The organism is Pseudomonadota bacterium (genome assembly GCA_026388215.1).
Lineage (GTDB): Bacteria > Desulfobacterota > Syntrophorhabdia > Syntrophorhabdales > Syntrophorhabdaceae > JAPLKF01.
The window spans coordinates 1-45,633 of sequence record JAPLKF010000012.1; the positions used below are offsets into that span (position 1 = coordinate 1).

General features: G+C 43.0%; 47 protein-coding genes, 1 tRNA gene and 1 other RNA gene. 24 read left to right on the forward strand and 25 right to left on the reverse strand.

The genetic code is table 11. The features are described 5' to 3' along the window. From NTU69_00920 to NTU69_00975, 12 genes are all read right to left on the reverse strand, one after another. A partial coding sequence (locus NTU69_00920; GenBank protein MCX5802091.1) for a malate dehydrogenase occupies positions 1-272 on the reverse strand: 272 nt, incomplete at its 3' end. Between the two features lie 209 nt (positions 273-481). Further along, a complete protein-coding gene (locus tag NTU69_00925; GenBank protein MCX5802092.1) occupies positions 482-769 on the reverse strand; it encodes a hypothetical protein in 288 nt (95 codons plus the stop codon). A 92-nt stretch (positions 770-861) separates the two neighbouring features. Continuing rightward, on the reverse strand, positions 862-2,601 hold the full coding sequence (locus NTU69_00930) for an FAD-dependent oxidoreductase (protein MCX5802093.1): 1,740 nt from the start codon (positions 2,599-2,601) through the stop codon (positions 862-864). Next, positions 2,598-3,278, reverse strand: coding sequence for a heterodisulfide reductase-related iron-sulfur binding cluster (locus tag NTU69_00935; protein ID MCX5802094.1), 681 nt, complete (start codon positions 3,276-3,278; stop codon positions 2,598-2,600). Before NTU69_00935 ends, NTU69_00930 begins: the two co-directional genes overlap by 4 nt. 1 nt (position 3,279) lies before the next feature. Then, entirely contained in the window at positions 3,280-3,747 is a 468-nt protein-coding gene (locus NTU69_00940; protein ID MCX5802095.1) for a 4Fe-4S dicluster domain-containing protein, read from the reverse strand. An 80-nt stretch (positions 3,748-3,827) separates the two neighbouring features. Further along, complete coding sequence (locus NTU69_00945) at positions 3,828-4,838, reverse strand: 4Fe-4S binding protein (protein ID MCX5802096.1); 1,011 nt, start codon at positions 4,836-4,838, stop codon at positions 3,828-3,830. Continuing rightward, positions 4,835-5,239, reverse strand: a complete 405-nt coding sequence (locus tag NTU69_00950; GenBank protein ID MCX5802097.1) for a hydrogenase iron-sulfur subunit — start codon at positions 5,237-5,239, stop codon at positions 4,835-4,837. The genes NTU69_00945 and NTU69_00950 overlap by 4 nt, the downstream gene beginning before the upstream one ends. 114 nt (positions 5,240-5,353) lie before the next feature. Further along, positions 5,354-7,027 carry a CoB--CoM heterodisulfide reductase iron-sulfur subunit A family protein gene (locus NTU69_00955; GenBank protein MCX5802098.1) on the reverse strand — a complete coding sequence of 558 codons (1,674 nt, stop codon included), beginning with the start codon at positions 7,025-7,027 and terminating at the stop codon, positions 5,354-5,356. 141 nt (positions 7,028-7,168) lie between these two features. After that, positions 7,169-8,449 (reverse strand): CoB--CoM heterodisulfide reductase iron-sulfur subunit A family protein, encoded by a 1,281-nt coding sequence (locus NTU69_00960; protein MCX5802099.1) that lies wholly within the window; start codon positions 8,447-8,449, stop codon positions 7,169-7,171. 86 nt (positions 8,450-8,535) lie between these two features. Next, the gene (locus tag NTU69_00965; GenBank protein ID MCX5802100.1) at positions 8,536-9,474 is read right to left on the reverse strand and encodes an electron transfer flavoprotein subunit alpha/FixB family protein; all 939 of its coding nucleotides are present in this window, start codon (positions 9,472-9,474) and stop codon (positions 8,536-8,538) included. Beyond that, positions 9,471-10,250 carry an electron transfer flavoprotein subunit beta/FixA family protein gene (locus tag NTU69_00970; protein ID MCX5802101.1) on the reverse strand — a complete coding sequence of 260 codons (780 nt, stop codon included), beginning with the start codon at positions 10,248-10,250 and terminating at the stop codon, positions 9,471-9,473. The genes NTU69_00965 and NTU69_00970 overlap by 4 nt, the downstream gene beginning before the upstream one ends. A 1-nt stretch (position 10,251) precedes the next feature. Beyond that, positions 10,252-11,343 carry a (Fe-S)-binding protein gene (locus NTU69_00975; protein ID MCX5802102.1) on the reverse strand — a complete coding sequence of 364 codons (1,092 nt, stop codon included), beginning with the start codon at positions 11,341-11,343 and terminating at the stop codon, positions 10,252-10,254. A 145-nt stretch (positions 11,344-11,488) separates the two neighbouring features. On the opposite strand from NTU69_00975, the gene NTU69_00980 reads away from it, so the two are divergent. The 15 genes from NTU69_00980 to NTU69_01050 all read left to right on the forward strand — a co-directional run bounded on the left by NTU69_00980 (position 11,489) and on the right by NTU69_01050 (position 25,402). Next, complete coding sequence (locus NTU69_00980; protein MCX5802103.1) at positions 11,489-12,124, forward strand: TetR/AcrR family transcriptional regulator; 636 nt, start codon at positions 11,489-11,491, stop codon at positions 12,122-12,124. Between the two features lie 15 nt (positions 12,125-12,139). Next, entirely contained in the window at positions 12,140-13,390 is a 1,251-nt protein-coding gene (locus tag NTU69_00985) for an ABC transporter substrate-binding protein (GenBank protein ID MCX5802104.1), read from the forward strand. Positions 13,391-13,394: 4 nt separating this feature from the next. Continuing rightward, positions 13,395-14,255 (forward strand): branched-chain amino acid ABC transporter permease, encoded by an 861-nt coding sequence (locus NTU69_00990; GenBank protein MCX5802105.1) that lies wholly within the window; start codon positions 13,395-13,397, stop codon positions 14,253-14,255. Between the two features lie 68 nt (positions 14,256-14,323). After that, complete coding sequence (locus NTU69_00995) at positions 14,324-15,337, forward strand: branched-chain amino acid ABC transporter permease (protein MCX5802106.1); 1,014 nt, start codon at positions 14,324-14,326, stop codon at positions 15,335-15,337. Beyond that, the gene (locus NTU69_01000; GenBank protein MCX5802107.1) at positions 15,338-16,081 is read left to right on the forward strand and encodes an ATP-binding cassette domain-containing protein; all 744 of its coding nucleotides are present in this window, start codon (positions 15,338-15,340) and stop codon (positions 16,079-16,081) included. Between the two features lie 65 nt (positions 16,082-16,146). Further along, the gene (locus NTU69_01005; GenBank protein ID MCX5802108.1) at positions 16,147-16,893 is read left to right on the forward strand and encodes an ABC transporter ATP-binding protein; all 747 of its coding nucleotides are present in this window, start codon (positions 16,147-16,149) and stop codon (positions 16,891-16,893) included. A 4-nt stretch (positions 16,894-16,897) separates the two neighbouring features. Continuing rightward, positions 16,898-18,514, forward strand: coding sequence for a class I adenylate-forming enzyme family protein (locus NTU69_01010; GenBank protein ID MCX5802109.1), 1,617 nt, complete (start codon positions 16,898-16,900; stop codon positions 18,512-18,514). 48 nt (positions 18,515-18,562) lie between these two features. Then, positions 18,563-19,708, forward strand: coding sequence for an acyl-CoA dehydrogenase family protein (locus tag NTU69_01015; protein ID MCX5802110.1), 1,146 nt, complete (start codon positions 18,563-18,565; stop codon positions 19,706-19,708). A 149-nt stretch (positions 19,709-19,857) separates the two neighbouring features. Continuing rightward, positions 19,858-19,930: transfer RNA gene (locus NTU69_01020), tRNA-Ile, on the forward strand. A 106-nt stretch (positions 19,931-20,036) separates the two neighbouring features. Continuing rightward, positions 20,037-20,747 (forward strand): C4-type zinc ribbon domain-containing protein, encoded by a 711-nt coding sequence (locus NTU69_01025; protein MCX5802111.1) that lies wholly within the window; start codon positions 20,037-20,039, stop codon positions 20,745-20,747. Continuing rightward, positions 20,744-21,148: a ribonuclease HI family protein gene (locus tag NTU69_01030; protein MCX5802112.1), complete on the forward strand. Its 405-nt coding sequence runs from the start codon at positions 20,744-20,746 to the stop codon at positions 21,146-21,148. The genes NTU69_01025 and NTU69_01030 overlap by 4 nt, the downstream gene beginning before the upstream one ends. Next, an RNA gene (gene rnpB / locus NTU69_01035) (RNase P RNA component class A) lies at positions 21,141-21,609 on the forward strand. Before NTU69_01030 ends, rnpB begins: the two co-directional genes overlap by 8 nt. A 43-nt stretch (positions 21,610-21,652) precedes the next feature. Further along, a complete protein-coding gene (locus NTU69_01040; protein MCX5802113.1) occupies positions 21,653-23,215 on the forward strand; it encodes a glycosyltransferase family 39 protein in 1,563 nt (520 codons plus the stop codon). Positions 23,216-23,221: 6 nt separating this feature from the next. Continuing rightward, a complete protein-coding gene (locus tag NTU69_01045) occupies positions 23,222-24,865 on the forward strand; it encodes a glycosyltransferase family 39 protein (GenBank protein MCX5802114.1) in 1,644 nt (547 codons plus the stop codon). An 84-nt stretch (positions 24,866-24,949) separates the two neighbouring features. After that, positions 24,950-25,402, forward strand: a complete 453-nt coding sequence (locus tag NTU69_01050; protein ID MCX5802115.1) for a GNAT family N-acetyltransferase — start codon at positions 24,950-24,952, stop codon at positions 25,400-25,402. Positions 25,403-25,545: 143 nt separating this feature from the next. On the opposite strand, the gene NTU69_01055 is transcribed toward NTU69_01050, so the two are convergent. The 3 genes from NTU69_01055 to def all read right to left on the reverse strand — a co-directional run bounded on the left by NTU69_01055 (position 25,546) and on the right by def (position 28,549). Beyond that, positions 25,546-27,039 carry a transglycosylase SLT domain-containing protein gene (locus NTU69_01055; protein ID MCX5802116.1) on the reverse strand — a complete coding sequence of 498 codons (1,494 nt, stop codon included), beginning with the start codon at positions 27,037-27,039 and terminating at the stop codon, positions 25,546-25,548. 95 nt (positions 27,040-27,134) lie between these two features. Beyond that, on the reverse strand, positions 27,135-28,055 hold the full coding sequence (fmt, locus tag NTU69_01060; GenBank protein ID MCX5802117.1) for a methionyl-tRNA formyltransferase: 921 nt from the start codon (positions 28,053-28,055) through the stop codon (positions 27,135-27,137). Further along, positions 28,052-28,549 (reverse strand): peptide deformylase, encoded by a 498-nt coding sequence (gene def, locus NTU69_01065; protein ID MCX5802118.1) that lies wholly within the window; start codon positions 28,547-28,549, stop codon positions 28,052-28,054. The genes fmt and def overlap by 4 nt, the downstream gene beginning before the upstream one ends. A gap of 92 nt (positions 28,550-28,641) precedes the next feature. Between def and NTU69_01070 the strand changes: the two genes are divergently transcribed. Next, entirely contained in the window at positions 28,642-29,352 is a 711-nt protein-coding gene (locus tag NTU69_01070) for a DUF72 domain-containing protein (protein ID MCX5802119.1), read from the forward strand. A 74-nt stretch (positions 29,353-29,426) separates the two neighbouring features. Here NTU69_01070 and NTU69_01075 read toward each other — a convergent pair whose 3' ends face one another. Beyond that, positions 29,427-30,032 carry a molybdopterin-dependent oxidoreductase gene (locus NTU69_01075; GenBank protein ID MCX5802120.1) on the reverse strand — a complete coding sequence of 202 codons (606 nt, stop codon included), beginning with the start codon at positions 30,030-30,032 and terminating at the stop codon, positions 29,427-29,429. Between the two features lie 224 nt (positions 30,033-30,256). On the opposite strand from NTU69_01075, the gene NTU69_01080 reads away from it, so the two are divergent. Both NTU69_01080 and NTU69_01085 read left to right on the forward strand, forming a co-directional pair. Next, positions 30,257-30,694 carry a hypothetical protein gene (locus NTU69_01080; protein ID MCX5802121.1) on the forward strand — a complete coding sequence of 146 codons (438 nt, stop codon included), beginning with the start codon at positions 30,257-30,259 and terminating at the stop codon, positions 30,692-30,694. 595 nt (positions 30,695-31,289) lie between these two features. After that, positions 31,290-32,813, forward strand: a complete 1,524-nt coding sequence (locus NTU69_01085; protein ID MCX5802122.1) for a transglutaminase-like domain-containing protein — start codon at positions 31,290-31,292, stop codon at positions 32,811-32,813. A 134-nt stretch (positions 32,814-32,947) separates the two neighbouring features. Here NTU69_01085 and NTU69_01090 read toward each other — a convergent pair whose 3' ends face one another. Together NTU69_01090 and NTU69_01095 are read right to left on the reverse strand one after the other, a co-directional pair. After that, the gene (locus NTU69_01090) at positions 32,948-33,259 is read right to left on the reverse strand and encodes a hypothetical protein (protein MCX5802123.1); all 312 of its coding nucleotides are present in this window, start codon (positions 33,257-33,259) and stop codon (positions 32,948-32,950) included. 102 nt (positions 33,260-33,361) lie between these two features. Next, a complete protein-coding gene (locus tag NTU69_01095; GenBank protein ID MCX5802124.1) occupies positions 33,362-34,132 on the reverse strand; it encodes an AsmA family protein in 771 nt (256 codons plus the stop codon). Positions 34,133-34,424: 292 nt separating this feature from the next. Between NTU69_01095 and NTU69_01100 the strand changes: the two genes are divergently transcribed. The 5 genes from NTU69_01100 (at position 34,425) to dusB (ending at position 38,356) form a co-directional block, all read left to right on the forward strand. After that, positions 34,425-34,673 (forward strand): PC4/YdbC family ssDNA-binding protein, encoded by a 249-nt coding sequence (locus NTU69_01100; protein ID MCX5802125.1) that lies wholly within the window; start codon positions 34,425-34,427, stop codon positions 34,671-34,673. 115 nt (positions 34,674-34,788) lie between these two features. After that, complete coding sequence (locus NTU69_01105; protein ID MCX5802126.1) at positions 34,789-34,953, forward strand: hypothetical protein; 165 nt, start codon at positions 34,789-34,791, stop codon at positions 34,951-34,953. 147 nt (positions 34,954-35,100) lie between these two features. Further along, entirely contained in the window at positions 35,101-35,301 is a 201-nt protein-coding gene (locus NTU69_01110) for a cold-shock protein (protein MCX5802127.1), read from the forward strand. Positions 35,302-35,410: 109 nt separating this feature from the next. Next, on the forward strand, positions 35,411-37,231 hold the full coding sequence (gene typA, locus NTU69_01115; protein ID MCX5802128.1) for a translational GTPase TypA: 1,821 nt from the start codon (positions 35,411-35,413) through the stop codon (positions 37,229-37,231). A gap of 111 nt (positions 37,232-37,342) precedes the next feature. After that, entirely contained in the window at positions 37,343-38,356 is a 1,014-nt protein-coding gene (dusB, locus tag NTU69_01120; GenBank protein ID MCX5802129.1) for a tRNA dihydrouridine synthase DusB, read from the forward strand. On the opposite strand, the gene NTU69_01125 is transcribed toward dusB, so the two are convergent. From NTU69_01125 to NTU69_01155, 7 genes are all read right to left on the reverse strand, one after another. Next, positions 38,335-38,667: a YajD family HNH nuclease gene (locus NTU69_01125; protein ID MCX5802130.1), complete on the reverse strand. Its 333-nt coding sequence runs from the start codon at positions 38,665-38,667 to the stop codon at positions 38,335-38,337. The two genes, dusB and NTU69_01125, sit on opposite strands and share 22 nt — an antisense overlap. 38 nt (positions 38,668-38,705) lie before the next feature. Beyond that, positions 38,706-39,686: a transposase gene (locus NTU69_01130; protein MCX5802131.1), complete on the reverse strand. Its 981-nt coding sequence runs from the start codon at positions 39,684-39,686 to the stop codon at positions 38,706-38,708. 53 nt (positions 39,687-39,739) lie between these two features. Then, positions 39,740-39,922 (reverse strand): DNA-directed RNA polymerase, encoded by a 183-nt coding sequence (locus tag NTU69_01135; GenBank protein MCX5802132.1) that lies wholly within the window; start codon positions 39,920-39,922, stop codon positions 39,740-39,742. Positions 39,923-40,007: 85 nt separating this feature from the next. Beyond that, positions 40,008-40,136 carry a hypothetical protein gene (locus NTU69_01140; protein MCX5802133.1) on the reverse strand — a complete coding sequence of 43 codons (129 nt, stop codon included), beginning with the start codon at positions 40,134-40,136 and terminating at the stop codon, positions 40,008-40,010. 214 nt (positions 40,137-40,350) lie between these two features. Beyond that, complete coding sequence (locus NTU69_01145) at positions 40,351-43,452, reverse strand: type I restriction endonuclease subunit R (protein ID MCX5802134.1); 3,102 nt, start codon at positions 43,450-43,452, stop codon at positions 40,351-40,353. Next, complete coding sequence (locus NTU69_01150; protein ID MCX5802135.1) at positions 43,449-43,928, reverse strand: HEPN domain-containing protein; 480 nt, start codon at positions 43,926-43,928, stop codon at positions 43,449-43,451. The genes NTU69_01145 and NTU69_01150 overlap by 4 nt, the downstream gene beginning before the upstream one ends. A 1-nt stretch (position 43,929) precedes the next feature. Further along, a complete protein-coding gene (locus tag NTU69_01155) occupies positions 43,930-44,331 on the reverse strand; it encodes a hypothetical protein (protein ID MCX5802136.1) in 402 nt (133 codons plus the stop codon). A gap of 87 nt (positions 44,332-44,418) precedes the next feature. Between NTU69_01155 and NTU69_01160 the strand changes: the two genes are divergently transcribed. Next, positions 44,419-45,465 (forward strand): IS630 family transposase, encoded by a 1,047-nt coding sequence (locus NTU69_01160; GenBank protein MCX5802137.1) that lies wholly within the window; start codon positions 44,419-44,421, stop codon positions 45,463-45,465. Positions 45,466-45,633 lie beyond the last annotated feature (168 nt).

Here is a 45,633-nt window from a genome sequence, read left to right on the forward strand (position 1 = left end):
AAACCAAGTACCCTTGTTCCATCAGTTACAATCCCTACCATATTAGCCTTATTCGTATGTTCAAAAACCTTTTCTGGATTTTTCTGAATATCCCTACATGGTTCCGCAACCCCTGGTGTATACCATATAGCGAAATCATTAACATCCCTGATAACACATTTTGGTACTATCTCTATCTTTCCCTTGTAGTAGGGATGCATTTTCATGGCATCCTGAGCAGGTTTTTTTGCCTTTTCAATAAGCTCCTCTTTTGTTACCTTGGATTCTTTCATATCTCCTCCTCAATAAATTTTTCAAACATATCTAACATGTTATAAAAAATCAAAAATAAAAACAAATGAAAATTGAGAAATCGTTAGCATTACAAACCACTTTCTCATTCGAAACCATTTATAAAACTTATATAGCCCCCAAATGAATAAAACAACCCCGGTACCCAGCCAGATAATTGCATATATTATTATAATTATACTCCCTGTTGCTAGGTCGAAAGATCCAGCCTCAGGATCCCTATAAAGACTAAGAAAATCCCAAGGGCGAGTATAAATCTATACGGCAATCTTTTTGGTATAAACTTCGTCATTTTAGAGGAGGATTCAACCGCTCCCTCATTTCCTGATTTCTCTTCCCTCAGCACAATACTCACGTTATAAATGTTACTAATTATACCCTTTTTGTGGTCATAACCAGTAACCCACAATAAAGATACGAGAGGTATTAAGGTTCCTATGATGATAAACATAATACCAATCTTTCTCCCCCTGCTCATAATTTATCCTCAATAAATCTACCATTATTAATTACTGAATAATTGCACATTGTCAAGTATAAGTAGACCGTATCTATTTACAATCAATAGTTCTATGCAGGATAATTTATAACATTGGAGGGGCATGTGGATGCGCACAGGCCGCAGCCCACACAGGCATCTTCCTTTACGTGGGCAATCGGCACATTGGACACAACCTGCGGTCCAAACAGGGCAATCTGTTTTTCCCGTATCTCCATTTCTATTGCATCATGCGTACAGGCATCCTTACAGGAACCACAACCGCTGCATCTTTCTTCATTCACCACAGGCAATACCCTCTCCTCTTCAATATCGAGGAGTATCTCACCAAGGGCGCCAAGGATTTCTCTCGTCTCCCACCTCTCTGCCCTCGGATGCCTCATGAAGCCCACATGGTATCTCTTTCTCCCCCATTTTGTGGGTGACCATCTAAGCTGCGGCTCAGACCTATAGAGAGAAAGGAATTCTTTTTCCTTAAAGAGGTGTACGTAATCGTCAAACCGGATTACTTTACCGGCATTCAAAACGAGTTCCCTTTTGAGTCCGGCAATACGCGCTTTACCATCATCAAAAGCAACTGTCTCCCCCTCTTCAAGGTGGATAAATACAATGCCCTCCCGTCTTGCTTCCTCGTAGATAAGCTCGCCGTATGAGGGCGTGACCATATTTTTCGACACCACGTAGACTGTTTTCCCCGCTTTGTTGAGGTCTCTTGCCATGGCGATGAATTTTGCTGAGACAAACTCATAGAACATCCTGGCCCCTGCATCTTCCGTTCCAAGGTAGAACAGACAGGAGGCAAAATTGCCGTCAGGCAGGACAATTTCAGGCTCAGGCTCCCTGTAGAGCCTCTCATCATTCCTGATAGCTTCCGACGGGAAGTCCGATCCTCTGATGGCGAGCATGCCTGCACCAAAACCCGTGAGGATCGCATCCTTTATACTCATAGGCTCAAGAGCGCCGCCGGAAACATAGACGCCTTCAACATCCGTTCTTAATGGCGCTTCCTCCTTTACAAACCCGAACTCATTGAGGGAAAATCCAAACAATTTGCTCAAGGGTACAAGCTGTGGGTTGGGGCGTAGCCCGATGGCAAGGACCACATAGTCAAAGCACTCTTCCTTAAGCTCTCCACCTGTAAAATACCTTACACTCACTCCTTTCTCATCCTCTTCAAAATACCGCGAATTGGCCCGTACAAAAGTAACACCTGCATCCCTAAATGCCTTCTCCATGTAAAATTCCTGGCCAAAAAACCGGAGGTCGTTATAAAAGACGGTAATTTCCGGCTTGGCCCTTTGGAGGGTCCATTTAATCTCCCGTATGGTGTAAGAACAGCAGACCGATGAACATAGAGGATACTCCTTGGAACGGGACCCGACGCAGAGCACGAATGCCACCTTATTCATGTCCGGGGGAAACTCCGCATTCCGCTGGTCTATAAGGGCGTCGTACTCAAGGCTCGTAAGCACCCTCTTCCCCTTAAACTCAATAGGATCATAAGGGGAAAGGCCTGTTGCTATGATAACTTTGTCCACTGTCAGAGATTGTCCGTCTTCAAGGGTGACGGTGAAAGCATTGTCTTTCTTTTCCACTGCCGAGATCTTACCTTCCCTTATAACCGTGAGACGGGGGTTATCGCGTATCTCATCGAAAAACGTCCTGAACCCGACCCTGCAGTTTGCGATACGCGCCATAAGGCCACCGGGCTCAGCAGCACATTCGAGGATGGTAACGTTATGGTGTTCTTTCAGGGTAACCTTTGCAGCAGATATCCCGCTTATACCGCCACCTACTATCAATACGTTCATATTACGTTATTCTCTCCCATGATATAGAGTACAAGGTCCGTAAGATAGATGATCTTCCTGTCCTTTGAGAAGGTCTTAAGTGCCATATGGCAGAGTGGGCAGAATACCACCATGATCCCTTTCGACTTTTCGAGAATCAGGGTAGAGAGCCTCTCCGTGGCCCATTTGTTGACAAAGAACTGGTTGCCTCCGCAGCACCGGTCTTTTATCTTCTCCCCTTCAATCTCCCCGCCGAAGAAGGTGATTAACTCTTCCATAACATTTCTATTCCTGATGGATGTCTCTTCGGGTCTGAGAAGGACACAGCCGTAATAAGGCGTAAATACTTTACCTTTCAAGTCCCGCTTGACGTTGAGAGAACCCATAATATCCTTCTCAAAAAGCTCAAGGGGATGTAATATGGCAAACTGGTTACCTGAATTGGCCTCCTTCAGGTTTTTGTAGCATGCAGGGCATGGCGCCACGATCTCGCTGCACATGCCTTCTGCCTTTTTCAAATTCTCCCGAGACAGTCTGGTAAGCTCACTACGGTCTCCGTATTCCAGTGCCCCGCAGCAATTCCAGTCGGGGATCTCGTTGAGGCTATGGCCCAGCTTTCTGAATATCTCCCGTACGCCTTTATCAAGCTTGCGGGCAGAACCTGTCAAAGAACAACCGGGGTAATAACCGTAATCCATCCTAAATCCTCTTCACTTTATGTGGCAAATGGACGCTTATATACCCTGTCCATCTTGCCATATATTTTATGTATCCCTCTTTCAGTAAAAAGGGCACTGCTTTCAGAAATACATAGGGCTCGTAGACCCTGCCCCATATGTCGATCGACCCCTTGAAAGCCTTCTCAAAGGGCGAGGCAACGGACAGGCTTTCCCGCAAAGCCCTCACCACCTCCGGTATCCTTATCTTCCACGGGCATGCACTGGTACAGCGGTAGCAGTTTGTACAATAACGGACCAGGGGATTATCCTTTTCTATAGTGTTGCCGAGGAATAGCGAGGAAAGTAGCTCCTGAGGATTCATGTCTATTGAAAGGTCGTTCACAGTACATACAGATGCACATATTTTACATCCCAGGCAGACCGAAAAATCCTCTCTTTTGTATCCGGCAAGCTCTATAACTTTTTCATATTCAATTACATTCAACATTTAAGTGTACTCAAAATAATCGTTCCTTTTTTACAATAAGTTTCATTTCGCAATCAGCAATCCGAAATCCGAAATTTGCATCAATCTTCTGCATCTTTCAACTCTTCCTCAATAAAAGTAAGATAGGGTATACTCTCGTCAAAGTTCCTTCCAGCCATGTAAGAAAACATACCCTGAAGCCTCTCAGATATACCCTTGAAATATTTTGTCAGGGGAACACCCTGCGGACATGCCTCTTCGCATGCCCCACAGCCAACACAGGTCTGTGACACATGGTACATCCTGATAAAATGAAAAAGTTCTCTTCCCTGAGGGAGCATGGCAGAACCGGAACGGAAGACTTTATTGAGCAGCGCATCACCCTTGGGAAGATAATCATCACCGTTGAAGACACAATCAATGCAATAACAGACCGGACACATATCCCTGCAATTCATACACATGATACACTTGGATATATCTTTTGAGAACGTCTCCATATCACTTTGAAAGCTCTCCACTTTATCTTTTGTCTTGATGAGCATTTCTGCCCCATTTGCTTCATAGCCATCATCGAAAAGCGACAGGAACTCTTCTCCACGTTCTGTGTATGGGAATACCAACAGTGAGCCTTTCGTATCAACCCGAATACCTGCGTCCCCCACCACACCTTTTCTTTCCCTGCAAACGGTGCACGGCCAACGCATAGAATCTGTGCCATCAAAATAATCTTTTAAAGCATCTACTTCAGTGGGTATATCCTGGACATCATTTTTCAAAGAAACAGCACCAAAGCAATCGACAGATACCCCGATGATACTCTCCCGTTCTATCTGACTCAGTTTCGTTAACTCCCCGTATGCCCTGATTTCACATGGCCTGAGCATGAGAATAATCTTTGTGCCCTTGGAAAAAAGGCGCCTGAGATATATGGCACCATTTACACTGAAATATGGATTAAAAAGTGAATAATCCTGAAGGTTCTTTTTGAACAGCCTGTGTTTTACCCTGTTTTCTGCTTTCTCAAAACCCAATACGAGGTGTTGCTCGTCTTCTAAGAACTTTCGTAGCGCTCCTTCAATAAGTCTTTTATCAACCCTTTTCCCTTTCATGTTTTTGCTTCCTTTATCTCATTATACATATTTGAGACCTTCTCCACAAAACGCCTTGCTTCGCTTGCACTAACCCAGAAGAGCCTGATCTTATTTTTTATGGAAAATGCATTAAACATTTCTTTTAATGCGGCAATTTTCCGGCGCGTATAATAATTCCCCTTGATAAAATGGCAGTCACCGGGGTGGCATCCCGCAACAAATACACCATCTGCACCTTCAAAAATGGCTTTAATGACAAAAGCAGGGTCAACCCTGCTCGAACATGGAACCTGGATCAGTTTTACACCTTCAGGGTATTTCATCCTTAAGCTCCCTGCCATTTCAGAAGCCTTGAAGGAACAGAATGAACACGCAAAACCTACTATCTCCGGGTTTTTGTCTTTTTTCTCTTCAGTCATGGAACCTCCAGTACTTCAGTGAATAGTTGTTAGTGAATAGTAAATAGTAAAATCGAAATCTTTGGCTCTTTGTTTTTTTGCTATTCACTATACACTATTCACCATACACTGTTTTTATATTGCCTCCAAAATCGCACCTATTTCATCACCAATGTAACTATCAAGGTGGCCCTTAAGGCTAATTGCTGATGAGGGACATGTACTGTTACATAACCCACAACCCATACATGCCGCTTCTTCCACGTGTGCCACCCGCCGTGACTCGTCAAACTTGATAGCCTTGGCAACACATGTCTGTTCACATGCCCTGCAACCACTACACCTCTTCGTATCCACCAGCGCAATAAATGGTTCCACAAAGGTATATCCAAGGTTCAACAGGCCATAGAGCTTTATTGCCGATGCACGCCCGTGGTTAATCGATTCTTCTATATCCTTAGGCCCGGAACACGTCCCCGCAATAAAGATGCCTTTGAGCGCTGTATCATAAGGCCTGATTTTCGGATGTGCCTCAAGGAAAAATTTATCCTTGTCAAGGATGATCTTGAGGAGCGATGCGATATACTGGTTATCCAGGGGTGGTGACATCCCTATAGATAATACTGCGAGGTCAAACTCCCGTTCAAAAGGCATAGTTAGAAGTGTATCTTCGCCCCTTAACAAAAGCCCTCTACTTTCCGGGATTATCTCAGCAATGTTTCCCCTTGTGAAGAGTACTCCTTTCTCCTGGGTATCTTCAAAGTATTCTTCTCCGCCCCGTGGATGTGCCCTTACATCCATGTAAAATGATTCCACGTAGGAATCCTTATAGCGCTCCTTTACCTTTTCAGCTACCCGTAGAGCATTGATACAACATACCCTCGAACAATATGGCTTTCCAATCATCTCATCCCGTGACCCCACACAATAGAGTATGGCTATCCTCGGTTTTTCTGGAAGGGTGAGCCTGTCGAATCCCTTTTCAAAATCCAGCGTGGTAAGTATCCTTTCGTCTTTGCCGTATGCAAATTCTGGCTTAAGTTGGGCATTAAAAGGCGAGAAGCCAATAGCTACAATTACACCTCCTGCTATTATCTTTTTTTCACCTTCTAAGGTATCAAGTGCTGCCTGGTAGTTCCCGAAAGAACCCTCAAAGGAACGTATAGTTGTGGAGGTAAATATCTCCACGTTATCCCTCTGTAGAAGTGCACTTGCCATCCTCTCAACGATCTCTTTCCCATCTATCCTTGCAGGCCAGATATTTTTAAGATTTCTCACATGGCCGCCAAGCTCTGCCTCCTTTTCTACGAGATACACCTGCATACCCATCTGTGAGAGAAAAAGTGCCGCACTTAAGCCCGAAACCCCGCCACCTATCACAAGGGCAGATTTCGTGACATCCACCTGCTTTTCTTCAAGGGGTATATAGTGTACTGATGCATAGAGGCCTGCCTTTATGAGCTTTATCGCCTTTTCTGTATTTTTTTCTATGTTATCGCCAATCCAGGAACAGTGTTCACGGATACTCACCCGCCTTAGAAGGAATGGATTCATGCCTGCCTTTTTTACAAGGTCTTTAAAAAGTTCCTGATGGAGTGCAGGGGTACAAGAGGCAATAATCACACGGTCAAGCCTGTGTGTTTCAACATTATTCTTTATCATATCCTGGCCTGGTTCAGAACAGACAAAAGGGTAATCTTCCGCAACTTCAACGTTAAAGTAATGCTTGAAGTATTCTTTCAACCTCTTTATATCTACAGTATGTTTTATGTTGTGACCGCAATGGCAGATGAATATACCCGTCTTCATCTTTTAAACCCAGTTTTGAGTTCGGAGTGAGGAGTTCGGAGCGTGAAACAGTTCGGAGTTCGGAGACTTAAGCTGTTTTGACTTCTGACCCCTGAATTTTGAATTCTATATGTAAACTCATCACTCATAACTCACCACTCATCACTGATTTATATATTCCAGGCATCTTGAAGCAGCTTCACCACCTGAGGCAACAGTATCAGGTACATCCTTTGGTCCCGAAGCCATTCCACACACAAATACACCTTCCATATTTGTCTTCGATGGGGCAATGGGGTCTATTTTTACAAAACCATATTCATCCCTTTCGATAGAGAGCATATTGTAAAGTTCTTCTGAGCCCTTGTGAGGTCTTACACCTGTTGCGAGGATAACAAGATCCGCCTCAATCTCCTTCAGCTCACCACTTAACATATCCTCAACTCGAACGAGAAGCCCATTTTCTCCTTTTATGATCTCGCCGGGTATACCCCGTATATAGTAGGTACCGCTTTCTTGTGTGTTCTTATAAAACTCTTCGTAATTCTTCCCGTAGGCCCTCACATCGATATACGAAACGTAAACCTCCGCATCCTTTATCCTGTCCTTCACTATACTTGCATGCTTAGCGGTATACATGCAACATACCCTCGAACAGAACCGGGCTCCGCTTAATCTGTCCCTTGAACCTACGCACTGGATAAAGTAAAAACGTTTTGGCACTTTCCCTTTAATTATCAATTCGCCGTCTGTCGGTCCGGTGACCGAGCAGATTCTCTCGAATTCAATCCCTGTCATTACCCCATCAAGAATACCATATCCATATTCCCTTTTTTCCGTGGGGTCATAGAGGTCAAAACCTGGCGCTAAAATGATGGCATCGAAATATGACTCGAGTGTTTCCTCTTTCTCATCAAAATTGATAGCTCCGGTTTCGCACGCCTGAAGACACGCCTTCTTGCATTTGCCCTTTGATACAAAAAGACAACCCTTTCCGTCAATGATATACTTAAGTGGTACTGCCTGGGGAAAGGGTATATAGATAGCCGCCCTTTTCCCCATACCCAGGTTGAACTCATCACGTAGCCGGCCTTTCATAACGCATGCATCTGCGCAGAGCCCACAGGCCGTACATTTTTTTACATCTACAAAACGCGGTGTCTTGATGATCTTTACGTTAAAGCCTTTCCCCTTATGGTGTGCCTCGAGAGGCTTTGCCATGGTTATGAGGTCTATACGAGGGTTTAGCGCCACTTCCACCATCTTCGGCGTTAGTGTGCATGAAGAACAGTCGAGGGTGGGAAAGGTTTTATCGAGCTGTATCATCCTTCCACCGATGGAAGGACCTTCCTCAAGCATTGTTACCTTAACACCGCAGGAGGCAAGTTCAAGTGCAGCGGTAATACCACCAATACCCCCACCGACTACGAGAACCTTTTTCACGTGAGAATCTCCATAATAAACACAGCCTTTAGCCGTCAGCTATTAGCCCTTAGCCTTTAGCTGATAGCGGATCGCTGAGTGCTTTCTCATCCTTTGACCATCTCTTTAAGTTTATCCCTGACTTTATGCATATCTGCAACAATACCGTAATGGGCATACTGAAAGATTGGCGCACCAGCATCCTTATTCACCGCTATGATACAATCAGAGTCTTTCATACCTGCAATATGCTGGAAGGCACCGCTAATCCCCATGGCGAGATATACTTTTGGTTTGACAGTTTTCCCCGATGTGCCTACCTGGCGTGGTTTTGGCAACCACATCTTATCAATAACAGGTCTTGAACCGGAAAGCACTGCCCTTAAAAGACCTGCTAACTCTTCATAATTCGGGATTTCATCCTTGTTGCCTATCCCTCTTCCAACGGAGAGAAGGAATTCTGCCTTTGTTATATCGATCTCTGTCTTCTCTTCTTCAACATATTCGATGAAGGTCCTGCTCGTATTGACAGCAACGTTCTCAATAAACTCAATCTTTGGAGAAGTTGCTTTCTCGGCCACAAATTCCTTAAAACTGCCGCTTCTCACGGTAAGTACATAAGGGGCCTGCCCTACGCAACGGAACTCTCCAAAAATCTTATCTGAATAGTAACTCTTATAGAATGCACCTGTATCTTTGTCATAACCGCTCACATCCGTAATGAGTGGCAACCCAAAACTACCTGACAGATAGGCAGCGGACTCCATTCCAGAGGATGAATGGGTGAATAGAACAAAATCAGGTTTCCCATATGTGTTCATTGCCTGCTCAACTATACCTACAAGATTGAGGGGGTTTAAAAAGGCTTCCTCATCTGTTTTTACCTTTATTATCGTGTCAACCTGCTTTTCACTTATTGTATATGCGTTATCGGGTATCAACAAACAGGTTTCTTTACCCAGAAGAGAAGAGATACCAATAGTATCAAGATTTCTTTCTTCAAAAATGCCTCGCCTCACTTCACCTACGATAAGTGCGCAACTCATTGGTACACACCCTTTTCCTTAATTATCCCGAGGATCTGTTTGCATATCTCTTCAAGTTCTCCACTCAACATTGTTGCACCACCCTTCTTTAGCGGATAGACCCACTTCACAACTTCTATCAGGGAGCTCATACTCTCTTCGTAATCTTTTGCTTTAAAGACCTTCCGTTCCACCTTAGACGCCTTTCTCACCCCCATTATAGAAACGTACCGGGGCTCATTTATACCGCTCTGTATCGAAAGCACACTGGGGAGCATTACCTTTACCCGCTCCTGTAGTCCACCCTCGAGCTCCCTTCTTAAAATCAAATGGTCATTTTCTACATTATCAATACCTATGACCATCGATGAATAAGGGACTTTCAAGAGGGCAGCAAGGATGCCGCCAACAGATGCGAACTGATCATCCTCAGATTGTACCCCTGTAAGAATCGTATCGAATGGTATGTTTTCCTTCTTCAGGAAATTATATGCCAGCATGGCTCTGGCATAGGGATCCTGTAAAACCTTTTCAACCTCAATCAAAAAACCATCTTTTACACCCATGGCGATTGCCCTTCGTAATACCTCATCAGATTCGGCATCTCCTATAGAAATCGCCGTCACTGTCCCACCGGTCTTCTCGGCAATCCTCACCGCCTCTTCAACAGCATAGTTATCCCAGTCATTTACTTTGAACGGTAGCTTCGAAAGGTCAACCTCCTTACCATCACCTAAGATTCTTAATTCTTCCTCTTGTGTTGCAGGAACTCTTTTTGTGAATACTAATATGTTCATATCACAAGACCTCCATTAGTATTTCTGAAAGCTCTTTCACAACCTGTCCCTTTTCAGTTGCAGGGTCCTCAAGGGTCATTACGCAGAAAGGACAGCTCGTTGCAATTACTTCAGCCCCTTTGTCAACTGCCTCCTGGACACGCACCTCGGCATTTCTCTGATAGGTGGCTTCCACCTCAAAGAACATCCTTCCGCCACCGCCTTCGCAACAAAGTGAGTTCTCTCTCGACCTTGAAAATTCGAGCAACTGAAGGCCCTTGATTGCGCTAAGGATATTGCGTGGTTGATCGAAAATGCCGTTCTGTTTGCCGAGAAAACAGGGGTCATGGTAAATGACCTTCTTTTCATACTGCCCTTTTATGTCAAGAGCACTGTTCTTTATTAATTCCCAGACCACCTCTGTATAATGGGAAATCTTTATGCCGATGTCACCATACTCCTTTTTTAAAACATTCATGCAGTGCGGAGAAAGGGTGATAATCTCTTTTACGCTATATTCCTTAAAATTAGCGATATTCTCTTCCTGAAGCTCCTCAAATAAGCCTGACTCCCCTATTCTCCTGATTTCATTGCCGCAACAGGCTTCTTCCTCACCAAGTATGCCGAATTCAAAATCAGCCTTTTTTAGTATCTGGGCAACATTTGCAGGGATCACCATACATCTCGGGTCATAAGCCTGGATACAGCACACAAAGAGCAATCTTTTTTCCTTTGTTTCCGATACATGGGGGATTTCAAAATCGAGTTTTTCTGTCCAGGCGTCCCTCTTGCTACGTGAAAGCCCCCAGGGGTTTTTCTGCACAAAAGTGTTTTCAAGGGCTTTCTGAAGAGAGAGAGGAATCTGCCCATCTTCCACAAGGGCAGATCTCAGTTCTATAATTACTTCAGAAGGCTTTACATCCCTCGGGCATCTGAGTGTGCAGGCACCGCAGGATGTGCAGTACCAAGGGACACCTTCTTCGATTGCATACTGGAACTGTTTCTTACGAATCAGCATTCTTATGTTGAATGGTGTCTTGCCAGCTTCCGGGCAGCTCCCTGTGCATTTTCCACATTGTATACAGGTAAGGACTCTGGTGGGATTGAGACTCATCAATTCCTCTTCGTAGCTAACTAAACGTTTAGTATAACAGAAACTTTTTATTTGTCAACCCCTTTTTTCTGTCAAAAATTTCCCTTGACTTTTATCAACCCATGGATAAAATATAATATACTGAACGGTTAGTAATGAAGGTCTGGTGAAAAATATAGTAAAGAAGAAAGAGAGCACTATGGTAAACATGAAAGACCGGATAATTAAGGAAAGCATCCAGTTATTTCTACAAAAAGGCTTTAAAGGCACCTCAATTCAGAACATCACCGATGCCCTCGGAATCACCAAAGGTGCATTCTACTGGCACTTCAAAAGTAAGGACGAGCTGCTCAACACAATCATTGAAAAGTTCGAAAAGGAGTTAATCAATGGCCTCCTTGAGCACATGAAAGGTTTTGAGGGTGATTTTGTAAAAACGTTCCGTGAATATCATAAATATATCAACGAGTATGCACGCAATAACGGTGAATTGTGCGTCCTGTCTACAACGCTTGCTGCAGAAATATCGGGAAGTGGCACGAGCGCAGAGAAAAAAATAAAAGCGGTGTACAGTAAATATATTGACTTTATCAACTCCTTGCTGGAAGGGGGGAAAAAGGAGAAGTTTTTCAGTGATACCTTTGATACGTTACTCAATGCCCACATCATCCTGGCGATTCATAACGGTATCCTTCTCCAGTGGTTTATGAACAGGAAAACAATCGATGGCCCTTCCTTTGCGAGGACTTACCGAGATGTCATACTCTATGGTATGATAAATAGAAGCAACAAAAAAAACTAATTTAAGGGGGTTGTTATGAAAAGATTGGTATTTTATTCATTGGTGTTATTCACTTTTTCTCTTTTTGTTTCTCCATCTTTTGCACAACAGTATATTACACTCGGTATTCCGACCTCATTGAAACTCATCGAAGGTTATGAAGGCAATAAGGCTGCTCAGCTCGCCGTGGAAGAGATTAATGCAAAAGGCGGGGTAAAGGTAGGGAATCAGAAGATGTTATTAAAACTTGAAGCCCTTGACATAAGGGATGGAGAACCGGGTGTTCCGGTTTCAGAGGCATTACTCGGCATAGAAAAACTTATCCTTGATAAAAAGATATACGCAGCTATTGTGGGGAATTTCAGGTCTGAGGCACTCCTCGCTGCGATGGATATTTACTCAAAATATAAGGTCATCAATATCGGAACGATTGCTATGACCCCTAAATTTCAGGAAAAAATCATGAGTGACAAAGAGAAGTACAAATACTCCTTCAGGAGCGCCCTTGATTCCAGATATGCCTCCGGCTACGTGCAGAGCTATATGAATTTCCTTAACAAAATGTTTGGCTACAACAAAGTCTACATAGCCACCCAGGACGTGCTCTGGGCAACCGGAATCGGGTCCCTCATGGAAAAGTGGTTTAAAGATAATGGATGGGCTGTGGCAGGTTTTGATAAATACCCTGTGGGGGCAACGGATTTTTCTGCAGGGCTCATGAAAGCAAAATCTGCCGGTGCCCAGGTAATCATGGCTATATTTGACATGCCTACAAGCGGCATACTTGTAAAACAATGGAAAAGCATGAAGGTCCCTGCTCTCTTGACAGGTTATATCTCACCAATTACGGGTTCGAAGGCATGGAAAACCTTTGGCCAGGACATTGAAGGTGTCTTGGAGACGGTGTGGGAAATCGGATACTTCCCGATAAAGGCATATCCACCTACTGTAAAATTCTCCGCTGCATATGCAAAGAGATGGAAAGAAGATATTCAATCCGGACATGGAGCAGCACCAGCTTATGATACGGTGTATATACTCGCAAATGCGATAGAAAAGGCAGGAACGCTCGACCCTGATAAGGTTGTAAAGGCAATTGAAGAGACAGATATGCCCGGGGTAGTTGGCAGGATTAAATTCGATAATAGCCACCAGTTGATATTCGGCAATGACCCAAAAACTACAGCCTGCGGTGGTGTTTTTCAGTGGCGGAAAGGGAAAATGGTGTTGGTGTGGCCTGAGTCACTTGCAAGTGACAAAATTGAAAAACCTTCATGGATGAAATAGGGTTATGTTCGTATATGGCCTCATAAACAGCGCTGTTCTTGCCCTTATGGCGCTTGGCTTTAACCTGACATTCGGTATCAGCGGAGTAGCCAATTTTGCTTATGGGGCCATATACGTAGTTGGTGGGTTTATAACATGGGTTTTTATTAATCATTTAAACCTGCCGTATGCTGTTTCGGCAATTTTGACCATTGTTATCATAGGTATCTTTGGAGCCCTGGTCTACAGATTCATTATAAAACGGATCAGGGGACTTGTCATATCTGAAGTCATTGCTACTTTTGGGATTTCTATAATATTACTTGAGCTGCTGAGGTTTATCGGTCTCATTGGGTTCAAATACTCTTTACCTGTCTTTATAGATGGTTCTGTAGAGATTCTTGGCGTCTATGTTGACATTCAAAGGTTGTTTATCATCGGTTTGGTAATTCTTGTTATCATTTCACTTTATGTATTTACACATCACACCAAGACAGGGCTGGCATTCCGCGGGATTGCCCAGGAAGAACATACTTCGCTCTCCCTCGGTATAAATCCTGACCGGATAGCAAGCCTGAGCATGGGTATGGGTTCGGCACTCGGTGCTTTTGCTGCTATTGTGATACTCCCCCTCGGTACAATTACAGTAGACAGCGGGTATGATGTTTTGATTAATGCCTTATCTGTCTGCATTGTCGGGGGGCTTGGAAGCACATTCGGGGTGATTATTGCAAGCTTTATAATAGGCTATGCCCAGACTATAACAGCAATGTATCTGGCTCCGCACTGGACGATGATTGTGAGTCTTTTTGCAATACTTGTAATTCTCGTTATCAAACCCTCAGGTCTACTCGGCCATCAAAAAGAATTAGAGGAGCGGGTGTGACACGAATTTGCGATTTCGGATTGCGGATTTCAACTCATCTAAATCAATGATCATTATGTGGAATTCATATGAAGAATAGGGAAAATTATCGTAAAGAACGGATAGATAGGTGTATAAAGGCTCGTTCTGACGATATATATGCACTATCTTCATATAAAGAAATGTGGTATCTCATATTTCCGAGGGTTGTCCCTATTATAGGTATTGCCATACTCGCCTATTTTCTTCCCTTATACTGGAAAAAGGTTGTAATTACTACATGTATCGTTGCCATGCTCGCCGTTTCATGGGACTTTTTATCGAGTTGTGGATTACTATCGCTTGGCCAGGCGCTATTCTTCGGGATAGGCTCATACACCGCCGGTTGTCTTAACCACTATTTTCATGTTCCCATATATCTAACTATTCCTATCGCAACAATATGTGGTGGTTTCATATCGACTATTCTACTTCTCCCTGTTATCAGGCTGAGGGGCATCTATTTCGCAATGGTGACACTTATCCTGCCCCTTATGCTTGCAAGAGGAATAGAGGCAACACATATATTCGGTGGTAATGAAGGAATAACGGGTTTGAGCCCCTTCCCTAATGTGTGGGTAGAACTTACATTCATCATTGCCGGTATGTGGGCAGCCTTATTTGCACTGAGGCGTTTTATCTCGTCGGACTACGGTTTAATCTTTGTGAGCATAAGGGATAACGACAGGGCAACAATGGCATCCGGCATCAACATATACTCATTCAAGGCACAGGCACTTTTCATAGGGAGCAGCATTTGTGCCTTCTGCGGTGCATTCATGACGCATTCATATATGTTTACCGGCATCCCTGTCTTTACAATGGAATTCTCAATCCTTCCAATTGCTGCATCCGCCATCGGTGGTATCGGGACCCTTGCCGGTCCCCTCTTAGGTGCCTTCATCCTTGTTCCCTTATCAGAAATTCTAAGGGAATTCGGCACATTAAGAGTTGTATTTTATGGACTGGTTCTTGTCGTCTGTGTTGTCGCACTTCCTGAAGGTATATTCCATTACCTCTCAAGAAAATATAACGAGATGGAAAGATGGGTAAGGTTAGAATAGATGGCCATCCTTGAGATAAAAGGTGTAACAAAAAGCTTCGGAGGTGTAAAAGCTGTAGACGATGTCAGTGTAAAGGTTGAGGAGAATACCCTCCTCGGCATCATAGGCCCCAATGGCTCAGGAAAAACAACTTTAGTGAATATAATAACAGGCTTCATCAAACCTGATAAAGGGAGTGTGCTTTTTAAAGGAAAGGAATTGATTGGCCTACCTCCATACACAATTACCAACTTAGGGATAGGAAGGGCTTTCCAGATGGTAAAACCTTTTTTCCACCTCCCTGCCTTCAAGAACCTCATTGTCCCGCTTTCCTCCAAAAGGGTAAGATCCACATCAGGTGGGGGTTATGGCGATAAAGACGCAGTTGCCCTCGATATTCTCGAAGAAGTCGGTTTTGAAAGGGATTCCTCTGTCCCTTATAAAACAGCAAGTGTGTTGCCGCATGGGTATTTAAAAAGACTTGAACTTGCAAGACTCATATCTTTGAAAAGTGAAATATTCATCCTCGATGAACTCTTCTCGGGCCTTTCAATTGCAGAAGTAACAAGCATCTTACCCATTATCGAGAAAATCCTGCTTGAAGGAAAAACTGTAATCATGATTGAACACAGATTGAAAGAGCTCTTCAGGATTGCAAATAAAGTAATCGTATTCAATTTTGGCAGAAAGATTAAAGAAGGAGCACCGAAGGATATACTGGAGGATGAGGAAGTAAAAAAGGCATATCTCGGGGTGGAGGTATAGGGATTGCAGATTTCCGAATGCGGAATGCGGAATAGAAGCCGTAGGACAGTACGTGAGGTCAGGGCATGCTGAAGGTCGATAAGCTTATGGTTTTTTACGAAAACGCCCTGGCCATAAATGAACTTTCGATCCATGTGGATGAGGGTGAGATTGTGGGTATCATTGGCTCTAACAGTGCCGGCAAGACAACCCTTATGAATACCATCTCAGGATTACTCCTCGATACAAAATTAAAGGAACAGAGGAAAGGCGGCGAAAGGATAACAATCTTCGGGAGCATCTCTTTTATCGGTAAAGATATTACAAATACATGGGCTGACGAGAGGGTGAAAATGGGTATCGTGCTTTCACGTGAAAGGCATCCCGTTTTTGTTGAAAGCGATGTTGAAGAGAATCTGAAGATAGCCTCCTATCTCTCCCCGAAAAGCAAAATTAAAGAAATGCTATCTTTTGTGTATGATCTTTTCCCTGCCCTTATCCCTTTAAAGAAAAGGAAAGCCGGTTTCTTAAGCGGTGGTGAACAGCAGATGCTTGCCGTCGGAATGTCGCTGATGGTTAAACCGAAATTGATGTTGCTCGATGAGCCCCTTCTGGGGCTTGCCCCAACAATACAGGTAAAACTCATAGAATCCATTGTAAAGATTAGGAAAGAAACAAATGTGACAATTTTGATATGCGAGCAATTTGCAAGACCTGTTCTCCCTATTATTGATAGAGGATACGTTCTTGAAAACGGAATGCTTGCCCTCGAGGGTACGGGAAATGAGCTTTTCAACAACCCTGAAATAAAGGCTGCTTATTTTGGAGTTTAACTGAATGAATGTATATCAATCTTTCGTAGAAGTAGTAGAGCGGTATAAAGGCAGGCCTGCTGTCATCTATCTCGGCGAAGTACTCAATTATGGAGACCTCTTTGAAGCAGTTGAGTGTTTTTCAACAGGACTCAAGTCTCTTGGAATAAAAGAACGGGAAAAAATAATTCTGTATATGCCCAATACCCCCCAATGGATCATCAGCTGGCTTTCCATCCAGAAGATTGGGGCAGTGGCAGTTCCCATAGCCCCTATTTATACTTCCCGCGACCTGAGATATATCAGCGGAGACTCAGGCACAAGAACGGTTATCTGTGCTGATACGAATTTTGGTTATGCAAAAGAACTAAAAGAAGAAGGCGCCCTTGATAATATTATTATTACCAGGATGGGGGACCTTTTGCCTCGTTATAAAAAGCTCATAGGAAAGGCCTTTGATAGAATACCCGAGGGCAAGATTGAGAAGGGGGAAGGTATCTTTAGGTTTACAGAATTAATGAAAAAAAGAACTACTATGGAGGGTTTTCCTGTCAATGAGCATGAACCACTTGAGATACTCTATACAGGCGGAACAACAAAGAATCCAAAGGGCGTCCCTATCAATCATGCCCTATTCCTTGAATCTGTGAGAGCCCAGATGGAGGAAAGCTATCCCATTGTCCCGCCACCGGAAAATATAACACTCCAGGGCGGTCCCCTTTTCCATATCCTTGGACAGGTTTTTGGGCTTGGTCCACTCTGTGTAACTGGCGACTGTGTTGTTGTTATGCCAAAAGTAAATATTGATGCATTCCTGTATTTCGTTAAAAATTATAGAATTAAGACATTTTTCGGGGTACCAGCCTTATACAGGATGATTCTCGAACATGATAGGGTTGATTACTACGACCTTTCTTCTCTTGTGTATTGCTTCAGCGGTGGCGACGTTCTCCCGCAGGAGATTGCGAGGAGATGGAAAGAAAAATTTGGTAGAGAGATATTCGAAGGTTACGGTGCAACAGAGACCTGCGGTGGTATTACCATGTCGCCGGTTGTAGGAGAAAGGCCTCCAGGGACGATTGGCAAGGTGCTCTATACAAAAAAGGTGAAGATTCTCGATGAATCCACAGGAGAAGAAGTCCCTGACGGTGAAGCAGGAGAGCTCATCGTTTCCTCAGAGCATATGGTTTATGCATACTGGAACAAAGAAGAAGAGACAAAAGAGTCTTACATAGAAAAAGATGGACTGCGATGGTATAAGACAGGAGATATTGTAAAAAGGGATAGCAACAGTTTCTACTATTTCGTTGACAGGACCGCCGACACAATCAAACACAAAGGGTACAGAGTATCTTCCTCGGAAATCGAAGCAGCACTACAGGATCACCCTGCTGTTTTTGCTGCATGTGCTGTCGGGGTACCTGACGAAAAGGTCGGTGAAAGGATAAAGGCTTTTGTGGTATTAAAGCAGGATGTGAAGGGGGTGACAGGCTATAATCTGATACACTGGTGTAGAAACCACCTCGCATCTTATAAAGTTCCCCATTATATTGAATTCAGGGATATGCTTCCGAAATCAAAGGTAGGGAAACTCCTCAGGAGAGAATTAAGACAAGAAGAAAGAAAAAGGTTTGAAGAATAAATAACAAGAATCAATAATATCTAAAAATAAGATACAAAGAGGTGGGTAATGGAACTCACAACAGAACAGGTTGATATAAAAAAGGCAGCAAGAGAGTTTGCTGAAGGTGAATTTAAAGAAAGAGCAAAGGAATTTGATGAGAAGGAGGAGTTTGATCTATCCCTATGGAAGAAGGCTTGTGAATATGGATTTGTTGGCACTTTTATTAAAGAAGCGTATGGAGGACATGGGCTCGGTTTCTTCGAGCATGCCCTCATATCAGAAGAATTCTGGAGAGTTGACCCGGGTTGCGGGCAATCAATCCTTTCCTGCACCTTCGGTTCCGAAATGATACAGGCCTTTGGTACAGAGGAGCAAAAGAAACTATACCTGCCTCCTCTCGTAAAGGGCGATGAGATCACGGGATTTGGTATAACTGAACCGGATGCAGGAAGTGATGTAGCATCTACAAAAACAAGTGCAGAGAGAAGGGGTGATAGGTATATCATAAATGGTTCAAAGATGTTTATTACAAACGGTTGCATTGCAAACCATCTGCTGGTATTCTGCTTAACCAATCCAGGCGAAAAAGACCCTCACAGGAGACATAGCGCTATAATTGTGGAAACCGACAGAAATGGATTTGAAGCGATAAAAATTAAGGGAAAAATGGGGATAAGGGCAAATAATACAGCTGAACTCCACTTTAACAACGTTGAAGTACCAGCCAGTAATATTATCGGGAAAGAAGGTTATGGCTTTTACCAGCTTATGGATTTTTTTAATAAAACGAGATTACATGTTGCCGCCCAGGGGGTTGGTGTTGCCCAGGGGGCATTAGAGATGGCTATCTCCCATATAAAAAAGAGAAAGGCTTTTGGAAAAACCCTATCCAATTTTCAGGGTATTCAATTCAAAATTGCAGAAATGGCCACAAGAATTGAGGCAGCCCGTGGCCTCTACTGGAGGGCAGCATATCTCTTAGACAAAGGTAAACCTGATTCTGCACTCATATCAATGGCTAAATGGTACGGAGGAGACACGGGTGTATATGTAACAAACGAAGCCTTACAACTACATGGTGGTTACGGGTATATCGCTGATTATGATATCCAGAGATTCTATAGAGATGCAAAAATAGTTGAAATCTACGAGGGTTCAAAGGAGGTTGAAAAGGTTATCGTAGGATTAGAACTATTGAAAAAGGTATTTTAGAAATTTACACGCTGCAGATTTTAAGACCTTCTTATTTACCCCGTTTTCTTTGTACCAAATATTTATTTTCACACTTCAGGGTTGCTAAACTGAACAAATAGTATCCTTGACAAAGTGCTGTATTATCGGTTAATCTATATTTAAAATATGGGCCCATAGCTCAGTTGGAAGAGCCACCGGCTCATAACCGGTAGGCCCCTGGTTCGAGCCCAGGTGGGCCCAAAAAAGATAGAGATGGCAAAAGAATTCATTGGACAAAAGGGCAACAATGTTTTTAGAGGGGGTATACCAAAAGGTATACCCCCTCTAAATTTATGGAGGTATTAAATTGGAACAAGAATTAAAAACTATTTACGAAGCACAAAAAATAAATATACAAATCATTGAAAATGAAAGAAAACTACTATTGGCTCCTAAAAAGATTGAGGCAATGGATAAGGAGATTAAGGGGATAAAGGATAAGGTTGAAAAGGAAAAAGGGATGATAGAGGAACTTGAAAAAGAAAGAAAGAGAAAAGAGAAAGAGCTTGATGTTGAGAAGGAAAAGATAAAAAAGTTTGAGTCCAGGCTCTATGAGGTAAAAACAAACAAGGAATATCAGGCATTACTCAAAGAAATAGAAGGGGCAAAAGAAACAAACGACAAGACAGAAGAAGAGATTATAATAATAATGGAAAAGGTTGAGGAATTGAAAAAGGATTTTGAATCATCACTCACACACCTTAAGAAACGGGAAAAAGAATCAGAAAACGAAAAAAACAGGTTAGAAAAAGAAATAAATTCAATGGACAAAACCATTATGGATCTGAAACAATCAAGAGATAAATTACTTTCTACAGTGAGTGATAATATAAGGGCAACATACAACACGCTTATAGAAAAAAGGAATGGGATAGCAGTAGTAAATGTAAAAAACGGTGTCTGCTTCGGGTGTTTCATGAATATTCCTCCACAACTTTTTATCGAAGTAACAAAAAACAGACAACTCATATTGTGCCCCAGCTGTAATAGAATATTCTATTTTATAGACGAAGAATGATGGAATGGCATATATACATTGACGGGGCATCCTCAGGCAATCCAGGAGAGTCAGGAGCAGGTATTATAGTTTTTGATAACAATGGTAATGAATTATTCAGGGATAGTATATACCTTGGGCAAATGACGAATAATATGGCGGAATATGAGGCCCTAATTTTTGCACTTCAAAAGGCCAAAAAATCATTGATAAAAAAGGTATCTGTCTATACAGATTCCCTTCTTGTCACAAACCAGATACATGGAAAATATAAGGTTAAAAATACAAAATTAAGGAAATATGTGGAAGAGACAAAAAATATTATAAGAAATTTCAATAGTTTTGCGTTAAAATATATACCAAGGGAAGAAAACAAAATAGCAGATAAACTTGCAAAGGATGCAGTAAATAAAAAGGGGTAGACGGGTGGTCGCCCCGTTCAACGGGGAGGAAAGTCCGGGCATCAAAGGGCAGGATGGTCCTTAACAGGGACTGGGGGTAACCCTAAGGAAAGTGCCACAGAAAATACACCGCCCCCCTCGCTTTTAAGCGAGAGTGACAAGTTAAGGGTTAAGAGTAATGAGTTAAAGATTCTTTAACTTTAAACTCCGAACTCGAAACTTCGAACTCCAAGCAGTAATGCTTGGCGGGGTAAGGGTGAAAAGGTGAGGTAAGAGCTCACCAGCACTTAGGTGACTAAGTGGCTTGGCAAACCCCATCCGATGCAAGGCCAAAAAGGGAGCTGTCAGAAATGACAGCGAGGATAGCCCATCCTTCAACCCGGGTAGGCCGCAAGAGATTCAGGGTAACCTGAATCCGTGAGAGAAATGACCACCGGCTGGCTTGCCAGCGACAGAATCCGGCTTACAGTCTACCCCTTTTTTTTTAAAATGCAATGAAAAACATAATTCCATAATGGTGGTTAATTGATTACAAGACCTCTGCTTATCATTTTTTTTGTTTGTTCCTGCCTGTTTTTTTATAACCTGTCAGCAAGAGATTTCTGGGCTCCAGACGAAGGGGATTTTGCAGAGATCGTGAGAGAGTTAGATAATAATTACATCGTACCCCATCTTAATGGCAAACCGTATGGAGAGAAACCTCCCCTCTTCTATTACATAGTCTATGCATCTAAAAAGGCACTCCACTGGACAAAAGATGAAACATCCATGAGGATTCCTTCAAGCCTTTTCGCCCTCATAGGCGGGATATTTTTCTTTCTCACAATCCGGAAATTCTTTAACAGGAAAAAGGCGATACTTTCAACCTGTATCCTTATAAGCGCCCCGCTCTTTTACTGGCAGGCACGATATCTTCAGGTAGACATGGTCTTTGCTGTATTCATTGCCTTGAGCCTCCTTTTCTTTTTCTGGTTTTACCATGGGGGTAAAAAGGCCTTTTTATATCTCTTTTTTATTTGCTCGTCCCTCGCCTTTATGACAAAGGGACCGCTTTCAATTATTTTAGTATTCCCCGTAGTTCTGATACATCTGTCTTTAGAAAAGGACTTCAGGGTTCTTAAAATGAAAGAAACCTACATTGGCATCCTCATCTTCATGGCAATCATCCTGCCATGGTATCTTGCAATATATTTTAAAGAGGGCATGCCTTACCTTTATGAAAACATCGTGCGTCAAAACCTCACAAGATTCTTTGATGCATGGAGTCATAAAAGACCCATATATTACTATTTGACCACCCTACCCCTGGATTTTTTTCCCTGGAGCCTCTTTCTGCCTATGGGTATCTATCTCGCCGCAACTCAATTCAGGCATGACCCAAAGATAAGGTTTTTTCTCATCTGGTTTTTCTGGATGTTCGTATTTTTATCAATCTCTTCGGGCAAGATAAGTAAATACATGTTACCTGTATTGCCATCCATTGCACTGATAACTGGCTTCACGATTACAGAAGAAGAAAGTAAATATAACCTCTTCATGTTCATGTTCCTTTCCATACTTTTTTTCATCCTGGGTATATTTCTTTTCCTTTACAAAACCAGTATATATCCTGAGTTTTATTGTGAACGAATACTATACGGTTCACTGTCCATAGCCCTCTCAATCATCATATACCTTCTCTTACGGACTAAAAACCTGACCAATGTATTCATAGCCCTCTTCTCTTTTATGGCAGTACTTTACATGATTGCCAATATATCTGTGTATGAAAAGTGGAACCAATACAAATCCCCCAAACCCATGTGTGATAGAATAAAACCCTTTGTCAGGGATGGCACCCCCTGGGTGTACTATGGAAGCATGAGGGGCATTTATATATACTATATCGGGACATTTGCAATCCCCGTGGATGAACATAAGACCGAGGAATTGAAAAAACTTAAAGGGGAACTCAGGGAATTTTTTATCCTTACAAGGAAAAGGGATATTAAAGAGGTATCCGGGACACTAATAGATGTGAACCAGTTATTTGAGGAGAAGATCGGGGACACCGTGATGGTCTTTGCACACTACAAGGACAAGATGTAGAGTTTTATGAAAAAAATATCTATAAATATTATATATTTATCTGTAATACTTATCCTGTCATATTTATTTTTTTTTCATAATATTGGTAATTATTCATTAAAAGAACCTGATGAAGGCAGGTATGCGGAAATACCAAGGGAGATGATCGAACTTCACGATTATGCTGTTCCGCACCTGAATTATGTCAGGTATTTTGAAAAACCTCCACTTTTTTATTGGATAGTCGCATTTTCTTACAAGGCCTTCGGAATTAGTGAATGGTCCTTCAGATTCCCAAATGCCCTATCTGCACTACTATGTGTAATAATTTTATACTTATTTGTGAGAAGATGGTTCAATGAGGAGGTAGCCTTTATATCCTCAATAGTACTCATGTCATCATTCGGTTTCTTTTCTATGGCAAGAATCGTAACCCTGGATATGTTCTTCACCCTCTGGCTATTCCTGTCACTCCTCCTCTTTTACGGATACTATAGAGAAAAAATACCGTTTCTACTCTATTCATTCTATGCGAGCCTTGCCCTTGCAACGCTCGCAAAAGGGCCCGTTGCAGTCCTACTTGTAGGCATTACAATCCTCATATTCCTTTTTACAGAAAAGAAAATATCCTTTCTCAAAGAATTCAAATGGATAACCGGCATACTGATATACGGGGTTATTACAATTCCATGGTTATTGGTCATCTCCCTGAAGGAAAAGGACTTCTTTTATTTTTTCTTTATTGACCAGCATCTGTTGAGATTTTTGACCTCGAAACACAAAAGAACAGGTTCTGTGTTTTACTTTTTTCCTGTCCTTTTTGGTGGTATGTTCCCCTGGTCCATCTTTATACCGAGGGGCATTGTCAGCCTCTGGAGGAAAAATGAGTTAAGGCTACTTATTATATGGACCCTTGTGGTGTTTGCCTTCTTCAGCATATCAAAATCAAAACTGCCTCCATATATTCTGCCCGTCTTTCCTCCTCTGTCTATTATTATCGGTTACATGTTTCATAAAAAATGGGAGGAGGTTATAGAAAGAAAAAGGGAGGTCATTATCTCCATATTTATCTTCTTTATCCTTTCAACCTCAGTATTTCTCTGTATGAGCAGTACCTTCAACGAATGGATTGGCAATATTTCAAAAGATGCTGTAGATATTCTTAGAGATTTAAGGGCCTTCTCCATTTATATCTCCCTGGTTTCAATCATTTCAGGATGCCTCCTTTGCTTCAAAAGGTTCGACAAGTTTTCTTTTGTGTTCTCCATATTCACAGTATTTTCATCACTTGTTGTGTTCATGCTGATGCTCAATGTAAATATAATTGACAGGCTCAACACTACAAAAAGGCTGAGCAATGTAATCAATTACCATAAAGGTGGAATAGATTACCTTATAAACTACGGCTCCTTTGAAGAAACACTGCCTTTCTATACAAAGAAAAGGGTGATACTCGCATCCTATAAGGGAGAATTGGAGATGGGCTCAAAATATGAAGATACAAAGGACCTTTTTATGAACGAAGAAGATTTTATAAACCTCTTTGCATCAGACAAAAAGGTATTTTGTGTTCTAAAAGAGAAAAAAATTAAGAGATTAAAGGAGAGATTATCTGAAAGGATTAATATAGTCATCTGCCAGAATGAAAGGTGCCTGATCTATAACCATTAATTATGTTACTGGATTCACAAAGTTAGCAGTTTTTCTTGACATTTAGTTTGTTGTACGTTAAAAAGGGGACAAGCAAAGGCTTATATGAGCAACTTTTTTGACAAACTTTCAATCAGAGAAATGGTAAAAGAGGACCTTGATCCTATTGTAGAAATAGATACAAAGGTACTCGGAGAAACAAGAAGGGACTACTGGGCTACAAAGATTATAAAACAGGCAGATACAAGGCCCCTGGATGCTTCACTTGTCTCAGAGATAGACGGAAAAGTAGTAGGCTTTATATTTGGAGAGGTAAGTGGATGGGAATTTAAGGTTCCTAACAATATTGGCTGGATTGACATAATAGGTATAGACCCGGATTATCAAAACAGAGGCATAGCAAGGGTGCTTGCGAATACCCTGATAACTAATATAAAAAAATACGGCGTTGATACAATCTATACACTTGTAAACTGGAATGACTGGGACCTTCTCCAGTTTTTCCATGCCATGGGCTTTTCACGGGGTGATATGATAAACCTCGTTTTAAAGGTATAAATCATTCACTATCTGAGAAAATAACCAATAACCAAATTACACCATCCAAACAAATTCCAACCATCAATGATTAATGGCTAACATATTGAATTTAATATTATTTAGAGCTTGATTATTGGTGATTGGTTATTGTTTTTTTATTGCTATCCTTCAATTACAATCTTTAACTTCATCCTTGGATAGACTTTGCTGGTTTTCAAGTTGTTTGCTGATTTGATGGTTGCTACATCTACCCCGTATTTACTGGATATTGTTGATAGTGTTTCACCCTTCTTCACGATGTGGTAGGTTTTAGTGGTCTGCTGTTCAGGCTTATCCGGTCTATCGGGTTTCTCTGATTTCGTAAGTGAAGCAGTCTTTACCTCGGTGTTCTCCTTCTTCACATTCTTTGCAACCGCTGTTTTTTTAGAAGGCGTTGAAAATCTCGGTATGTTTAAAACCATACCAGGCCTTAATTTTAATCCTTCCTCACAATCGTTTACCAGATAAATATCTTCCTGTTTCACTCCGTATCTCTTCAGAATTTTCGCCAGGGTGTCTTTCTTTTTGACCTTATAAGCCACCACATCCCTTACCTTCCTCTCCTTGCTCAGTGCAATTTCGAGATTCCTATTAAATTCTTCCAAATTCACGGGAGATGACAGTTTGATGGCATAATTATCCATCTTCGGTGGTGTTATTCCCCTTAAGATTTCAGGGTTGTACGATTTCAATTCAGATAAATCCATAGAGTTTGCCTTTGCTATAGCCGAGAGTGGGGTTGCACCCGGAACCTTTATTTCAATAAATCTTATGGGGTCGTCATACTTTATACTGCCAAAACCAAATTTTTCTGGATCCTTGGCAATTATTGCCGCAGCAATAAGTTTCGGGATATACTCCCTTGTCTCCCTTGGAAGGGCATTATACTTCGCAAGCTCCCAGAAATCGTTTGTATTGTGCTTTTCAATCGCCCTTTCTACCCTCTTTTCACCTGCGTTATAACCTGCTGCCGCAAGATACCAGCATCCGAATTGATTGAAAAGGTCTTTTAAATATTTTGCCGCTGCAACAGTAGACTTTTCAGGGTCCTTTCTTTCATCTATCCAGTAATTCACCTTAAGTCCATATCTTCCACCCGTTGAGTAAATAAACTGCCATGGTCCGCATGCCTTAGCGCGAGAATACGCCTTGGGGTTAAAACCACTTTCTATCATGGCAAGATAGACAAGGTCTTCAGGCATGCCATGTTCCTTTAATATCTCCTTTATAATGGGGACATAGTACCTTGCCCTTTTTAACCAGTTCACGAAAACCTTTCTTTTTTCTGTGGTGAAATATCCTATATAATATTTAACAGCATCGTTAAATACAATGGGTATGTCAAAATCTTCGAATGTATCATGTTCTAAAAGTGATATTATATCATCTTCATCATCAATATTTTGTTCTCCATTTTTAACTGAAGTGATATTTTTTTTGTCGACGGTGCTTAACCTTTTTGACACTTCACCCTTTGATGTTTGAACGGGGTCTTCTTTATCTAAAAGAGTTTCACTTTCAAGATAGGGGGTACTACCAATTGTGACAACCTGTCCGCTTGTTGCACATCCTGCCAAAAATAATAAAGCGACAACGATTATAGTTATCCTTTTCATTCTCCCCCGATAATAAGCAAAAATGATACCAAACTCATTACCTTGATAATAAAGGTTAAACCCTTATCATGTCAACAAAAAAATGTGTTTTTACGCTACCCCAGTGTTTTTCCATTGAGTTCCCTGTAACCATTTGCAAATTCATAGGCCTTCATCCTCTTTTTGTTCTCCAGCTGCACTTCCTTTATAACCAATGCCCCATTGTGGGTAGACACATAAATTCCATCTTTACTCACACCAGAAACTACACCGGGACCCTCTTTTCCGTCATAGCCTTTCATCTCTCCATCAAATATCTTCAGTATCCTCCCATCCAGAAATGTGTAGGCTGTCGGCCAGAGAACGAGGGCCTTTATCTGTCTCACTATCTCCATTGCCCCTGCATACCAGTCTATCCTGCCCATCTCCTTCGTGATGATAGGTGTGTATGTGGCTTCTTCATGGTTCTGTACAATACCATCTTCCATGCCAAAATTACCTACCCTTTCAATAAAACCCGGAAGTATTTCAGAAGCCCTTTTCGAAAGCCTTTCAGACAGGGTAATCATATTATCTTCCCTTTTAATCACCATATTTTCCTGATAAAGAATATTACCGGCATCCATCTTTTCATTCATCCTGATTAGCGTGATACCTGTTTCCTCTTCCCCATTCCATATTGCCCACTGGATAGGTGATGGGCCTCTATACTTGGGAAGCAGCGAGGGATGAACGTTTATTGCACCGATAATCGGTAAATCCAATGCCCATTTGGGGACAATAAGACCAAAAGAGGCTACAACAAACAATTCGGGTTTCAATTGCTCAAGCTGGCGGGCTGATTCATCCTTGAAGGACTCTATTTCTATTAATGGGAGGTGCATATCAAGGGCAGCCCTTTTAACCTCATTATCTTCAAATATATAACCCCTGCCCTTCGGCTTTGCCTTTTTTGTGACCACACATATTACAGAATGAGAAATTGATTTTAATGCAGGCACTGAAAAGCTTGAAGAACCGAAGAAAACTATGTTCATTTCCCGCTTTTTGTATATTTCTTCTTAAAGAGGTTTCTCTTTATCGGACTCAGATAGTCAATAAAGAGGATACCGTTCAGGTGGTCTATCTCATGCTGGAAGGCCCTCGCCAATTGACCTTCACAGAACATCTCGAATGGCTTTTCCTTTAACGTTACGCCCTTCACCAGAACATTCTTCGCCCTCTTCACAAATTCATAAAAACCAGGCACACTCAAGCACCCCTCCTCAGTAATAACTTCAGACTCCATTGTAACAATTTCCGGGTTAAAAAGTATAATGGGTTCGTTTTCCTTATTTAAATGGGTATCTATTACAATAAGCCTGATAGGCACTCCAACCTGGTTAGCGGCAAGTCCAGCACCATTCGACAGCCTCATTGTCTCTATCATGTCTCCCGAGAGCCTTATTATTTCATCTGTGACCTTTTTTATTGCTACGGCCTTTTTCCTGAGTACAGGGTCTGGATACGTTTTAATCTTTATAAACGCCATGCTATATTTTTAAATCATATTACTGCGTTAGTCAACCATTCTATTGATTCCGGAGGATGACATTTCCTCGCCATAAGCTGTATAATCTTCCCATGAGATGTCTTGTTGGTACCTCTGGCTGGCAGTACTCGCACTGGAAGGGCATTTTTTACCCTGAAGGTCTCAAATCAGCTGACTGGCTATCCTTCTATGCACAACATCTCAACACCATTGAGATCAACGTGACCTTCTACAGGGATGTAAAGGCTTCAACATATAAGAAGTGGTACAGCACAGTGCCCGATGGTTTTTTGTTTTCCCTCAAGATGTCAAGGTTTATTACCCATATAAAGAGGCTTAAAATAGAAAGCACCTCAATAGCCCGTTTTATGGAAAATACTTCCGTCCTTCAGGATAAGCTTGGTGTAATTCTGATACAGCTTCCGCCGGGACTTAAATTTGACGAAAAGCTTATGCATGACTTTCTTGAGATGCTGGATAAGGGGTTCAAATACACGATAGAAGTGCGTCATAACACCTTCATTAATGATACATTTTTTTCGCTCCTCAAAGAGAAGGGCATTGCCCTGTGCATAGCGGATACTGCAGGCAGGTTCCCTTACTGTGAGGAAATCACCGCTCAGTTTGTCTACATAAGGCTCCACGGTGCAGAGAGGCTCTATGCATCAAATTACAGCGATAGAGAACTGCGCATATGGAGAGACAGGATACTTCTATGGGGAAAGGATACCTTTATCTACTTTGATAATGATTTTATGGGCTATGCAGTTAAGAATGTGATCGCCTTGAAAAAGATGCTTTGATACTGAGTATCTTATGTTATTTAATGACCTCCGGCATTATCATCCACCCATAATCTTCACAAAGGTATTTCCCCTCATTCATCGAGAAAATTAATGACCTCGCCATCCGGTATAGGTCGCATTTTCCCTCCCTGATTCATATCACGCACCATGCCTGCTTCAATCACAGCATCGTCTGTATAACCCCGCTTTTCCCAGAATCCAGGAAGATAGTAATCCATCAGTTCTATCTTCACAACACTCTTTGCTGATTTATAGCCCCACAGGTAGGGACAGAATACCCTCATAGGACCCCCATAATCCTCATCCAGATATTCCCCATCAAATTCATAAGCCAATAGGGTTCTTTCCCTGAGAGCCACATTGATAGAGATTGATGTATCGTATATTTTCCTCATTGACCAGAAACGGACATATTTTACAGAATGTACTGCATTCACTGCCTCCAGCATATCCGAGACCTTTATCCCGCCCCATCTCCCCCGAACTGAAAACCTGGTGACACTCGTAAGACGGGCATCGGCAATAGTTTTGGGCATTTTAGAGAATTCCTGCCAGGTGAAAGTTTTCGGTTCTTTACACAATCCTTGAACCTCAATCTTCCAGCTCTCGCGGTCTAAAATGCCTGGATGACCCTCTACCCAGAATACCGGCACATTTAACCTTTTTAACTTGCTCATGGGTTTACCTCCCTACCATTCACATTCTCACCTATAAGGAACCATGCTCCCTTCATATTATGACCTTTTTTCTATGATACCAGATGTCCTGGACGAAGAGAACAAGCTTATTTTCCTGAATCCCTATCCTTACAAAAATAAATAGAATAAAAAGGTATGGTATTTCCCTCTCCTATATTGTAATACTATTTTCATTATTTCAAATACCATATAAGGGGGTTCAAATGCGTAAAAAAAGAATCTTTCTTGCAGTTTGTGCGGTTTCTATGGTTATCGGTGTATTCTTTCTCACAAACAACGCCTTTTCCTTGCCCGATGGAAGCTATCAACAAACCTGTAAGAATTGTACTGACGATGGCAATACGTTAAGGTGTGATTGCAGCTACAAGGGCAAATTCAAATCCACATCTCTCGCCTACAAAATCTGTGAAAGTGGCCAAATCTGGAATGATAAGTCAAAGTTGAGATGTACACCTCAGGGGAGCTTCAAGAGATCCTGTAGCAATATCTCCTGGAACGAGAATTTCTTAACAGCTATTTGCAAAAGGATACAAAAAGGTAAGACGATCCCGAATTCTGGTTTTAACTACAACGCATGTATCAATAATGGTCAGGACATTACAAACTGTGATGGTTCTTTGCGATGCGGTGGCTGTAACTAACAACTGAATATGAAATATGGTCTTTGAACACCACTTGACGAGAAAAAGGATAAAACAATGTCACAGGCAAAAAAGGATGATAGAGTGAAGGTCCACCCGAAAGATGGCTATGGCCAGTATAAACAAGAGCTTATTGGTGTTGCTCAAAGATCAAAAATACCTCTCTATTGACATATTTAAGGCGCCTTCATATCGGATAGTAGGAAGACGCCTTGTCATTTTTGTTTCGGATGCTTTATAAAATATATGCGTATCCCCGCTTCTTATGATGGTTCCCCGGAGAATGGTAGTACCTTTTTATCTTTAAACTGCAGCCTTAGTATAACTCTTCCACTTTGACAAATGCACAATTTTTTTCTTTATCGAGAAATTTGCACCAACTCCCGCATTCTCTATCGATATATGGACACCTCTTATGCTCTGTCATGTTATTTCCTTCCGGACTTTTCGCCAGCCTTTTATGTTTTACCAGATTATTGCAGGAAAAGAAAGTTGTCTAAACCTTTGTAGTATACAATTGACACTTAAGCAGGGTTTTCTATATACTGGACACAAGGCCATTCTGAAGAAACAAGGAATTAGGAAAGGAGAAGTCATGAGAAAAATAAGACAGATATACGTGGTAATGGCAGTATTTATTGTCTCTCTGTTCGTGATACAAACATTCGCCTTTGCCACTTTCGCAAGTAGTGGAGATACACAGTATGCAGAGGCAGAACAGTTCGAAACAAAGGCATATTACCAAAAAGCCCTCGAGCTATATAAGGCTGCCAGGTCGCAGTATTTAAAAACAGGCAATGCTGTAAAAGCCCAGATGTGCCGCGATAAAATATTCAAGATGACTGCGATTCTTATAGAGTTTCCTTTTAGCGAAGAACAGGCGATGGCAAAGTTAAATGAGGTATTTGAAGGCTTTTCCGCAGAAGAAAAAAAGGCGCTTATTGGCAAGCTTAAAGGTGAACGAGTGATAATCGACGGCAATCCCCGTTATTTCGAGCAATTCACATCGAATATCCTTTTCAGGCATCCCGAACTTAGAAAAAGGCTTCCAAAAATATACGAACATTATAACGTAATTGCGAAAAAGTACGGCGATATCATATTCAGGCAGCTCGATAACACATACATGCTAAAACAATGGAATTCATACATCAACCCTCAAACGTACATTGCAGATGTGAAGGTCGACATCCCGAGGAAGGAACTTCCTGAAAAAGGGATATACAGGCTCTGGATTCCTGTGCCAATACTACTCGATTCCCAGAGGGATGTAAGGGTCATTTCCATTGAACCACAAAAATATCTTAAAAGGACCCCTCAGCTCGATTATGACATCGGGAGCGCCTATTTTGAAATTCCCCTTGATACGGTAAAGGAAGACATCCACATCTCCATGAAATACTCATTCACTCACTACGAGCAGTATTTCACCGTTGACCCGGGAAACGTTGGTGAATACGACAGGACATCCGAACTCTACAGGCATTACACCTCATCGAGTGACAACATCATCGTGAATCCGGAGATAAAGAGGAAAGCCCTTGAGATGGTTGGCAACGAGAAAAACCCGTACCTACAGGCAAAAAGGATATATTATGAAGTGGTAAACAAATACCGGTACAGCTATATGCCCCATCTGTACCTTTATGAGACGCTTAAGCCAGAATCGCTCTTTGTTTTGGAGAATGGCTATGGCGACTGTGGCTCACAGTCAATGATTTTTGCTGCTCTCTGCCGCTCCATAGGGATTCCCGCCAGGGCAATCGGAGGGATGCTACTTACCCCCGGGTCACCCTCGACACATTTCTGGGCTGAATTCTATATCCCCAACTACGGCTGGATACCTGTTGATCCAACGATAGACGAGGTTGTGCTCTATTCAGACGAACTGACAGAGGGTGAGCGGAAGAAGGTGCATGAGTATTTCTTCGGTCACCTGGACAACCGGAGGATGGTAATCCAGAAGGATGCGGACGTACCTGTCGAGCCGAGGGAGAGGGAAAGGTCTGTCTTTAACACAACCCTCCAGATACCAAAAGCAGAGTGTGAGACAATGGAGGACCTCCCCATCATACCCGCACTGAAAGGTTATGATATTACAATCGAGACGCAGTATTAACTATACAGAATAATCCTCTATAGATTCCCACGGGCAAGCCCGTGGGAATCTATACAGCGAACACCGTGAGCGAGAGGGGGAGGCTCTGCGGGCTTTGCCGGTGGAGGGGGCGACGCAAGCCCCAGTAATAGATTTTAGTTGAGTATATTAAAGTACGCCGTGATCCTCCGCTTGCATACCGGACACAAAGGTTCTATCAGGGTGAAGGTCTTTCCGAAGACATCCACTTCCCTGAAGAAAACCCCCGGCGCATCGTAGAGTTCTTTTTCGTTATAAACCTTACCGCACACACAGGCCGGAATCTCCTGACGGATTGTCTTTCCATGGAACACCTTATCTGCATATATCGTAATTAAATGTCTTTCTTCTGCTGTCATACTATAAATATAACACCGGTTTTGATGTTGTGCAACACCTATAAAAATCCCTTTACCGTATAACCCCATGAGGTAATTAAGGGACAAAAATGTTATGGTTCAAGCTCTGACTCCAATTATGTTTCCAAGGGATTGAGTGAAAAGTAAAGATGTGATCTTTAATAATTTCCATTATTTTCTAAATATTCCCTTCAGCTTTTCCGTTGCTGACCCAACTTCTTTCTGCACACCTTTACCCACATCCCTCGATGCGGAATCGGCTGCCTTGAGTCCTTCCTGAAAAGCTTTGGTTACGGCTGAAGAGGTGATCTTCTCATATAGCCTCGCGAAAACCTCACTAAACGCCTCCGCAGGGGACTTACCATTCTTTCCAGTACCTAAATTCCTGAGGTGGAGTTCTGGAAGTGAGGCGCTTATACGCTGACCTGCAAGCCCGGGTACAACAAGATTGACTTTACCATCCTTTACGATGAAATTCCTTATCAGGATTTTCTTTTGTTTGCCCTCCTTGCTGGGTTCCTTCCTTGCTGTATCCTCGGTGCCCGTTTCCCTTTTGATATTTTCGAGAATGGCCTTGAAGTTGTCGGTGTTGCCCCTTCGCTCGTAGGTTATCTCTGGACGAAGTAGCTCAATCCTGTCTATAATAATTGTATCAGAAGTTATGGATTTCTTTTCCAGATTAATAGAGATTAACGCCACAGTCATTGCCTCCGGCGATGTGAATCCCCGGGGGTTGCCGAGGTGAAAGTCTTTGAGCGTTGCCTTCCCGCCAAAAAGAGAAATGCTTACATTTCCCAGGCGGACCTCAGTCCTGGTGATCTTCGGGCCATAGACATTGACAGCCTCCCTGATGATAGGTCCGAGGTTAGAAACGAGGACTACAAAAAGGATCACAACGATCAGGACAAAGGCACCAGCACCAAGAAAAATCCATTTTTTCATATATCATGCCTCCTTTTCAAAATGTAAATGCCTTAGTGTAAAGGACAAGCGTTAAGTGATTGTCGCAAAATAAATATTATATTTCAAGACCTATCCTAAATAGGTTGTCATATTTAATGGGTAGCCCCCAATTAATCGTTGAATTACGACGGAATGTGTAGTAGAATAAAAACATATACGCAGCCGCTTCACACACCTGCCTCAAATAGAAGTACCATATGTAGTTGTTTTGAGAGACCACGAAATAGTTTTACACCAAAACGGGCTGCATCGCATTTTGAATCAAGAATGTGTGGCCTATATAAAGGATGGAGATTTCATGTTAATAGGAAAGATTATGACAAACTCTAAACAAAGGCTCCTGGTGACGGTAGAGGACCACAAGGGGATAAAGGTTATTGATTTACGGGTGTATCAGATTATCAATGACGGTGAACTGATGCCAACCGCAGAAGGCATTTCCTTTGCGCCTGAAAAGGTTGATACTGTGATCAATCTCCTGCGGGAAGCACAAAAGAAACTATCGGGAATAGAAGCATAATAAGCCCATCCCCTCCGGTATCTGATCGTTCTTTGAAGTTGTGTTATATAGAGCTTATAAAACCTCATGCTATTTAATTGCATGTCCGGCAAAACATGGGGATTAGGAGGTTATCTTGGCAAAACACGGTGGAGAGTTCAGGAGTAAGAAAAGGCAAAAGGAATTATCACGATTGCAAAAACAAGAAGAAAAGAGGCAGCGTCGGTTTGGTGGACAGACAGCGAAGGAAACCGGCACAGTAGAAACAGTTCCAGAGGAAAGCAAGAAAGATCTCGAATAAGTATTGCAATCATCCTGGTTTTGTGATATGATTCAACTGGAGTTTCGGAAACCTTTGTTAGTTGCTACCACAAGAATCTTCATTTTTGTCGTCACTTCGTAACACAGTTCCGTATTCTTCCACATTCTAAAAAGGAGGTATGTCGATATGGCGAAAGGAACTGTGAAATGGTTCAACGAGTCAAAGGGTTTTGGTTTTATTACAAAAGATGACGGCGGAGATGTTTTTGTTCACTATTCTGCCATTCAGGACGGTGGTTTCAAATCCCTGGCTGAAGGCGAAAGTGTAACCTTTGATGTTGTAAGTGGCCCAAAAGGCCCCGCAGCATCAAACGTAGTAAAAGGCTAAGCCCATAAAGCAGGTTCAGGTTATCTGGACCTGCTTTTCTTTAGAACACCCCGAGATAGGACTGTTAATCAGAACCGCCACCGAACCATTCATACTATAATGAGGGAGTATGGAACAGAGCAAAATTAGAAATATCGCAATCATCGCCCATGTGGATCACGGGAAGACAACACTTGTAGACCAGCTTTTCAGACAGAGCGGAATGTTCCGCGATAACGAAGTGGTCGAAGAACGACTCATGGATTCTATGGATCTTGAGAAGGAACGTGGCATAACAATTTCTTCAAAGAATGGTTCCTTTATGTATAAGGATTTTTTTATTAATATTATCGATACACCAGGACATGCAGATTTCGGCGGCCAGGTCGAAAGGGTCCTTAAAATGGCTGATGGCGTGCTTCTCCTTGTGGATGCAGCGGAAGGGCCAATGCCCCAGACCCGTTTCGTCCTCAAAAAGGCGCTCATCCTTAACATACCTGTTATTGTCGTTATCAACAAAATAGATAAACCGGCAGCCCGGTGCGACTGGGTAGTAGATCAGGTCTTTGATCTTTTTGTAAAACTGGGCGCACCAGATGATATACTTGATTTCCCCGTTATTTATACCTCCGCAAAGAGAGGTTACGCAACGCTTGATCATACCCGGAACCACGGTACGATGATTCCGCTTTTCAAAATGATCGTAAATTCTATTCCGCCTCCAACCGGAAATCCCGAAGCCCCCCTGCAGATGCTTGTGAGCTCGCTCGCCTACTCTTCCTTTCTCGGAAGACTGGCAATAGGAAAAATAACCTCGGGACTTCTAAATATAAACAAAGACGTTATTGTTGCAAAAACTGACGGTTTCACAACACCTGCCCGTATCACAAAGATCTACCGGTTCAAAGGTAGTGGCAAAGAAGAGGTCGAGACTGCCGGTGTCGGCGAAATAGTTGCGGTAGCCGGTATGGAATCTATTATGGTTGGCGAGACCCTTACCGACCCTGAAAACCCCCTCCCTCTGCCCGGTATCGAAATAGACCCGCCAACAATATCCATGAACTTTATCCCTAACGACTCGCCTTTTTCCGGAAACGAAGGGAGATTTCTTACTTCGAGACATATCCGTGAAAGACTCATTCGTGAGACGCTATCGGACATTGCACTCATCTTAGAAGAATTAACCGATGGTATTGGATACAAAGTATCCGGGAGAGGTGAGCTTCACCTCTCGATCCTTATCGAAAAGATGCGCAGGGAGGGCTATGAATTTCAGGTTACACGACCCATGGTTATATTCAAAGAGGGAAATGGGGGAAGGCTTGAGCCTTATGAAGAACTCACGATTGATGTCGATGAACCTTACTCAGGAAACGTGATCGAAAACCTCGGGAAAAGGAAAGGCCAGATGGTCGAAATGCACCAGAATAACGGGACGGTCAGGATGAGGTACAGGGTTCCAACCAGAGGGCTTATTGGTTTCCGTTCAGAATTTATGACCGAGACAAAAGGTATGGGTACGATGAGCTACATATTTGACGGTTACGACCGGTATGCCGGTGAAATAAAGAACCGCAACAACGGGGCTCTCGTGGTAATGGAACAGTGCAGTACCGTGGCGTATGCGCTCTTTAACCTTCAGGAAAGAGGACAATTATTTATAGGCCCCGGTGAAAAGGTTTACGGTGGCCAGATTATCGGAGAACACAGCCGTGAAAATGACCTGGTGATAAACCCTGCGAAAGGAAAAAAACTTACAAACATGAGGGCCGCGGGCTCTGATGACGCTGTTATTCTTACCCCCTTCAGAAAAATGAGCCTGGAAGATTGCATTTCCTACATCAATGAGGACGAACTCGTTGAAATAACGCCCCGCTCAATCAGATTACGAAAGATCATCCTCGACAACCTTCAGCGTAAAAGGGCACGACTAACCGCAGCAAAGGCTTGAGAGCACTCTTCCTTCAACCTCCCATTGAAGATTTAAACCTGTGACCTTCCTGTCCTGTGTCAACAAGTTTTTGATATTTGACACCTTCGCAGGCGAGGGTTAGAATGAGGCGTGCTCATTATCGGTAACCTTATGCTGCCGCTCCCCTGCATGCTTGCCCCTATGGCCGGGGTAAGCGATCTGTCCTTCCGCCTGATTACCCGTGCCTTTGGCGCTCCCCTTGCCTTTACGGAGATGATTGATGTGAGGGCTTTACACCACAAGGATAAGAGAACCCGCCACATGCTCTCCTCAACCCCTGATGACCGCCCCTTGGGTATACAGTTGCTGGGTAACGATGAAAAAAATATATTGAAAGCCCTTGACGCCCTCGAAGGATACAAGTTTGACCTTCTCGATTTCAACGCTGCCTGTCCCACCCCCAAAATTACGCGCAAGGGAAAAGGGGCAGCACTCCTCAAAGAGCCCCGCAAACTCAGGGAACTTCTCAAGGTACTGGTTGACCATTCGAAAGTCCCTGTAACTGTGAAGATCAGGGCAGGGTGGGACCCCGATTCGGTAAATGCAAGGGAGATTGCCCTCTATGCCGAAGATGCCGGCATCAGCGCCCTCTTTATCCATGGTAGGACAAAGACCCAGGGATATAGTGGGACCGTAGATTATCAGGTAGTCAAAGAGGTGAAGGAAGCCTTAAAGATACCCGTGATTGCGAGCGGCGATAATATTTCAGTGCCCTTAATCAAGAAGATGTTTGACGAGACCGGCTGCGACGGCGTGGCGATCGCCCGGGGCTCTCTCGGAAATCCCTGGATATTCAGGGAAATAATCCGCTTCTTTCAGGATGGCACGCTTTGCGAAAGACCAGATGTACATGAGCGCATAGCTGTAATGAAGAACCATCTGCACCTGTCGGTGGAACATTATGGGGAAAGAAAGGGTGTGAGCAGCTTCCACAAATTCTTTATCTGGTACACGAGGGGACTTGCGGGCATGAAACTGCTCCGCGACAAGGCTTTCAGGACAGACATGGCAGATGCACTCCTTGACGTCATCGAAGAGCTAAAAACGCTCGATAAGATAGACGACAGCATCTGCTCTCAAGGTCACTTCCCATTGCTTAAATAATCGCCGAGCAGTCCCCTGCTGTGTTCATCATCATGGCAGTAGACACAAAGGTTTTCCCAGTTAGAACCATCCGGTGGATTATTCCTGTGATTGCCGTCTTTATGGTGAACGGTGAGAAGATGCCTGTCCTTATAGTCAAACTCCCGTGCGCACTTGGCACAGATGAGGCCGTGGATTCGGAGCGACTGTTCTCTATAATCATTTTTCGGGAGATTGTCCTGCAATTCCTTTACTATTTCTTCAGTGGACTTACCGCTCTCCTTCCACCTTGTTCCTGTCTTGCTACGCACCGTATATCTTTTTTTTCTCATCTTCGCACCCCTGACAACCGCATATGGGGGTCAAATCTTTATCCTTGACTTATATATTCAATAATTCCTTGAATCTGCCTTTGCAGTTGGGCATCTTTCTCCAGTTGAATATGCAATCTTTTCCTTCCTACGCTTACTGAACTGTAGTCAACCCCCATAATCTCACCAATCTCTCTCTGATTCATACCAGCGTATCGGTATAAGAGATCCATTGTGAGGGGACGCGCAATGCTCTGGTATCCTTTTTTTAGAATCTCTTCCTTTGTTACCCCCACATGTTTGGTGACTGCTTGAAAGATCTTTTCTGGTTCAACCTGTTTCAATATCATCTTTATGGCCGGCATTTCTCTCTTTGTTTTGATAGGTTCAATAATATGTTTTTTTATATTCTCTACGAAAGGATTGTCACCAACAATACCGTGTCCTTTTCCTTTTTCTAATGGATTGAATGTTTTTGATAATCCACTTTCAACAAAGTCTCTATAGCGCTTTTTGTCTCCTCCACAGTAGTTCAGGGTATCGTCCAGGGAAAGGAACGGATACCGATTCTTTTTCGCACTGTAATCCGGATAACTGCTCCACGGGTAATCCCTCAAATACTTTTTCTTCTCATCGATAGGAAGATTGGATAATCCTCTCATCCGAACCGGGTTGAAATGGATGTACCGGGAAACCTCTTGAAGATAACTATCTGCATCTATAACAAAGGATTTGTAACGTCCCTGGTAGAGATGGCCAGTTTTTTTATGTCGTTTGTTAAAGTATGATGTGTAGGAGATATTAAAATGGCGCATAAACTCCTGAAGATTGGCCAAGGGTGTCTTAACAATGAGATGGAAATGGTTTGCCATGAGGACAAAGGCTAATATCTGCACCTGATAGATCTCACTTGAACGTTTCAGGAGATCCAGGAAATATTTGCGGTCGTAATCATTAAAAAATATCTTTTGCCGGGCATTCCCCCTGCAGGTAAGATGATAGTATGCATTCTCAAATTGAATGCGGAGAGGTCTTGCCATGCTGAAAGTTAAGTTAAATTTATTTGAATGTCAAGAATAAAGATTTGACCCCATTATTTGCTACCTTCGTTCTTGCGCTTTGAATAGCAATCCTTACAGTATATCGGACGGTCATCTCTGGGTTTAAAAGGGACTTCGCATTCTTTCTTACACTCTGCGCAAATCGCCTTGTGCATCTCCCGTGGCCTTCCGCCGTATCCACCGTATCCACCGCTGCCACCTTTCTGATATCCCATGTTACCTCCTTTTTAGCTTTGCTAAAGATTTTAGTCCCTAAGCTAATTATTATAGGACTTTCGTAGAGGAATTTCAAGTGTTTCTTTATACTACAGTGACGTCCTCATTCGAAGCCTGCTCTGAATCAGCCTTGGCCTGTATGTTTTTTTTATCCAGTTTGCTTTGTTTCTTTTCTTCTGCTTTCTTTTTCTTTGCCAATTTTTTCTCTGACAACCATACCTCTTTTTTATAGTATAGCACAACGGGCAATGGGGTTTATCTACTTCCGTGCGTCAATGTACCTCCGCATATGGGGGTCACACACCTATACCACGAGCTACGAGCCATCAGCTATTAGCTCAATTGATTGACTTTTGAAGATTTGAACCTGTGACCTTCCTGTCCTGTGTCAAGGACCGACGCCTATCTGTGACCTTCCTGTCCTGTGTCAAGGACCGACGCCTATCTCTATCCCAGACTTTTCCGCCCAATCTCTGGCGATCATTGTTGCCTGCTCAAGTACGGTTTCGGTTGCCTTTTTCTGTTTGTCAGGCGGATACCCATATTTTCGAAGAACTCTTTTTACCGCTACTCTCAGTTTAGCCTGGACACTTTCTCTTAATGTCCAGTCTATGGTTACGTTGTTGCGGATGGTATTTGCGAGTTCTCTTGCGATTGTTCTCAGCGTCTCATCCCCAAGCACTTTGACTGCGCTGTCGTTGACTTCGAGGGCATCGTAGAATGCAAGCTCGTCATCTGAGAGGTTTAGCTTTTCCCCTCTCCTGTTGGCTTCGCGCATGTCTTTAGCGAGCTGTATGAGTTCCTCAATGACTTTTACGGTTTCTATTGTTTTGTTCTGGTACTTTCTTATGGATTTTTCGAGCATCTCGGCAAAGGATTTCGACTGGATGAGGTTCTTCCTGGACCTTGTTTTTATCTCGTCGTTCAGCAGTTTTTTGAGGAGTTCGAAGGCGAGGTTTTTGTGCTGCATACCCCCTATTTCTTCGAGGAACTCGTCTGAGAGTATTGAGATATCGGGCTTTTTCAGTCCCAGGGCGTCGAATATGTCCACAACTTTGTCTGAGACTACTGCTTTTGAGATGATTTGCCTGATGGCTGAATCGAGCTCTTCCTGTGTCTTGCTTGTCGTGGTGGTATTCTTTATGAATTGTGACTTGACGGCTTGAAAAAATCCTACGTCATCCCTTACCTTTAAGGCTTCTTCGTTTGGTACTGAGAGTGCAAACGCCAATAATAGCTCCGATGTGTGTTTTACGAATCTTTCTTTGCCGTCTTTCTGTGCAAGTATGTAGTCCATTGCCTCCGCTATTACAGACATTTTTTCTTTTGGCGCTGCCTTGAAGAATTCTTTGTAGTTGAAACTTTCAAAGAGGGCATTGACTAACTCGTATTTTTCGAGCATCTTCGCCACTGCCTCTTCCTGATCAATACCGACTTCTTTCCTGTCGCCTTCTGTGTATTCTGACAAAGCCTTTTTCAGTTCGTCTGCTATGCCTATGTAGTCTACTATTAGTCCTCCTGGCTTGTCTTTGAATACCCGGTTTACCCTTGCTATGGCTTGCATGAGGCCGTGGCCTCTCATGGGCTTGTCCACGTACATGGTGTGGAGGTTTTTCACGTCAAAGCCTGTGAGCCACATATCCCTTACGATTACTATTCTTAGCGGGTCGTCGGGGTCTTTCATCCTGTCGCCGATGTCCCGCCTTCCTTGCTTGTTCCTTATGTGTTCCTGCCAGCTTTGGGGGTCGCTTGCCGAGCCGGTCATGATGACTTTGATTACTCCTTTGTCGTTGTCTTTGTGGTACCACTCAGGTCTTAGCTTGATGATTTCGTCGTGGAGTTCTACGCATATTCTTCTGCTCATGCAGACTATCATTGCTTTGCCGTCCAGTACTTTTAGTCGGTCTTCAAAGTGGTTGATTATGTCTCTTGCGATGTTCCTTATGCGCTTTTCGCTGCCTACCAGGGCTTCGAGCCGTGCCCATTTGCTTTTGAGCTTTTCTTTCTTCTCTACCTCTTCGCCTTCCATTACTTCCTCGAATTCCGGGTCAATCTTTGGCCTTTCTTCGGGCTTCAGTTCAAGTTTGGCGAGCCTGCTTTCGTAGTATATCCTGACTGTTGCGCCGTCGTTGACGGCTTTTTCCATGTCGTAGATGTCTATGTAGTTACCGAATACAGCCGGGGTGTTCCTGTCTGCTTTTTCTAAGGGTGTTCCTGTGAAGCCTATGAATGATGCATTTGGCAGGGCGTCCCTCATGTGCCGTGCGAAGCCGTCTATGAAATCGTACTGGCTCCGATGCGCTTCGTCCGCTATGACAATTATGTTCCGCCTTTCAGACAATAGCGGGTATGAATCGCCTTTTTCTTCCGGCAGGAATTTTTGTATGGTGGTGAAGACTATCCCGCCGGAGGCTACTTTGAGAAGTTCTCTTAGCCTTGCCCTTGTTTCTGCCTGTACGGGGGCCTGCCTGAGTATTTCCTGGCACCGTCCGAAGGTTCCGAAGAGTTGGTCGTCAAGGTCGTTTCTGTCTGTGAGCAGGACTATTGTGGGGTTGTCGAGGGTGAGGATGAGCTTTCCTGTGTAGAATACCATGGTGAGGCTTTTGCCTGAGCCCTGGCTGTGCCAGATTACGCCGCAGCGCTTGTCGCCTTTCGGTCTGGATGCTTCTATTGTGGCTTCTATTGCCTTGTTTACTGCGTAGTATTGGTGGTAGCCGGCAATCTTCTTGTGGGTGGCATGCTCCTCTTTCTCAAAAACGATGAAGTGCCTTATGATGTCGAGGAATTTGGTCTTCCCGAACATGCCTTTCAGGAGGACCTCCATTGATTTGCTTTTTATCTCTGACTTTATCTCTTTGCCGTCTGTTGTGCGCCAGAGCATGAACCATTCCTTGCCCGAGGTTATGGTACCTGCGCGGGCTTCCATGCCGTCGCTCACTATCAGGGCTTCGTTATAGTTGAACAGGGATGATATCTCATGCTTGTATGTCTGGAACTGGTCGAAGGCTTTCCAGACCGTGGCGCTCTCATCAACAGGGTTTTTTAATTCTATGACTGTAAGGGGGATTCCGTTGACAAAGACGACTATGTCGGGCCTGCGGTTGTAATTGTTCTCAATGACGGTGAACTGGTTCACTGCCAGAAATTCGTTGTTCTCAGGGTCTTCGAAGTCAAAAAGCCATACCGTGTCTCCTGCGATGCGCCCGTCCTTTTTCCTGTATTCTACGCCCACGCCGTTGACGAGCATTGTGTGGAATGCCTGGTTATTGACAAGAAGCTTAGGGCTTTCAGCCCTCAAGACTTTCTTAACCGCCTCCTCTCTTGCTTCTTTCGGAATGTTCGGGTTAATCCTGTCTATGGCCTTTGAAAACCGCTCTATCAGCACGACGTCCGAGTAGCTCTTCCTCTCAGGTCTTGTGCCTTCAGGCGGTGGGGCGATGTCCGGGCCGTAAAGGGTCTTATAACCGAGTTCCTCAAAGATGTCCAGGGCTGCCTGTTCAACTTCTGATTCAGTGATTGTGCGCTTCACGGGATACTCCCATTAACGCCTAACGCTTCTTTAATGGTATTCAATACCGTGCTTGCCTTATAATAAGATTCTACTAATTCATCGAATGTAATATTAATCTCCCTTCCATGGGCAACTAAATGCCTATTGAGAACAATATTGGTAAAACGAGCCTCCGCCTCGGTTCCTATAATCTTGCTGTCAAATATTGCCTTGTAACTATCACAAAATCGCCCCAGCAAGTTTCCCCTGATGTCATCCATTTTAAGGCTTCGAAATGTTTTAATTGTACTTCTCACAAATGATACAAGTTCTTTATCGCCAGCTTTTGCAGCCCTCTGGGTTACCATTTTCTTAATTTCTGTTTCATAAGCCCCACAAATGTAGACTAACAGATATTTTGTTAGAATTGACTCGATTTCTGTACCTTTGGATCCAGTATTATCCAAATGTTCTTTGCACAGCTTAATCGCTAATTCAACGTTTACTATCTTCATATTAACCCTTAAACAGCATTTCCTCTGCTTTTTCGAGTCGCCCTTTAACTACTTCAATATCAGTAGTTGAACTTCGGGTATATTTATTGAAGTCGTCGTCCGCCTTAAGTGCTTCGTAACGCTCTCGAATGTCACTTGGACATGATCCCAGATGTTTCGCAAATGCCACAAACACCGAATCAAATACTGCCGCATTTAGTGCACCTCTTGGATTAAATGGTTTTTCTCCTAGCGAGACTACTATCAAATTACATGTTTTTTTAAACCGTTCTTGCTCTTGTTCGATAAGTTTGTCAGAAGGGTTACGGTTTCTCTTCATAAAGGTTGACAAAAAATCTTTCATAGGTTTTTTGTAGTCCTTGCCCCAGTGGAATAAACCATTATACCTAAGAATCAGCTCCACATCCCTTTGCCTACTGTCCAAATTTGATTTGCCTAGTGTTGCATTCCCAAATTAATATGGTATAATATCTCTGAAAGGAGGGATGCTATGCCAAGAGGAAAAAAGGTTGTAATCACATTGACAAAGGAAGAAAGACAGACATTAACCATGTGGGCAGCTACAGGAAAAATTGAACAGAGGTATGCACAACGTGCAAAAGTAATATTACTTTCCTCTGAGGGATATACGCTTCCAGATATTAGACTTAGAAGCGGGCTAAGCAGGCAAAACTGCACCCGCTGGCGTACAAGGTTCATGAAGGATAGGATCGAAGGACTCAAAGATCGCCTCCGTTCCGGGAGACCACCGGTAATTCTTCCCGAACTCAAAACACGGGTTACCATGCTGGCTTGTACTAAACCAACCGATGGGAGTAATAGGTGGAATACACGTACATTAGCACAGGCAACAGGTATGGGGAAAACCACGGTACATCGGATACTGAGCGAAGGGAAACTCAAGCCCCATAAAATTGAGTACTGGTGTGGCAAAAGTCCTGATCCTGAATTTGAGGAAAAACAGGCAGCTATTCTGGGGCTCTACCTCCATCCTCCAGAAAATGCCTTGGTTCTCTGTGTCGATGAAAAATCACAGTTACAGGCTTTAGATAGGACACAACCGGAACTCCCCTTATGTTCTGGGAATCCAAAACGACTCACGGCAACATATAAAAGAAACGGTACAACCTGTCTCTTAGCAGCCCTTTCTGTCCACGATGGGAAGGTTACAGGGCGGTGTGTGGACAGGAATAACCATATCACTTTTCTCAATTTTCTCAAACACCTCTACCGTACCTATCCCCGAAAATACCTCCATGTGGTCATGGATAACTTAAGTCTCCACAAACACAAAGAGGTGATGGACTGGGTGAAACGTAGGAGACGGCTTACCATCTACTATACCCCTACCTATGCCTCATGGCTTTCTCAAATTGAAATATGGTTTAACATCTTTTCAAAAGATGTAATCCGCGGCGGCGTATGGAAATCAAAGAAAACAATGGTCGATCAGATTATGTACTACATTAAACACTATAGTGAGCATCGAGCACACCCTTTTGCATGGACATATACGGGGAAACCACTGGTGGCATAATGGACATATTATTTATGGGACGTAACACTAGATCACTACGCGATTCAAGTTTCATCACAAGTTCATTCTTTGCCGTCAGATTTTGGAAGATTTGGAGACTATGAATTTATTCGAGCATTGTCAAATAAAAGTACAAGAATTTTTTTGCCGAGTAACAGCGAGCTCCAT

Excerpts from the sequence above, each read along its gene's own strand:
- NTU69_00925 (MCX5802092.1), bottom strand. The coding sequence starts at position 769 with ATGAGCAGGGGGAGAAAGATTGGTATTATGTTTATCATCATAGGAACC.
- NTU69_00930 (MCX5802093.1), bottom strand. The coding sequence starts at position 2,601 with ATGAACGTATTGATAGTAGGTGGCGGTATAAGCGGGATATCTGCTGCA.
- NTU69_00935 (MCX5802094.1), bottom strand. The coding sequence starts at position 3,278 with ATGGATTACGGTTATTACCCCGGTTGTTCTTTGACAGGTTCTGCCCGC.
- NTU69_00940 (MCX5802095.1), bottom strand. The coding sequence starts at position 3,747 with ATGTTGAATGTAATTGAATATGAAAAAGTTATAGAGCTTGCCGGATAC.
- NTU69_00945 (MCX5802096.1), bottom strand. The coding sequence starts at position 4,838 with ATGAAAGGGAAAAGGGTTGATAAAAGACTTATTGAAGGAGCGCTACGA.
- NTU69_00950 (MCX5802097.1), bottom strand. The coding sequence starts at position 5,239 with ATGACTGAAGAGAAAAAAGACAAAAACCCGGAGATAGTAGGTTTTGCG.
- NTU69_00955 (MCX5802098.1), bottom strand. The coding sequence starts at position 7,027 with ATGAAGACGGGTATATTCATCTGCCATTGCGGTCACAACATAAAACAT.
- NTU69_00965 (MCX5802100.1), bottom strand. The coding sequence starts at position 9,474 with ATGAGTTGCGCACTTATCGTAGGTGAAGTGAGGCGAGGCATTTTTGAA.
- NTU69_00970 (MCX5802101.1), bottom strand. The coding sequence starts at position 10,250 with ATGAACATATTAGTATTCACAAAAAGAGTTCCTGCAACACAAGAGGAA.
- NTU69_00975 (MCX5802102.1), bottom strand. The coding sequence starts at position 11,343 with ATGAGTCTCAATCCCACCAGAGTCCTTACCTGTATACAATGTGGAAAA.
- NTU69_00985 (MCX5802104.1), top strand. The coding sequence starts at position 12,140 with ATGAAAAGATTGGTATTTTATTCATTGGTGTTATTCACTTTTTCTCTT.
- NTU69_00990 (MCX5802105.1), top strand. The coding sequence starts at position 13,395 with ATGTTCGTATATGGCCTCATAAACAGCGCTGTTCTTGCCCTTATGGCG.
- NTU69_00995 (MCX5802106.1), top strand. The coding sequence starts at position 14,324 with ATGAAGAATAGGGAAAATTATCGTAAAGAACGGATAGATAGGTGTATA.
- NTU69_01000 (MCX5802107.1), top strand. The coding sequence starts at position 15,338 with ATGGCCATCCTTGAGATAAAAGGTGTAACAAAAAGCTTCGGAGGTGTA.
- NTU69_01005 (MCX5802108.1), top strand. The coding sequence starts at position 16,147 with ATGCTGAAGGTCGATAAGCTTATGGTTTTTTACGAAAACGCCCTGGCC.
- NTU69_01010 (MCX5802109.1), top strand. The coding sequence starts at position 16,898 with ATGAATGTATATCAATCTTTCGTAGAAGTAGTAGAGCGGTATAAAGGC.
- NTU69_01015 (MCX5802110.1), top strand. The coding sequence starts at position 18,563 with ATGGAACTCACAACAGAACAGGTTGATATAAAAAAGGCAGCAAGAGAG.
- NTU69_01030 (MCX5802112.1), top strand. The coding sequence starts at position 20,744 with ATGATGGAATGGCATATATACATTGACGGGGCATCCTCAGGCAATCCA.
- NTU69_01045 (MCX5802114.1), top strand. The coding sequence starts at position 23,222 with ATGAAAAAAATATCTATAAATATTATATATTTATCTGTAATACTTATC.
- NTU69_01050 (MCX5802115.1), top strand. The coding sequence starts at position 24,950 with ATGAGCAACTTTTTTGACAAACTTTCAATCAGAGAAATGGTAAAAGAG.
- NTU69_01055 (MCX5802116.1), bottom strand. The coding sequence starts at position 27,039 with ATGAAAAGGATAACTATAATCGTTGTCGCTTTATTATTTTTGGCAGGA.
- fmt (MCX5802117.1), bottom strand. The coding sequence starts at position 28,055 with ATGAACATAGTTTTCTTCGGTTCTTCAAGCTTTTCAGTGCCTGCATTA.
- def (MCX5802118.1), bottom strand. The coding sequence starts at position 28,549 with ATGGCGTTTATAAAGATTAAAACGTATCCAGACCCTGTACTCAGGAAA.
- NTU69_01070 (MCX5802119.1), top strand. The coding sequence starts at position 28,642 with ATGAGATGTCTTGTTGGTACCTCTGGCTGGCAGTACTCGCACTGGAAG.
- NTU69_01075 (MCX5802120.1), bottom strand. The coding sequence starts at position 30,032 with ATGAGCAAGTTAAAAAGGTTAAATGTGCCGGTATTCTGGGTAGAGGGT.
- NTU69_01080 (MCX5802121.1), top strand. The coding sequence starts at position 30,257 with ATGCGTAAAAAAAGAATCTTTCTTGCAGTTTGTGCGGTTTCTATGGTT.
- NTU69_01085 (MCX5802122.1), top strand. The coding sequence starts at position 31,290 with ATGAGAAAAATAAGACAGATATACGTGGTAATGGCAGTATTTATTGTC.
- NTU69_01090 (MCX5802123.1), bottom strand. The coding sequence starts at position 33,259 with ATGGGGTTATACGGTAAAGGGATTTTTATAGGTGTTGCACAACATCAA.
- NTU69_01095 (MCX5802124.1), bottom strand. The coding sequence starts at position 34,132 with ATGAAAAAATGGATTTTTCTTGGTGCTGGTGCCTTTGTCCTGATCGTT.
- NTU69_01110 (MCX5802127.1), top strand. The coding sequence starts at position 35,101 with ATGGCGAAAGGAACTGTGAAATGGTTCAACGAGTCAAAGGGTTTTGGT.
- typA (MCX5802128.1), top strand. The coding sequence starts at position 35,411 with ATGGAACAGAGCAAAATTAGAAATATCGCAATCATCGCCCATGTGGAT.
- NTU69_01125 (MCX5802130.1), bottom strand. The coding sequence starts at position 38,667 with ATGAGAAAAAAAAGATATACGGTGCGTAGCAAGACAGGAACAAGGTGG.
- NTU69_01130 (MCX5802131.1), bottom strand. The coding sequence starts at position 39,686 with ATGGCAAGACCTCTCCGCATTCAATTTGAGAATGCATACTATCATCTT.
- NTU69_01135 (MCX5802132.1), bottom strand. The coding sequence starts at position 39,922 with ATGGGATATCAGAAAGGTGGCAGCGGTGGATACGGTGGATACGGCGGA.
- NTU69_01150 (MCX5802135.1), bottom strand. The coding sequence starts at position 43,928 with ATGAAGATAGTAAACGTTGAATTAGCGATTAAGCTGTGCAAAGAACAT.
- NTU69_01160 (MCX5802137.1), top strand. The coding sequence starts at position 44,419 with ATGCCAAGAGGAAAAAAGGTTGTAATCACATTGACAAAGGAAGAAAGA.